This window comes from Stakelama pacifica, assembly GCF_004361835.1.
Classification (GTDB): domain Bacteria; phylum Pseudomonadota; class Alphaproteobacteria; order Sphingomonadales; family Sphingomonadaceae; genus Sphingomonas; species Sphingomonas pacifica.
This window is the reverse complement of record NZ_SNWD01000017.1, coordinates 1-56,103: the sequence shown is the minus strand read 5'-3', so window position 1 is coordinate 56,103 and position 56,103 is coordinate 1. Positions and strand designations below refer to the sequence as shown.

The window sequence follows — 56,103 nt, the reverse complement described above, 5'->3', positions numbered from 1 at the left end:
CCGTCAGGTCGAACTGTGCGCTGCCGCCCGGCTGGACGATGACCGTGTGCTTGAGCGGCTGATGCCCGTGGGGCGCATCGTTCACCAGCTCGAAGAAATGCCCGTGCAGGTGGATCGGGTGCGCCATCATCGTGTCGTTGACCAGTTTCACCCGCACACGCTCGTTGAAGGCGAAGCGGATCGGATCGTCCGTGACGGCGGAAAACTTCTGGCCGTCGAAGGACCACATGTAGCGTTCCATGTTGCCGGTCAGATGGATTTCCTTGAGCCGCGTCGGCCGGCGCATGTCCGGGTTCATCTTCGCGGCGACGAGTTGCTTGTAGTTGAGGACGCGGTGGTCAACCTCGGTCAGACCGATGCCGGGATCGCCCATGCGGTCGACGGGGTTCATCGAGACCATGTCGATGCCGGGGCCGACCTTTACGCTGGGCGGAAGCAGGGAGATGTGGCGCATCGACATCGAGCCCATGTCCATCGAACCTTCCATGAAATCGGACGAACCGTGATCCATGCCGGCCATCGCACCATGGTCCATCGCTCCCGCAGACGAGCCATGGTTCATCCCCATGTCCGCCATCGTCAAAAGCGGTGGATCGCGCAGCGCAGGAACTGCAGCGCGCGCGCCAGCGCGACTTGTCAGCATGGCAAGCCCCATGCCTGAGCGGTCCATTGCCTCCGCGACAATCGTGAACGCATCCATACCGGTCGGCTCAACGATGACGTCATAGGTTTCGGCGTTGCCGATCTGGAATTCGTCCACTTCGACCGGGCGAACATCCTGCCCGTCGGCAGCGATGACCGTCATCGGCAGGCCGGGAATGCGCACATTGAAGAACGTCATCGCCGAACCGTTGATGAATCGCAGCCGCACCCGCTCACCGGGGTTGAATGCGAATTCCAGTCCGTCCTCGGGGCCGTGGCCGTTGAGGAGGTAGCTGTAGAGCGGCGCGGAGACGTCGGCGATGTCGGTCGGCATCATCCGCATGCGCGCCCACATCCGGCGATCCGCGCCTGACAGCGGATAGTCGTCGGTCGCGGTTGTCTTCTGGAAGTTGAACGGCGCCTCGCCCACCTTCAGCTTTTTGATCAGCGTATGCGGGTCCATCGGCGACCAGTCGGAGAGCATCACGACATAGTCGCGATCGACCTGATGCGGATCGCCCCCTGCCGGATCGATGATGATCGGGCCGTAATGGCCCATCGGTTCCTGCAGCGTGTGCGCGTGCCACCAGTAGGTGCCCGACTGACGGATCGGAAATTGGTAGCGGAAGCGTTCGCCCGGCTCGACCGCCGCCATCGTAACGCCGGGCACGCCGTCCATGAGAAACGGCACGAGCAGGCCGTGCCAGTGGATCGAGGTCCCCATCGAGCTGCTGTTCTCAAGGTCGACAACGAGGTTCTGGCCCTCGCGCAGCCGTAGCAGGGGACCGGGAAGCGTCCCGTTCACCGTTACCGCCGGGCCGTGTCGGCTGCCCGTGGCGAAGCTCGCATCCGCGACCGACATCGTCATATGCTCGCCGGAGAGGACGTCGCTGCCCTTGTACGCTACGGTCCCGCTGCGGCTCCCACGCGCCCATGCAGGTAGGGTGTGGCCAAGCCCGAGCAGGCTCGCTGCTCCTGCGCTGCGGGTCAGAAATTTGCGGCGGTCGATCGCGAACCTGTCGCTGCGGGAGGAAATTCTCATACTCTCGCTTACGCCGGCAGGGCCATCACCCCTCAAACAAAATCGAGCTTTTCGCGCAGGCGCTGGCGCGCGCGGTAAATGCGTGTCTCGATCGTCTTTTCGGTCACGCCAAGAAGTTCGGCCGCCTCGCGCTGGCTCCGGCCATCGATGGTCACGAGAACCAGCGCCTCGCGCAGCTTGACCGGCAGACGCTCGATCGCGCGGGACACGCTTTCGAGGGTCTGCCGATCACCGATTTCGGTTTCCGCGTCGGGGGTGCCGGCAGCAACCGGCAGGTCCATGTCGAAGAGCCCGAAGCTCAGGAAGCGGGCCGCCTTGCGTCGCCGCAACCGGTCACGGCACTTGTTGAGCGTCACGGTCGTGAGATAGGCCGCCACCGGTTGGGCGGGGTCCAGCTTTGCGCGTGCGACCCAGGTCGAAGCGAGAGCGGTCTGGACGGCGTCCTCCGCCTCCTCGCTCGAGCCAAGCATGCGTCGGGCAAGGCCGAGCAGGCGCGGAAGGTGCGGCTCGACGAGCCGTCCGAATGCCGTCCGGCTTCCCGACCGGACGTCCTCAACCAAGCCCTGTTCATCCGTGTCGTGCTGCCCCTGCACCGCCGTTCATTCGCCGGGTTCGCCGGTGAGCGAAGAGGCGACCTGACGGTCGAAGCGCTGCTGCTGCGCCGGATCGAGCAGCATGCGCATCGCGAATACGTGCCGGACGGTGGCCTTTTGCAAATCCCCCATGCGCGCATGGACATCGTCGATCGCCGCCGCGACCTTGGGGCCGTAATCGTGTTCCTCCTCCATCGCGGATGCGAGCCGGGCGTTGGCCGCGCGCAGCGACAGGTCGAGTTCCTTGCGTTCGACGGCGAAGCGGGCCTCGAGCTGATCGAGCCTGGCGTTTTGCGCGGCATCGAGGTCGAGTTCTTCGTGGACGAATTCGTGCAGCGTCTGCGGATGGCTGGTCTCGCGCCACTCGCTTGCCGCAAAGGCGCCGATGCAGCCTGCGATCAGGGCCAGCAGGACCGCCAGCAGCAGCTGCAATCCACCGACCTTCATGGTTCGACGTGGAGCAGGGCGGCCGGAGACAGATCGGCGCCCTCGACCAGCTGGTAACCCGCCGGCTCGGCATTGGCCGGGGCCTGCGTCGTGCCGACCCCGGCACCTAGCCCGATAAAGGCCATCGCGGCAAAGAGCGCCAGGCGGGTCCGCCGCGCGGACACTTCTTCCAATCGGCCGGCGCGGACCCATACGCCGTCCATGAAGTCCTCCGGGATTGCCCCGCCGCTGCCCGGCCCGAGCCGGGCCAGCGCCTTATCCAGTCTGTGTTCGTCTCGCATCGTGCCTCGTTCCTGCTTGCACCCTTCCTATACGCTGCGTTCGGTACCGCCCCTCGAAAAAATTGTGAGGGGTGCGCGAAGCGGCGGCGTAACAGGAGCATGAACCGATCGACCCCGCTCCGGCAAATCTTCGTTCCGCTGGCCGCCCTCGTGCTTGCCATGCCTGCCATCGTCAGTGCTCACGAGGGCCACAAGGAGGACAGGAGCGACGCCGAGATGGCGCAGATGGAAAGCCATGACGCCGCGGGCGAGCACGCTGCCATGGAAGAAGCGTCGCACGGGATTGATGACCATGGTCCGCAAGAGGCATTCGCCGGGCACCTGACCCCCGAACAGGCACTGGCGGCAGCCGTGGCGGAGAACCGCGCCAGTTCGGCGGGTGACGTTCTCGGCCGGCTTCATCCCATAGCGGCTCACTTCCCGATCGCTCTGCTGCTGATGGCGGCTCTCGCCGAGTTGCTGCTTATTTTGCGTCCTTCGCTGGCGCTGGAGACGACGGTGCGGTTTCTTGTCGCCGGTGGAGCAGGAGGTGCTGCGATCGCCGCCCTGCTCGGCTGGTTCGCGGCCGGGTGGCGGCTTTCCGACCGATCGGAAACGCTAGCGCTTCATCGCTGGAACGGAACCGCGATCGCCGGCGTCGCGCTGGGTGCGGCATGGCTCGCGTTTCGTTCGCGTAGCCGCGCGGGCCTACGTCTTGCGCTGGCAGTCTTGGCCGTCGCGCTCGTCGCGCAGGGCTATCTCGGCGGCGAAATGGTCTTCGGCCCCAACCATCTCGGAATTCGATAGGCGGAAGGACGCAAGTTTATGACAAATTTACGCAAACGGTCGCTGCGAAAGACGCTCAGTATCGCAATGCTGCTCGCGCTCGCGGCCTGTTCCGGTGCCGCCCAGGCGGCAAGCTACACCATGCTGCGCGATCCCAGTTGCGGGTGCTGCGAAGCCTGGGCGACGCATGTCCGTGAGGGAATGAACGCCGAAATCGACGTGCGGGACAGCGCCGACATGGCCGCTGTCAAGGACCGCCACGGCGTGCCTGGCGACCTGCGCTCGTGCCATACCATGATCGTCGAGGGCTACGTCATCGAGGGCCACGTGCCCGCCGCCGACGTCGCGCGACTTCTAAGCGAGCGCCGCGAAGGCGTCGAAGGGCTGGCGGTTGCCGGAATGCCGGTGGGATCGCCGGGCATGGAAATGGGCGGACGCACCCAGCCCTATCAGGTGATTGCCTTCGGCAAGGCCGGACGCACGGTTTTCAGTAGCTACAATTGAATGAAACAAGGAGAATTCGTGTGAACAGGCTGATCGTTTTCGTCGCGGGCACTTTGCTCGCGGGGCCGGCTTGGGCCGGCGAAGCCCAGACCGACCAGGCTGCGCCGCCCGCGGAGACGCCACAGACTTGCGAGATGATGCATAACGGCACGAAAATGCAGGGCATGATGGTCAAGGGCGAGGACGGCAAGATGATTTGCCGGATGATGGATCAGCCGCACATGGATCATGGCGGAAGCCCGCAGGGCCAACCCGCTCACGACCAACACCCGCCGCAAGCGCCCAAATAGGGCCGAGAGATCCGAGAGAGTGCGCCGCCCATGATCACATTCAACTGTCCGATGCATCCCGAGATACGCCAGGAAGGTCCGGGAGAATGCCCTAAATGCGGCATGCATCTCGTTCCTGAGGGTGAAGCGGGTCAGTCCGGCAGTCACGGACACGCCAATTGCTCCGGTCACGCCGCCGAAGCCGCGCCGGATGACGGGCGCTATAACCACGTTCCGTCCGATTATGCGGGACCGGTCTATACCTGTCCGATGCATCCACAGGTGCGCCAGACCCATCCGGGTTCCTGTCCGATATGCGGCATGGGGCTCGAACTCGAAACCGCCGCGATGATGGAGGATGGCCCCAATCCGGAACTAATCGATTTCACCCGGCGGTTCTGGATTGGCGCAGTGCTGGCGCTGCCGCTCTTGGTACTGACCATGGGGCCGCTGGTCGGGCTCGGCGCGCTGCGCGAGGGATTGGGCGAGCGGACCGCAATGTGGATCGAATTCGCGCTCGGCGCGCCGGTCGTGCTGTGGTGCGGTTGGCCGTTCATGGTGCGCGGCTGGAATTCTTTCCGGACGCGAAACCTCAACATGTTCTCGCTCATCGCGATGGGCGTTGCAGCCGCTTATCTTTTCAGCGTCGTGGCAGTCCTCGCACCCGGCATCTTTCCGGCGGGCTTTCGCAGCGCCGAAGGCCATGTCGGCGTCTATTTCGAGGCTGCGGCGGTCATCGTCGTTCTGGTTCTGCTCGGCCAAGTCATGGAACTACGCGCGCGCGAAGGGACCGGCAAGGCGATCCGCGCCCTGCTGGACCTCGCGGCGAAATCGGCCACGCGGATCGGCGAAGACGGGCGCGAAGAAGAGGTCCCGCTGGAAGAGATCGCGGTCGGCGATCGCTTGCGCGTGCGCCCCGGCGACAAGGTGCCGGTCGATGGCGTGGTCGTCGATGGGCGGTCTTCGGTCGATGAAAGCATGATCACCGGTGAGCCCGTGCCGGTCGAGAAAACCGCCGGCGATACGCTCACTGGCGCAACGATCAACGGAACCGGAAGCCTCGTAATGGAGGCCAGGCGGGTCGGCGCTGACACCATGCTGGCGCAGATCGTCGACATGGTCGCCGCTGCCCAGCGGTCGCGCGCGCCGATCCAGAAATATGCCGACAAGGTCGCGGGCTGGTTCGTTCCGGCGGTGATGGGAGTTGCGGGCCTCGCCTTTATCGGCTGGGCCATGTTCGGTCCTTCGCCCGCGCTCGCCTATGCACTGGTCGCCGCCGTTTCCGTTCTTATCATCGCCTGCCCCTGCGCCCTCGGCTTGGCGACACCAATGTCGATCATGACCGCAACCGGGCGCGGCGCGCAGGCGGGCGTGCTGATCAAGAACGCCGAGGCGTTGGAACGCTTCGAGAAGATCGACACGCTGATCGTCGACAAAACCGGGACGCTGACCGAAGGCAAGCCCCGCCTGGTTGCAGTCATGGCCTCGGGCCCGGACGGCGAAGACGAGGTGCTGCGGCTCGCGGCCTCGCTTGAGCGCGGTTCGGAACACCCGCTTGCCGAGGCTATCGTGACCGGCGCGCAAGAGCGCGATTTGCCTCTCGCGGATGCGAGCGACTTCGAGGCTGTCACGGGCAAGGGTGTCAAAGGGACGGTCGATGGCCGGGCGGTAGCGCTCGGCAACAAGGTCCTGCTCGAAGACATGGGTCTCGCCGGCGGCGATCTGGTCGACAAGGCCAATGCGCGACGCGATCAGGGCGAGACCGTCATGTTCGTTGCGCTCGATGGCGAGCTCGCCGGACTCGTCAGCGTTGCCGATCCGGTGAAGAAGACCACGCCCGACGCTCTCAAGGCACTGCACGAACTGGGCTTGCGGATCATCATGGCTACGGGCGACAACGAACGTACTGCCAAGGCCGTTGCGGCCCGGCTCGGGATCGACGAAATCCGCGCCGACGTGCTGCCCGAAGACAAGGCGCGGATCATTCGCGAACTGCAGGGGCAAGGCGCAAAGGTTGCCATGGCGGGTGACGGCGTGAACGATGCTCCCGCGCTCGCTCAGGCCGATGTCGGGATCGCCATGGGGACTGGTGCAGACGTTGCCATCGAGAGTGCCGGAATCACCCTGGTAAAGGGCAACCTCGACGGGATCGTGCGCGCCCGGCGGCTGGCGCAGGCGACGATGGGGAACATCCGCCAGAACCTGTTCTTCGCGCTGATCTACAATGCCGCGGGTGTGCCGGTCGCGGCAGGCGTGCTTTACCCGGCGATGGGGCTGCTCATCAGTCCAATGTTCGCCGCCTTTGCGATGAGCTTGTCCTCGATCTCGGTAGTGCTGAACTCGCTCCGCCTGCGCACGGCGCGGCTGTGACCGGCGAACACGATCATTCCAGCGCCCACCGGGCGCATGAGGGCGCCGAGCAGCAAGGCAGCATCTCGCTGAGCGGTGCGGTCGCGATGGGGACCGGCGTCATGATCGGCGCCGGTATCTTTGCCCTGACAGGCCAGATCGCCGAACTCGCCGGCCCGCTATTCCCGCTTTCGTTTATCGCGGGCGCGTTTGTCACCGCGCTTGCCGCCTACAGCTACGTCAAGATGTCGGACGCCTGGCCTTCCTCGGGCGGCATCGCGATGATCCTGCAAAAGGCTTACGGCCCCGGTACCATCGCCGGCTCGGCTTCGGTGCTGATGGCGCTGTCGATGGTCATCAACGAAAGCCTGGTGGCTCGAACATTCGCGACCTACGCGCTGCGGCCGTTCGGCGAGGAGACCAACGGGCTGTTGCTTTCGGTTCTGGCCCTGGCCCTCATCGTGTTCGCCTATCTCGTAAACGCGGCTGGCAACCGCTCGGTGAGTACCGCGTCGCTCGTCATGTCCGCGATCAAGATCGGCGGCATCGCGATCTTCGCAATTGCTGCCCTGTGGGCCAGTGGCTTCAGCGGCGGCGCCTTTGGCGAGCCCGCAACGGGTTTCAAAGGCATGGGCTTTGTCGCCTCGATCGCCTTCTCGATCCTCGCCTTCAAGGGATTTACGACCATCACCAACAGTGGCGGCGAGATCGTCGACCCGCACCGCAATGTCGGACGCACGATCATGATCGCGATCGGCATCTGCGTGGTGACCTATCTCCTCGTCGCGGTGGCCGTCGGTTCCAGCCTCAGCATCGAACGGATCGTCGAGGCCCGCGATTATTCGCTGGCCGCGGCCGCCGAGCCGGCGCTCGGACCTGCGGGATTCTGGTTCACGGTGGTGATCGCGGTCACGGCCACGGCATCGGGCGTCGTGGCAAGCGTGTTCGCGGTCTCGCGCATGCTGACGATGCTGACCGAAATGAAGCTCATTCCGCACAGCCATTTCGGGATGAAGGGCAGCCTGCGCAGTCACCTCCTGGTCTACACCGTGGTCATGGCTGGAACGCTCGCGGTGCTCTTCGACCTGACCCGCATCGCCGCACTAGGGGCCTTCTTCTACCTGGTCATGGACATGCTGGTACATTGGGGTGTCTTCCGGCACCTGCGCCGCGATGTGGGGGCACGGGGGGCAATCCTGCTCGCGGCCATGGCTGCCGACGGCGTGGTCCTTGCCGCCTTTTCGTGGGTGAAGCTCAAGAGCGACCCGATGGTCGTGCTCTACGCGGCAATTGGCATCGTTCTGGTCTTTGCAGGTGAGCATTTCTTCTTGCGCCGCGGGGAACGGCGCGAGCGCGAAACAAGTTAGGAATGGAAGTCCACAGAAGGGAGATGGAGCCATACCGTCTGCGATAATCATCGGTATTGTATTGTTTCTTGCAGCCCTGTGGTTGCACCTTGGCATGATCGGCCTGGCGAGGCTGACCGTTCAGCCTCCCTCGATCGGTTCCCTGCGGCTCAGCCTTGCCTATCTCATCGTGCTCGCCAGCCACCTGCTCGTCACCGGTCTCTTTGCGATCGGCTTCGCCGGCGGCGCAGCGATCGGGATCGGGGGGTTCGACAAGGAGCCTGCGATGAGCGCGATGGACCTGTTCTATTTCTCGCTCATCAACATCACGACGCTCGGCCTCGGGGACATCTATCCCACCGGGCACCTGCGCGCGCTGGCGGGGATCGAATCCCTCACCGGTTTCCTGCTGATCAGCTGCACCGCGCAGTTCGTGTTCTCGACAATGAAGAAACAAAAGGAGTGATGCATGTCGGATAGCCAGCAACACCATCAGGGCGGGGGCAACTATTGGCGCTTCATGGCCATGATCGGCACCTCGACCGCGATCATGTTCGTGCTGATGTACGCCAACACCTTCAGCATCGATCACGTCTTCTGGAGCGAGACGCGCTTCTGGATGGCATTCGTGATGGGCGCGATGATGATGGTCGTCATGCTCCTTTTTATGTGGGGCATGTACAAGAACAAGACCAAGAACTGGATAATTCTCGGAGTGGCTGCGCTGGTGTTCGCGGTGGCGCTGTGGCTGGTGCGCAGCCAGACCACCGTGAACGACACCGAATATATGAAGGCGATGATCCCGCATCACTCGATTGCGATCATGACCAGCGAGCGAGCGCATCTGCGCGATCCGCGCGTCCGCGAGTTGGCCAAGGACATCATCGTCGCGCAGCGGCGCGAGATTGCCGAAATGAAATATCTTATCGCCGACATCGAAGCGAACGGAGTGCGCAGCACCGAGCGCCTGCCCGAAGAGCTCGCCCCCGTACCCGCCGCCCCGCAATCGGAGAACGCCCAATGACCCGCTCGCTCACTCCCCTTGCGCTCGGCACTGCCCTGCTGCTTGGTGCCTGCAACCAGAACACCGCGCCCGGTAACGATCGCGAGGCGCAGGTCGATCCGGCGCCGACCGCCGCTCCGACGGCGAGCGCCGCCGAAGCCCTCTCGGGGATAGCGACCGGCGCGATCCAGCCCGAGACCATGAACGAGGCCGATGTCGCCAGTCTCGGGGGTCTTGCCGGCAATTGCGTGATCCGCCTCACAGGAGTCGCCTATCCGTCCTTCTTCGAAGACCGTGCCAATGGCCTCGGCTATGTGAAGCTCAACGACAAACTCGTGCGGCTCGGTCGCGTCGCTGAGGGCCACTTCGCCGACGGCGACCTGCGCATCCGGCTGCGACCCGCCGCGGAGGATAAGAGCGACAACGGTCTCCCCGGTGCTGAAATGGTGATCGCACTGCCGGGCGCGAAAGATGAGCTGGGCTTTCGCGGTTATCGGGACTGCGCCGGGACGAAAACGTCCTGACGCGGTGCGCCGCGCGGTCAAAACCGACGCCGCTTTCCTTCGAACCCGTCCTTCACCTCGTCGGTCCAGGCGGTCACTTCGCGATCGCTCCAGCGCGAGGCGAATGGAGAGATCTTGTAGGGCGCCGGGAACTTTCCTTCCTGAAGCAGCCGATAGATCATCGACTTGCCCAATCCGACACGACGCTTCACTTCGTTGAGCCTAATCGGGCGATAAATAAGATGTTCGGCTTCGCTCACTTGCGGGCCGCCCGGCTACGCGCAAAGGTCCGATCGCTTTCAAGAAACCCCGCCAGCATTGCCGGGATGAGTTGGGCCACGGGTTCTTCGACACCGTAGGCCTTGGCATAGACAGCCGCGTAGTCCTGCAAGGCCGACTGGAGGTAGGGGGTGATCGTGATCGAAAGCTTTACGGGCGTACCGTCGGGCAGCTTGGCGAGCTTGAAATCGGCCATATCAGGTTCCTTGTAGGCGCCAGGGCGCGGGCATGAGATCGCGCGTCACCAGCACACGCACGGGCGCGCCGGGCCGGACCATTATGGTCGGCTGGATATCGAGGTTGCGGTCGATCCCAGTGGACCTTTACGGACCCGTCAAAACAGGGGCCTAGCGGAGCGGCGCGGTTTCGATCCGTCGATCGGTCCGAGCAGCAGATGCTCGTCACCAGGCAGTGCTTCACCGACAGCCACCGGTCGGCCGAGAGCATCTTCGCACAGGTGCATCAGGCTATCGGACACTGGAGCAATTATCTCGCAATTCTGGGAAGCAAGAATCGTGTAGAGACAGGGTTGGACAGATTGGCCTGTGTCACGCGCATTGCGCCAGCACCGTGCTGCATCGACCAGCGATGAACGATGCGAGGCATCGTCGAGGCTTGGCGGCGGGAAGTGGCGGGTCATCGATCTGTCCTTTCTGCGCTTTCCCCTCATACCGCTTATTGCGATCCACTCGCAAGTATCAGCGGTCGATGGCGATCACCGCAAGATGAAAGCCGATCGATCCATCCCATGACCGATGCGCCCCGCCCGTTCGGGCGGGGCGCTGGTGGCCGTCAGCGCGACCAGATGAGGGCGTATTCGCCGACGGTGTCAGTCTCGGACAGCGTGGCATAGACGGGAGCCGGAAAGCTCGGATCGTCCAGCTTGACCGAGATATAGTCGCGGCCTTCGCGACTGGTCTTCTTCCAGGCGGCGCCGATGTCGAGATCGCCGGCGCTGACGCGGAAGTCCGGGGATTTCTCACCGTCCTTGTCGACGGGGCGGAGAATTGCCTGGGTGTTGAGGGTGAGCGTCCTGACGGTGCCGCCCAGTTCGCCATTGTCGTTGGCGGTGAAGGTGCCGATGGTAGCCATGTCGTGGTTCCTTTCGTGTTGCTCGGACCGCGCCCATCGCGGCCTCGATGGCGGTTGAAAGGACCGGAGCGATCGGCGGCGCATCCCAAAGGGACCGCAGCGAAGCGGAGGATGGTGGCAAGCCGCTTTTTTGTTTCGCGATGCAAAGCTGACAGGCGGCGGAAAAAAGCGGCGCACCCGCCATTGCGGCATAGCCGATCGGGCGAAGCCGTCTCCGGTCAGACCAGCCATGAGAGAGGCGGTGTGAGTTTGGTCCTGACGGCAGGGAACAGAGATGACAGACACGCGGTCGGAATCGCTACGCTACAGGCGCAGGTGTTTCGGCGCCTGTCGAACGGAACGCTCTCCATACCACACAAGGGCAAATTGAGCGCCTCAGGTGGCCGCGCGTGCCCTACTTCCCGAAAGTCCCCGCAATTCGGACCGCGCCTGCCGGACGATCTGCCATCCGCCACTGACACCAAGACTGGCGAGGATCATGGCAACGGCGATGTCAGGCCAAGCGGTACCCGTGCCGAACACGCCGAGCGCGGCGGCGACCACGGCCACATTGCCGATCGCGTCATTGCGCGAGCAGATCCATACCGACCTGCGGTTGGCGTCGCCGTCGCGGTGCCGCCACAGCATGATCGCGCAAGCAAGATTGGCGATGAACGCCAGCACGCCGATAATGCCCATCGTCTCCGCCTTTGGAAGCGTGCCGGCAAGCGCCATCCATACGGTGCTGCCGAGAATCCACAGGCCGAGCAGGAGCAGCGAGGCGCCCTTGAGCCATGCGGCCCGAGCGCGCCATTGCAGTGCCATGCCGGCAACGCCCAGACTGACCGCATAGTTGGCCGCATCCCCGAGAAAGTCGAGCGCGTCGGCCTTGAGCGATGCCGAATGCGCTGCGAGGCCCGCCATCATCTCGACGCCGAACATACCGGCATTGATGGCCAGCACGATCCACAGCACCCGCCGCCATGCCTTGTCCTTGGTCGGTACGGTCGTTTCGCAACCGCCGCAGCATCCGCCTGCCATATCCGTCACCTCGATTCTGTCGATGCGACGGCCTATATGCACCCTGTAGGAACTACAGGGTCAAGGGCATGGCGTTCACGATCGGCGAACTGGGCAAGGCGACGGGGACCAAGGTCGAGACGATCCGCTATTATGAGCGGATCGGATTGCTTGCGAAGCCCGAACGGACTTCGGGCAATTATCGCTCCTATGGTAAGGCGGAACTGGGCCGGCTCTCATTCATCCGCCGCGCGCGCGATCTCGGCTTCCCGCTCCACCAGGTGCGGGCGCTGCTGTCGCTATCGGACGATCGGACACGCGACTGCGCCACGGTCGATGCGCTGGCCCGCGATCACCTTGCTGAGGTCGAGCGCAAGATCGTCGATCTGACTGCGCTTCGGAGCGAGCTGTCCGCATTGCTCGACTCCTGTGAGGGCGGCACGGTCGGGGATTGCCGGATCATCGAGGCGCTTGCACCGCCTGCCACTTCAGGAGAGACCCTGTGAACCTCACACCGTTCGCCTATCTCGGCGCAGCCTTGGCCGAGATCGCAGGTTGCTTCTCCTTCTGGGCATGGCTGCGGCTCGGCAGATCACCTTTTTGGCTCGTCCCCGGGATGATCTCGCTCGCCCTGTTCGCGTGGCTGTTGACCCTGGTGGACAGCGATGCGGCGGGACGCACCTATGCTGCCTATGGCGGCGTCTATATTGCGGCCTCGCTGGGCTGGCTGTGGGCGATTGAAGGGCTGCGTCCTGATCGATGGGATATTACCGGTGCCTCGATCTGTCTTGTTGGAGCGGCCATTATCCTGCTTGGTCCCCGTTCGATTTGAACTGCCGAGCCGGGTAAATTCTCAGCGGCGTCGATCCGACGCATAACAATACGGCCGCGCCCCATCTGGCGCGGCCGCAATTTTCAGCAGGCGGTGAATGGAAGCCGGGACCGCTTATGCGGCCCCAGCTTCATGCCGCTATTCGGCCGCAACGGCGTAGAAGTCCTCGCCGTCCTCTGCGTGCGCTTCGGAAACCTCCACGTCAGACGGCTGTTCAACTTCCGCCTCTGGCGTCCGCAGGATCGCTGGGAGCCATCCGGTCCCGGCCAGAAGCTGCTCGGCGGCCTGCGTCATGTCCTGCTTCTTCATGTCCGCGATCCGGCGCGCGGCGTCCTCCGACACGCCATCGCTCACGGCTTCAAGGATTTGCGCCTTGGTGACACGGCCAAGATAGCTGTCCACGGTGGGCGTCCAGTCCTTCGCCATGTCGAGCGACAGCGCGCTTGCCAGCCTGTCGGCGGTTTGCAGCGACCGGGGCTTGCGATCCCACGGCAGACGCAGCGCATTGACGGTGCAGGCCACGCAATACGCCAGCAGCGCCATCCGGTCCTCATCGTCCAGAGCGACGGTGAACGCCCACAGGGCCGCCACATCACGCGGCATCCGTTCGGCCCATGCCTCATGCGCGGCGTTTGCCTTCGCTGCCAGCGGCGTATCCTCGATCCCGTCCGCATGACTGCCACGCGGGGTTACGGTCGGACGAAACTCAAGGCAACCGGCCTCGGCATAGCTGTAGAACAGTTGCGAGGTCAGCGTGTGGGTGAGCGCGATCACCGCCATGTCGGGCCGCTCGCCAAGCGCGACGCGAAGGGCAAGCGTTCGGTGCGCGGACAAGTCGCGGGTCAAGGCATCGGAAATCGGCTTGCCGACTTCCTCGTCCTCATCCTCCATTTCCTGCACATCCTCATCACCTTCGGCCTGCTCATCCTCGACCGTCTCCGGGTCGATGGCTTCACCTTCGGGCTTCGGATCGGCCAGCGCCTCATCCTCGGCTCGAACGAAACCGCGCTCGATCCTGACCGTGCCATCATGGTTGAGCACCACGAACACGCCGCCATGCGCGATCAGTTCGACATCATAAGTATGACGCTTGTCGGAAATCGCGTCGATCTCCGCGTCCAGCGCCTCTACCTGCGCGGCCACGTCTTCGGGCATTTCGTCATAGCTATCGTAGCCCTCGACAAGCTGCTCATATTCGGCAGATGCCGCTTCCAACCGCTTCTCGTCCTCATCGGACAGGGCAACGGGTTCAGGATAGAAACGCCGCATGCCGTGGGCATGGGGAAAGTCGATATGCGCCTCGGCCCATTTCCAACCCTCAGCCTGCACTTCGACGGCAATTTCGCGCAGCTTCTCGATGGCAAGCATGTCGAGCAAACCCGCATCCTCGAAATAGCCGCCGCCTTCATCGGCGAATAGGTCGCGGATGATCGTGCCGCCCGCTTCCTCATAGGCTGCTTCGCCCACGAGGATCGCCCGGCGATCATGACCGGGAACATTGGCGGCGGTCAGATCGCGCCGGATAATCCACGGCTCGCGGTTATGATACAGGCTCTCGAACACCTGTTCCTGCCGTTCATGGTCCTCGGTAATGGCAAAGGCCATCAGCTGGTCCAGCGTCAGCCCATCCTCACGATACACCTGCAACAGTTTGGGACTGACAGCGCCAAGGCGAAGCCGCTGCTTCACCACATGGGCGGACACGCCGAACCTCGCCCCGATCTCTTGTGCGCCCCAGCCTTTGGTTTCGGAAAGCTCGCGGAACCGCTCGAACTGATCGGCGGGGTGCATGGAGGTGCGAGTTACGTTCTCGTCCAGACTGATTTCGGACGGGTCGTTTTCGGTATCGAGCCAGCAGCGCACCAGATCCGATTTCTTCATCTTCCGGCGCTTGGCACACGACAGCATCGCCTGCCTGCGGCCTTCGCCAGCGGTGACGAAATAGGAGCCGGTCGGCGTCCCGTCCTCCTTCACTTCGGGTTCCACGACAAGGTTCTGGATCAGTCCCTTGTGCGCGATGGATGCGGCCAGTGCCTCGATGGCGCTTTCCCCATGCGGCACCTTGCGCGCATTGCGCGGGGACTTCTTGAGCTTGTTCAAAGGCACTAAGATCTCGACGCCCGACACAGGCTCGGCAGCGGTGGTTTCGATAACAGCGTTCATCGCACTTCTCCTTCAGCACACACTCACCCCGGAATGGGGCGGGCGGTGAAAGAGCGAACCGAAGGCCCGCCGGCAGAGCCGGAGCGCACCCGCAGGGCCGGAACGATAGAGGAGGTAAGCGCGAAAGCGCGTTGTGCCCCGGCGCGGCGGGCCTAGAGGGAAGCGCCGCCCACCCCACCGACGGGGAGAGCCACAAACACACGCGATCGGGACGGCGAACTCCCTGGCCCGATCTCCGCAATTACGGAAAGACGCAAATCCGCCGATGCGGATTTACCCATCGGCGCGGAGGGCCGAGCGGGGCGTTGCGGGGTGCCCCCGCTCGAAGGGGTAGCGGGAGACCTATGGGCTCCCGGTCAGGGGAAGGCTTTCCCCTCACACTCAATTTCGTGTGGTGAGAAAGGACCGGATCGTTTCTGGCGGAAATCGAAGGGCTTATGGAGTTGGAAACACCAAAGCTGGTGAGTTTTCGGTTTAGCGGGAGAACTGACGGGAGAGGTGGAAATCCTCTCAACCTACTGATTTTCTTGGAGAGTTTTGGCGCACCCAAGAGGATTCGAACCTCTGGCCTCTGCCTTCGGAGGGCAGCGCTCTATCCAGCTGAGCTATGGGTGCGTAAGGCGTAAAAGCCGTAAGATTTGCGCCGAAAAACGTCAATCCATGATCAAATTCGGCTGTCCGATCACGGTGAGATTTTGGTGAGTTTTTTCGTCCTTCCTTTCTTCTGCCTTCCTAAACCCGCGCAAATCCGGTATAAAATCGTTGCTCTCGCGTCGGACGTAAGCCTTCGGAGGGCAGCGCTCTATCCAGCTGAGCTACGGGTGCGTGGGAAGGGCGCTTAGCATTCCATTTCGGATCGCGCCAGTGCTTTACCGCTTGGCAAGCTTCACTTCCTGAAACTCGCCGAGCTGGCACGTCGCACCGCGGCCGGGCGGGCTGGCGTAGAGGACGGTGATCGTATCGACCGAGCAGAGCTGGCCGATCTGCGTCTGATACAGGAATCGCTTTTCGAACCCGAGCTGGCCGCAGGCATAAGGCAGGCGGTTGCGATACACTTTGCCGCCGTTCATCTCAAAATCGATCACGCTGTCATTGCGCACATCTGTATCGCGAATCCGGCTGGTCTGGATACAGCTGACCGGCTTCCCCACCGGCGTGGCGGCGGGCACATTCGCGGCGGCGCGCTGTTCGTCGAGCGCGCGCTGTTCGGGCGTTGCTGCGCAGCCGGCGAGCGTGGCGAGTGCGCCGGTGGCGATCAGGATCGAAGAAATGCGGTGCATGGCTCACGTCTCCCGTGGTGATTCGCCCTTTTGCCGGGGCGCGGGTGTCTTGTCCCTGAACGCGCAAAGGTCCGATACGATGCACCGCCAGCATTCGGGCTTGCGCGCCTTGCACACATAGCGGCCGTGCAGGATAAGCCAGTGATGCGCGTGCAGGCGAAAGGGCTGCGGCGTGGCCTTGTCGAGCTTTTTCTCGACCGTCAGCACTGTCTTGCCGGGGGCAAGACCGGTGCGGTTGCCGACGCGAAAGATATGCGTGTCGACCGCGAAGGTCTCGTGCCCGAACGCGGTGTTGAGCACGACATTCGCCGTTTTGCGCCCGACCCCGGGAAGTGCCTCCAGCGCCTCGCGATCCTCGGGCACCTTGCTGTCGTGATGCGCGATCAGCGCTTCGGAAAGCGCGATGACGTTCTTTGCCTTGGAATTGAACAGGCCGATCGTCTTGATATGCTCTTTGAGGCCCGCTTCGCCCAGCGCGACCATCTTTTCGGGGCTGTCGACTTCGGCGAAAAGCGCGCGGGTGGCGCGGTTCACGCCCGCATCGGTCGCCTGTGCCGATAGCACCACCGCGACGAGCAGCGTGTAATCATTGACCGATTCCAGCTCGGTTTCGGGGTGCGGATTTTCCTCGGCCAGTCGGGCGTAAAATTCGATGACGTCGGCTTTCTTCACATCCCCAGCACCTGATTCATCGTGTAGCGACCCGGCACACGATCATGCAGCCACAACGCCGCACGAACCGCGCCGCGCGCGAAGATCGCCCGGTCCTCGGCACGGTGGGTAAGCTCGATCCGCTCGCCCTCTCCGGCAAACACCACCATATGATCGCCCGCGACGGTACCGCCGCGCAGCGCCGAAAAGCCGATCGTGCCGGTTTCGCGCGCGCCGGTATGACCATCGCGGCCCGACACGCGGACGGCATCGAGCGAATCTCCATGCCCCTTTGCCGCTGCCTCGCCCAGCATCAGCGCGGTGCCCGAAGGCGCGTCGACCTTCATCCGATGGTGCATCTCGGCGATTTCGACGTCCCAGTCCTTGCCAAGCGCCGCCGCTGCTTTTTCCACCAGCGCGCAGAGCATGACGACGCCGAGCGAGGTATTGCCGGTTTGCAGGACCGCGATACGTTTCGCCGCCGCATCGATCCGCGCATGGTCGTCCGCCGAAAGCCCGGTGGTGCCGATAACGATCGCGCACCCCTTCGCCTCGGCCGCGTCCAGATTGGCGGAGAGCGCCGCCGGAGCGGTAAAATCGACGAGCACATCGCAGCGTTCGGCAAGCGTCATCGCATCGCCGCTGGCATCCACGCCGCCCGCATGGCTTGCGTCGCTCTCCGCGATCGCAGCGGCGATGGCGCGGCCCATCCGCCCTTCGCTCCCCAAAATGCCGATGCGCGTCATGGCTTTCTCCCTCATCACCGCCCTTGTTGCAGAATTGCCGTGGCGCTTACAGGCCTTCCGCTCGGCTTTTCCAGCGTTATGCTGTGCGCCATGACTGTTCGGAACATCGTCATCCTGACCGGTGCGGGTATCTCGGCCGAAAGCGGCGTTGCGACCTTTCGCGGCCCCGGCGGGCTGTGGGAAGGGCATCGTGTCGAGGATGTCTGCACGCCTGAGGCGCTGGCGCGCGATCCGGAAACGGTGCACCGCTTTTACGACCTGCGGCGCGAGGCGCTCGCCGGGGTGGAGCCCAATGCCGCGCATCACGCGCTGGCGCGGCTCGACCGCGAATGGCCGGGCGAATTGCTGATCGTGACGCAGAATGTCGATGATCTGCACGAGCGGGCAGGGGCGGCGCGCATGCTGCACATGCATGGCGAATTGTTATCGGCATTGTGCACCGGATGCGGTGCGCGCAACGAATGGCGGGGACCGCTTCCGCCGGGGAGCGAATGCCCGCGCTGCGGCGCCGCGGCGCTGCGCCCCGATATCGTCTTCTTTGGCGAGATTCCGCGAAAGATGGAGCGGATCGAGGCGGCGCTGTCCGGGTGCGACCTGTTCGTTTCGATCGGCACGTCGGGCGCGGTCTATCCGGCGGCGGGGTTTGTCCAGCTTGCCCGCCATTATGGCGCAGAGACGCTCGAACTCAATCTGGAGGCTAGCGAGGGCAGCCTGTTGTTCGACGACAGCCGGATGGGACCCGCAGGGACGCTGGTTCCGGCATGGGTCGAAGAAATGCTGGGCGGGTAAGCTTTGTCATCGCGAGGCGCGAAGTGACGTTGCGCTGCTCGCGATGACGTAAGTCGAGGTCGACCGGCGCCTACTTCACCCAGTCGAGGCCGATTTCGCGATACAGATCGCGATCCTCTTCCCAGTTCGGGCGAACCTTTACGTGCAGATAAAGATGCACGCGAACGCCCATCAACTCCTGCAGCTCGGCGCGCGCCTTTGCACCGATTTCCTTGATCCGGCTGCCGCCCTTGCCCAGCACGATGGCGCGCTGCGTATCGCGTTCGACCAGAATCTGCTGGTGAATCTCGATCGACCCGTCCTCGCGCTCGGTATAGCGTTCGGTTTCGATCGCGCTCGCATAGGGCAATTCGGCATGCAGCTGATGATATAGCTGTTCGCGGGTTACCTCGGCCGCAATCATGCGATCGGTGGCATCGGACACCTGATCTTCGGGGAAATGCCAGGGCCCCTCGGGCATCCGCGCGGCAAGCGCTGCCTTCAGTTCGGGCACGCCATCACCCGTCTGGGCCGAGACGAAATAGGTTTCCTCGAACGCCAGCGCTTCGTTGAGCGCGGCGGCATGGTCGAGCAGCTTCGGTTTGTCGGCGATATCGACCTTGTTGAAGATAGCGATTTTCGGTTCGCGCCGGTTTTTCAGCGTTTCGACCAGCGCCATCACCTTGGGGCCAAGCCCGCGCCGCCCGTCGATCACCAGCGCGATGGCATCGGCGCCGTCCGCGCCCTCCCATGCAGCGGCAACCATCGCGCGGTCGAGCCGTCGGCGGGGATCGAAAATGCCCGGCGTATCGACGAGCAGAAGCTGCGTATCGCCTTCCATCGCAATGCCCATCAGGCGCGCGCGCGTCGTCTGCGCCTTGGGACTGACGATCGCGACCTTTTGCCCCACCATCGCATTCACCAGCGTGGATTTGCCCGCATTGGGGGCACCGACCACGGCGACAAGGCCGCATTTATTCTGTTCGTGTCCAGTCATTCCGGCTTTCAATATCATTCGGTACGCCGTTACGCGAACGGCGCGTCATGCGGTTTATACTCGGATCGCAAGCGGCTGTCGAAGCGGTGAGTTGCAGCTTAATCCTGCAACTGTTCCAGCAGTGCCTTGGCCGCGGCGGTTTCGGCTTCCTGCTTGGATGCGCCTTCGCCGCTTGCCTCGGCGAGCTTCGGGATAGCCACCTTTACAGTGAAGCGCGGGGCGTGCTGCGGGCCGCTGCGGTCGACGACCTCATATTCGGGGGTGCGGCGATTATGTGCGGCTGCCCATTCCTGAAGCGCGGATTTGGGATGTTGCGGTGCACGGGTCTGGCTATCGATGCGGTTCGCCCATGCCTTGCGCACAAAGGCGCGCGCCTTGTCCGCCCCGGCATCGAGATACAGCGCGCCGAGCAGCGCCTCCATCACATCACCCAGCACATTGTCGCTTTGCGCCGCGCCATCCTCACGCGCCTGTTTGCCGAGGCGAAGATGCGGCACCACACCGATCTCGCGCGCGACATCGGCGCAGACCGCGCCCGCGACCAGCGCGTTCAGCCGTTTGGAGAGCGAACCCTCCGCCTCGTCGGGAAAGCGCTCATAGAGCCAGCTCGCAATCACCAGCCCGAGTACCCGGTCGCCCAGAAATTCGAGCCGCTCATAATTGGCCGCCGCCTGACTGCCATGCGTCAGCGCGCGGGCATAGGGTTCGATATCGCGGGGGCTATGATCGAAGGTTTTGCCGAGCCAGTCGGCAAGGCGATCAGAACTCAAAAGCCTTCCCCGATCCGGTCCCAGCGGGCGGCGGTGAACCATGTCCAGGGCAGGACCCAGCTGGCGCTGCCGTCGGTCGACCAGAAATTGACCACTGCCTTGCCCTCAAGATTCTTGATCGGGACATAGCCGATGCCGCCACCCGCCATTTGCGGGAACCGGCTGTCCTCCGAATTGTCGCGATTATCGCCCATCAGGAAGACATGGTCCGCAGGCACTTTGAACACCTGCGTGTCGTCGGCGATCGTCTGGCCCAGATCGAGGACATTATAGCTTTTGCCGTTCGGCAGCGTCTCACGATATTGCGGATAGCGGCAGATTGCCGTCCCGTCCTCCGCCGTGTCCTGAAAGGCCGGTTCGCAATGGGTGTTGGGCGAAACGGGCTCGACGAAATCGGCGATGCGCTGCTTCGGGACTGCTTTGCCGTTCAGGAACAACTGGCCGCCGCGCATCTGCACCGTATCGCCGGGCAGGCCGATGACTCGCTTGATCCAGTCCTGATTGTTCGTCGGCGGCGCTTTGAACACCACCACATCGCCGCGCGTCGGATTGCTCGCAAAGATGCGTCCGGGAATCAGCGGCAGGTTGAACGGCAGCGAATATTTGGAATAGCCGTAATTCCATTTGGTGATGAACAGATAATCGCCGACCAGCAGCCGGGGCAGCATGGATTCGGACGGAATCACAAAAGGCGAAATCAGGAAGCTGCGGATGATGAACACCGCCAGCGCGAGCTTCAGCAGAAAGGACAGGGTTTCGCGAACTTCCGAACTGCCCTCCGGCTTTTTATCGGGGGCCTTGCCGGGCTTTGCACCGATGGGCTTTCCGGCCTGTTCGTCCTCAGTCGCGCTGTCGTTCATGCGGCCATCCTGTGCGGCGGGTAAGGGGTTGCGTCAAGCCGTGCCTTGGCGCTGGCGAACACGCTTTGGGCAAGCTAGGGACGTTTTCGAAACCCGCCTTGGGACAATAATGGAGCGAAATCATGGCAGCACGTGACTGGACCGCAATCCGATCCCTCGACCCCCGTCCGCTCAGCGATTTGTTCGCCGCCGATCCGGGACGCGTCTCGCTCCTCAGCCTCGATGTGGCAGGGATTCATTTCGACTGGTCGAAGACGCACCTCACCAGCAACGCACTCGATGCATTCGTGAAGCTGGCGGGCGAGGCGGGGCTTGCCGAGAAGCGCGATGCCATGTTCGCGGGCGAAGCGATTAACGTGACCGAGGGCCGCGCGGTCGAACATACCGCGCAGCGCGGTGAGGGCGCGCCCGAAAGCGTCGAGGAGGCGCGGAACTTCCATGCCCGTATGCGCGCGCTGATCGACGCGATCGAAGCGGATGCGCTGGGCCCTATCCGCCACATCCTGCATGTCGGGATCGGCGGGTCGGCGCTTGGCCCCGATCTGATCGTCGATGCGCTTGGCCGCGATTCGGATCGCTATGACGTTGCCATCGTCTCGAATGTGGACGGTTCGGCGCTCGAAGAGGCGATCGAGGATTTCGATCCGCAGGCGACCTTGCTCGTCATCGCATCGAAAACCTTCACCACCACCGAAACCATGCTCAATGCCCAAAGCGCGGTGCAGTGGATGAGCGAAGGCGGTGTCGAGGACCCCTATGGCAAGGTGATCGCGCTCACCGCCTCGCCCGACAAGGCGGTCGAATGGGGCGTCGACGAAACGCGTATCCTGCCGTTCAACGAAAGCGTCGGCGGGCGCTATTCGCTCTGGTCGTCGATCGGCTTTCCGGCGGCGCTCGGGCTTGGCTGGGACGTGTTCGAGGAATTGCTGGAAGGCGCGGCCGAAATGGACCGGCATTTCCGCTTCACGGATCTCAACGCCAATGCGCCGGTGCTCGCCGCCTTTGCCGACCTGTTCTATACGCAGGCGCGCGGCTGCGAGACGCGCGCCGTTTTCGCCTATGACGAGCGGCTGCGCCTGCTGCCCAGCTATCTCCAGCAGCTTGAGATGGAATCGAACGGCAAGCGCGTGACGAGCGAAGGCGAGCCGGTCGATTATCCGACCGCGCCGATCACCTGGGGCGGAGTCGGCACCGACGGCCAGCACGCGGTGTTCCAGCTGCTGCATCAGGGCACGCATATCGTGCCGGTCGAATTCCTCGCCGTGATCGAACCGGGCGATGTGCTCGACCCCAACCATCATCGTCAGTTGCTGCTCAATGCCTTTGCGCAAGGGGCGGCGCTGATGAAGGGGCGCGAAAATGAAGATGGGGCGCGCGCCTATCCGGGCAATCGTCCGTCCTCGACGCTGCTGCTCGACACGCTCGATGCCCGCACGCTGGGCGCGCTGATCGCGTTCTACGAACACCGCACTTTTGTCAGCGGCGTCCTGCTCGGCATCAACAGCTTCGACCAGTTCGGGGTCGAGCTGGGCAAGGAGATGGCCAAGGCAGCGGACAAGGGCGGGCTTGAATTCGACGCGTCCACGACCGACCTCATCAAGCGGGCGTTCGGGGAATAATCTGAGCAATATACGCCCGTTCGGGCTGAGCCTGTCGAAGCCCGGTACTTCTTTTTCGCTTTCTGAAGAAAAAACGGCGCTTCGACAGGCTCAGCGCCAACGGAGAATATGGGATGCCTTCCTTTGACTATGACCTGTTCGTCATCGGTGCCGGATCGGGCGGCGTGCGCGCCGCACGCGTGTCGGCGGCGCATGGCGCGAAGGTGGGAATCGCGGAAGAGCATCGGGTGGGGGGCACCTGTGTCATTCGCGGCTGTGTGCCCAAAAAGCTGCTCGTATACGGCGCGCATTTCGCTGAGGATCTGCGCGATGCGATCCGTTTCGGCTGGAAGGTCCCGGAAAAGTGCGAGTTCGACTGGCATTGCCTGCGCGACAATGTGCTGGCCGAGGTCGACCGGCTGAACGGTGCGTACACCGACACGCTGGGCAGTCACGGGGTGGAGATAGTCCATCAGCGCGCGACGATCAGCGGTGCGAATGAAGTGACGCTGGCTGACGGGCAGAAGGTGACGGCCGGGCGCATCCTGATCGCCACGGGCGCACGGCCGCATGTTCCCGATTTTCCGGGTAACGAGCATGGCATTACCTCGAACGAGGTGTTTCATCTCGACACGCTGCCCAAACGAATCCTGATCGCTGGCGGGGGCTATATCGCCAACGAGTTCGCCGGCATCTTCAACGAATTCGGAAGTCAGGTCACGCTGATCAACCGCACCGATGTCATCCTGCGCGGCTATGACCATTCGGTGCGCGATCGCCTGCTCCAGATTTCGACGATGAAGGGGATCGAATTCCGTTTTCACGCCGAGTTTCGCAGTATCACCAAGCAGGAAGACGGGTCGCTTCGGGTCGAGATGACCGAACATGAAGCGATTGAGGTCGACTGCGTTCTCTTCGCCACGGGCCGCGTTCCCAATACTGAGGGGCTTGGCTGCGACGCGGCCGGCGTCGAACTGGACGGCAAGGGCGCGGTGCGGGTGGATGAGACCAGCCAGTCCTCGGTCCCGTCGATTTACGCGGTGGGCGATGTCACCAACCGGGTGCAGCTTACCCCGGTCGCGATCCGCGAGGGACAGGCCTTTGCCGACAGCGTGTTCGGGAACAAGCCGACGACCGTCGATTATGGCTGTATCCCCAGCGCGGTGTTCAGCCACCCGCCGATCGCCTCGGTCGGCATGACCGAGAGCGAGGCGAAGCAGAAGCTGGGATCGGTCAAAATCTATACCAGCGACTTTCGCGCGATGAAGAATGTACTGGCCCAGCGCAACGAGCGCGCGCTCTACAAGATGGTGTGCGACGGTGACACCGACAGGGTCGTCGGGCTGCATATGATCGGCCCGGATTCGCCGGAAATCCTTCAGGCGGCGGCAGTGGCGGTAAAGGCCGGGCTGACCAAGGCCGATTTCGATGCGACCGTCGCGCTGCACCCCAGCATGGCCGAAGAGCTGGTGCTGCTGAAATAGGGACTTTGAAATGCTCCAGTCGCTCGCCGTCCTTGCCGCGCTGAGTGTGCCGCTTGCTCCAGCTCATCCTGCGACGCCCGATGCTGCCCCGCAGGCGGGAGACGTATTTGCGCTGGAAAAAGAGCTTCGAACTGAAACCTCGGACAGCAGCGGTTCCACGGGAAGTTCCTTCGACCGAGATACCCTTACTGAACGAGTGATCGCCACTCGCCCCAATGGGATGGTGCTCGAATATGACATCGCAAATGCCGCCTCAGAAACTCGGGATAGCAACTGGCAATTCCCCGTCCGCGTACTGCAAGCGCAGGACGGTTCTATCCGGCATCTGAACAGGGATGAAGTTGCAGCCCGAGTCGACCCTTGGCTCAAAAAGGCCGGATTCAGCCGACAGGATTGCGGCAAATGGATATTCACTTGGAACGCGTTTCAAATTCAGTGCGATCCGGATCTGGCGCTAGAGACCGTCAAGCAGTTTCGTCTTCCCATCGCGCTCACTGCGGGTGAACCCTTTCAACACCCGATGGCACTGAAGCCTTCGCCACTAGACTATATTGCAGGCGAAAAGGCCGCCTCGACTTATCGCGCTACGCTCACGATCAATCCTGACGCCGTAAAGCGGCAGGAGGCTGAAACCGATGTCGAAGTAGCCAGATTAAGTGGGAAAACGCTGACATTGGACGAAGCACAATCGGCCCATGCCAAAGAGAAAATCTCAGGCACAATAACGGTGATCTTCCGTGTCGACGCAAACGGCGGGATTAGCTCCCGCGAAACCACGACGAAGGTGGCTATCGAAGCGCCAGACGGAACGGTAAAGAATAGAATCGCTACGGAAACACTCACCAAATCGCTCGCAAAACGGGACGCAATCTGACCGTAAGCGTAAGATGCTGCACTAGCCGCCGTGGTCGAGCAGCGCGTCCGCTTCGGTCATCTCGCCGCCGACCCGCCGTGCGATGACCGTGGTGACGGCTACGTCCATCGTCACATTGCCGATCGTGCGGACGAGATCGGGCATGGTCTCCACCGCGACGAGCAGCGCGAGCGGTTCGATCGGCACGCCCATCGCGATGGCGATCGGCGCGATCGAGCTCACGAAACTGATCTGACCCGGCAGACTGACCGCGCCCATGGTGGTGATCGCCGCTGCTGCGATTCCCGCCGCATATTGGCTTGGGCCAAGCGAAATGCCGAACACATGCGCGACATAGACCGCAACGGCGATATTCATGCAGGGTCCGGTGAAGCGGAAAATCGCGACCGCCATGGGCAGCACCACGCCGCTGGTCGAAACCGGCAGGCCGACCCGCTCCACCCCGCGCAGCATGGCAGGCAAGGAGGCGAGCGAGGACTGGGTCGAGATGGCGACCGCCTGGGACGGAGCCGTGGCGCGGGTGAAGCGCGCCAGCGGCACCCGCCCGCCGATCAGGGCGAGCGGATAAGCCAGTAGCGAGATGACCGCGCCGACCCCCGCAACGATCAGGATATAGTGGAACAGCGCGCCGACCGCCGCTGTGCCCGCCCGTGCGCCGACGACATAGGCAAGCGCCACGACGCCGATCGGCGCCAGCCACAATACCCAGTTAATGACGACCAGCATCGCATCGGCGACCGCCTGAAAGAAGTTCAGCAGCGTGTCGCGCTGTTCAGGACGCAACCGGGTGACCGCAAACGCAAAGGCGGTGGTAAAGACGATCAGCGGCAGGAACTGATCCTCGACCGCCGATGCAAGCACGTTGGTGGGGATCATCCCGTTCAGGAAATCGCCGAAGCCCGGCACATCGCCAACTCCCTGCGCACCCGAAAAGGCGCTGCGCAGCGCGGCGGCGGCGTCGCCTGCCAGCGGAACCCAGTCGAGCGCCAGCGAAGCGAACAGCGCGCCCAATGCCGAGGAGGTCCAGAGCAATGCGATGAACAGCAGGATCGACCGCGTCGCCAGCGTGCTCGCCCGCGCCGCCGCTGCCGTCTGGCCGATCCCGGTGACGAGCAGCGCGACGACCAGCGGCACGATCGTCATGCGCAGGCCGTTCAGCCATGCGGTGCCGATCGGCTGGACCCATGGAATCGCTGCCTGTGCCCGATCGGGCGCCAGCGCAGCGGCACCCACGCCGATGGCGAGGCCAATGATTAGCGAAAGGAGGATACGGGTTGCCTGTGACATGCTCGCTCTTTGTACTTTCGCGCGCTATCACACGCCCGGAACCGAACTTACAGTTACTATGGGCTTTGCGATGACAAGGAAATATTTCGGCACCGACGGTATTCGCGGTGCGACCAACCTCCATCCGATGACCGCGCAAATGGCGATGAAGGTCGGCATGGCGGCGGGTGCGCATTTCCGCCGGGGCGATCACCGCCACCGCGTCGTCATCGGAAAGGATACGCGGCTTTCGGGCTATATGCTCGAAAATGCGCTGGTCGCGGGCTTCACCTCGATGGGCATGGACGTGACACTGGTTGGGCCGATGCCGACGCCCGCCGTTGCGCTGCTCACCCAGTCGATGCGCGCCGATCTGGGCGTGATGATTTCCGCCAGCCACAATCCCTTTGCCGATAACGGGATCAAGCTGTTCGGGCCGGACGGGTATAAGCTCTCCGACGCTGATGAGCTTGCCATCGAAGCGCTGATCGATGCCGAGCCCGTTCTGTCCGCCGCGGCCGATATCGGCCGCGCGCGCCGGGTGGAGGATGCGCGCGGCCGCTATATCCACGCCGCGAAAATGACCTTTCCCGCCGATCTGACGCTTGAGGGGCTAAAGATCGTCGTCGATTGCGCGAACGGCGCTGCCTATCAGGTCGCGCCGACGGCGCTGTGGGAATTAGGGGCGGAGGTGATTCCGCTCGGCGTGTCGCCGAACGGCAAGAACATCAACGACCTTTGCGGCTCCACCGCGCCACAGGCGATGTGCGAGACCGTGGTGGCGCACGGTGCGCATATCGGTATTGCGCTTGATGGCGATGCCGACCGGCTGATCGTCGCTGATGAGACCGGGCGGGTGATCGACGGCGACCAGCTGATGGCGCTGATCGCCGAGGGCTGGTCGAAGAGCGGGCGGCTGGGCAAGGCGGCGCTGGTCGCGACGGTGATGTCCAATCTTGGACTGGAGCGGCATCTGGGCGCGCTGGGGGTCGAGCTGATCCGCACCAAGGTGGGCGACCGCTATGTGCTGGAGGCGATGCGCGCGGGCGGGCATAAGGTCGGCGGCGAGCAATCGGGCCATATCATCCTGTCGGACTATGCCACGACGGGCGACGGGCTGGTCGCGGCGCTTCAGGTGCTGGCCGAGCTGGTGCGCGCAGGTGCCCCGGCGAGCCAGGTGCTCCACCGCTTCGATCCCGTGCCGCAATTGCTCAAAAATGTCCGCTTTGCGGGCGGAAAGCCGCTTGAGGCGGATAGCGTAAAGGCGGTGATCGCCGATGCGGAGGCGGAGCTCAACGGCACGGGCCGTCTCGTCATCCGTCCCTCAGGCACCGAACCGGTAATCCGCGTGATGGCAGAAGGCGACGATGCGCGTCAGGTCGAAACGCTGGTCGATCGCATCTGCGACGCGGTGAAGGCTGCCGCGGGGTGACCCCGCCCGGTACGGACCATCGTCATGCCGGACTGGTTCCGGCATCTACGTTGCCGCGCCCTCGCTGCGCAAAGAGTGCGAGGAACCGTGGACCCCGGAACAGGTCCGAGGTGACGTGATGGCAGGCGCGGGCGCTGTCGTGCGTCCCGGTGGGCATCGGCTCTAAAGCTGGTGCCCGGTTCGGTCGCGCTTGGTGGCGAGATAGCGCTCGTTATACGGATTGGGCGGCAGTTGATGCGCGATCCGTTCGACCACATCGACGCCCTGCGCGCGCAGCGTATCGACCTTCGCCGGGTTGTTGGTGAGCAGGCGGATTCGCCGCTGTCCGATCAGCTCCAGCATCCGCGCGGCAATGCCGAAATCGCGCGCATCGATCGCAAAGCCGAGGCGGGTATTGGCATCCACCGTGTCGAACCCCTGATCCTGCAGCGAATAGGCACGCAATTTGTTGATCAGGCCGATGCCGCGCCCCTCCTGACGCAGATAGAGGAGGATTCCCCATCCTGCGTCCGACATGGCATGGATCGCGGCATGAAGCTGCGGTCCGCAATCGCATTTCAGGCTGCCGAGCACATCGCCGGTCAGGCATTCGCTGTGCAGCCGGACGAGCGGCGGATTGCCGTCGGGCTGACCGATGATCAGCGCGACATGTTCATCGCCGCCGGGCCCGCGAAAGGCGATGATCTCCGAATCTTCGGCAGCGGAAACGGGCAGGCGCGCGCGCGCGGCGATGCGCAGATTGGCGGGCGCTTCCAGCGCGGTCAGATCGTCGGGCGTGAAATCCGGCTTCCCGCCCGGCAGCACGAAGAATGCGGGGAGCAGCCCGGCTACCCGCGCCAGCTGCAACAGCGTGGCGGCAAGGTCCGGCTCGGTCACCGGCTCGGCGCGAAACGGTCCTTTCAGCGGGGTTTGCAGGTCGAGCCGGGGATTGGCCAGCGCAGTCGCCAGATCGAAATCGAGCCAAAGCGCGCGTGCAATCTGCACTGGCCCGTCGGGGGTCGCGGCAGCGGCCTGATTGGTGAGTTTCAGCGTCGCGGCGCGTCCCGCCGACAGCAGCAGCGACGCCCCTCCGTCGGGATCGAACGCCTGCAGGCCCCCGGCATCGCCGGTTTCGACGGCGTAAGCGCTCAGCGCGGCATCGCCTGAGCCGATCGTGACCGGCCAGCCGCGGCGCAGCGAGTCGACGGCACGCGCCGCAGCGCGCGGATCGGGCGCTGCGCTCATAGCGCGAACTCGGTCAGGATCGGGATATGGTCGGAGGGTTTCAGCCAGCTTCGGCACGCCTCGAACACCTTATGGCTGCGTGCATGCGGAGCGAGCGCCGGGCTTGCCCACATATGGTCGAGCCGCCGCCCGCGATCGCCGACCGTCCAGTCCTTCGCGCGATAGCTCCACCAGGTATAAAGCCGTTCGGGCGCGGGCACGAAATGGCGGCCCAGATCGACCCAGTCATTCGCCGCTTTCAGCCGATCCAGCGTCTCCACCTCAATCGGCGTGTGGCTAACGACCTTCAGCAATTGTTTGTGGCTCCACACATCGCTTTCGAGCGGCGCAACGTTGAAATCGCCGACCAGCAGCACCTTTTCGTCGCCCAGATCCTTCGACCATTCGGTCATCCGGTCGAGGAAATCGAGCTTTTGCCCGAATTTCGGATTCTCGTCGCGATCGGGAATGTCGCCGCCGGCGGGGACATAGACATTTTCGAGCCGCAGCCCGTTTTCAAGCCGCACGCCGACATGCCGCGCCTCGCCATTCGCCTGCCAGTCGAGCCGGTCATCCTCGTAAAGCGGCACCTTGCTGAGGATCGCCACGCCATGATGCATCCGCTGCCCGTGGAGCACGATATGCGTATAGCCCAGCGCCTCGAACGCAGCGCGGGGGAAGGAGCCGTCGATGACCTTCGTTTCCTGAAGGCACAGAATATCGGGCTGCTCCTCGCGCAGGAAGCGCTCGACAATCTCGATACGGAAGCGGACGGAATTGATATTCCACGAAACAATGCTGAGGCGCTCGGTCATGCCCACGCGATGTAGTCATCAACCGCGGCTTGCGCCAGCCGGAGTTGTATCGCGCATAAACGCAAAGGCCCCCGTTCCGGGGGCATGGAACGGGGGCCACCTGGCGTTCGTCACGCAGGCAGGAGAGGAAGCAGGACCAGGCAACAGGGGGAAAAATCCCGGTCAGCCCCAACTCCGCGATTCATCGTCTACGCCAGTGAACCTGTCCTCAAAATGAACGGGGACGGAAAGAAATGCTATTTGTCGGTCGCGAACTGCTTATTTCCGCGGATCGTTGAAGCGGAAAGAATTGTTCGGGATCTTCACGTTGAATTTCTGGTCGTTCAGCCGAACCGTCGTTCGATTATTCTGCGAATCGACCGCGACCCAGCCCTGCAGCATCAGCCCTCCGGGAGCAGACGCCTGACGCGCGAAGATCAGCGTGATCCGGCCATATTCGGGATGTTTGGGGTCATAGGCCTCGACCGACAGGATGCGCGGATCAGCGCTCGGCACGATCTTCGCATATTTCGACGCGTCGCGATTGGGATCGAGCAGGATCGACAGCGGCGAATCCTTTACCGGCCAGCGCGACACCTGCTTCACCGAATAATCGATAAAATAGAGCGACCTGCCGTCGCCGACGACGAGGATCGGGACGCCCTTTTCATATTGGAAGCGAATCTTGCCCGGCTTTTCCAGCGTCAGCTTGCCGGTCAGCACTTTTCCTGCGCGATCGGTCTGGGTGAAATCGGCGGTCATCGTGTTGACCTTTGCCAGATGGTCCTGAACCGCCTTCAGTTCATCGGACGCGGGCGCCGCGATGGCGGGCACGGCAAGCGGCAGGGCGGTGCCGGCAGCGATCGCCATGGGCGCGAGCGCAAGCAGGATGGGTTTCACGCTTTTTTCTCTCCTGGACATGGGCCACGGGAATAGCAGGACGGGTTGAACGCGTCGTGAACCTTACGGTTGCGTGACGTTCAGGCGAGCGGGCGGCCCTCTTCATCCATCAGCACCTCTCGGCGGCCGACATGGTCGGGGCGCGAGACGAGATTTTCGCCCTCCATCCGCTCGATCAGCCGGGCGGCCGAGTTGTACCCGATCCGCATCTGACGCTGCAGCCAGCTGGTCGATGCCTTCTGGCTTTGCGCGACGAGCTGGATCGCCTGACGGAATTGCCGGTCTTCGGGGCTGTCATCGCCCGGTGCACCGTCGAGCGCGAACGAGCCTTCCTCCGGCTCTTCGGTCACTGCGGAAATATAATCGGGCTGGCCCTGCGCGCGCCAGAAATCGGCGATTGCCTGCACTTCTTCGTCGGTGACGAAAGGCCCGTGGACGCGGGCAAGCTGCTTGCCGCCAGGCATATAGAGCATGTCGCCCTTGCCCAGCAGCTGCTCGGCACCCTGTTCGCCAAGGATGGTGCGCGAATCGATCTTGCTGGTGACATGGAAGCTGATCCGCGTCGGCAGGTTCGCCTTGATGACGCCGGTGATGACGTCGACCGACGGGCGCTGCGTCGCCATGATGAGGTGGATGCCCGCCGCACGCGCCTTTTGCGCAAGCCGCTGGATCAGGAATTCGACTTCCTTGCCCGCCTGCATCATCAGATCGGCGAGCTCGTCAACGATGATCACGATCTGCGGCATCGCGGCGAGGTCGAGTTCTTCTTCCTCGTAAATCGGCTTGCCGGTGTCCGAATCATAGCCGGTCTGGACGCGGCGGCCGAGTTTCTGCCCCTTCGCCTTTGCCGCGCGCACCTTTTCGTTGAAGCTCGCAAGGCTGCGGACATTGAGCGAGGCCATCATGCGATAGCGCTCCTCCATCTGCTCGACCGCCCATTTCAGCGCGCGAACCGCCTTTGGCGGGTCCGTCACGACATCGGCGAGCAGATGGGGGATATCCTTGTACATGCTGAGTTCCAGCATCTTCGGATCGATCATGATCATCCGGCACTGATCGGGCGTCAGGCGATAGAGCAGCGACAGGATCATGCAGTTGAGTCCGACCGACTTACCCGAACCGGTTGTACCCGCGACCAGCAGATGCGGCATCGGCGCAAGGTCGGCGATGACCGCGTCGCCCGCGATATTCTTGCCCAGCACCAGCGGAAGCTGCGCCGACTGATCCTCGAACGCCTGACTGCCGATCAGTTCGTGGAGATTGACCATCTCGCGCCGGGCATTGGGCAGTTCGATACCGATCACGCTGCGCCCCGGAATCGTCGCGACGCGCGCTGACATGGCCGACATGTTGCGGGCGATATCGTCGGCAAGCTGGATCACGCGGCTCGCCTTGATCCCGCTTGCCGGTTCGAGTTCGTACATGGTGACGACCGGGCCGGGGCGAACCTCGACGATCGAACCCTTCACATTGAAATCGTCGAGTACCGATTCGAGCAGTCGGGCATTGCGTTGCAGTGCTGCCTTGTCGATCTTCGTACCGCTGTCCGTCGGGGCGGGGGTGAGCAGGTCGAGCGGCGGCAGGTCGAAATTGTCGCGCAGGTCGAGCGAGGTCTGCGCCGGTTTTGGCTTTGCCGCCGATGGCGCGACCGCGCGATCGGCAATCACCGGGTCGGGGCGCGTCTCGGGCATGGCGATCTTGCGGGGGGCAGGCTTTTCGGCGGGTTCGCGGAACGGGAGGTCATCGTCATCCGCTTCGGCGAAATCGTCGAACGGCGCTGCCGCCTTGCTGCGCCGGGCGAGCGAGGGCATGCGGATCGCCCCGCGCGGCAGACGGATGGTGAGCGCGCGCGCCCACAGGAACAGTCCGGCAATCCCGCTCACTGCCGCAAGCCCGCGCACCGTCCATAGAATCGCCTGCGGATCGCCGATAAATGCCGTGGCCCAGCGCACCAGCGCGGCAAGCGACAGGCCGATCAGCCCGCCATAGCCGCCGGGCAGCCACAGCACGGCCTGTCCCGAAACCAGCGCCGCCGCAAGCGATAGCAGCACCACGCCGATCGCGGCATTGCGCAGCATCCGTTGCCATGGCCCGAGCGCGACATCGCTCCACAGCCGCACCGCAAAGATCAGACCCAGCGGAAGCATCAGCACCACCGGCACACCGGCGATCGCGAAGAGCAGGTCGGCGACGACCGCACCGGGATCGCCCAGCAGATTTTTCGCCGGGCCGGCGGCGGCGGTGTTGAGCGACGGATCGCCCGAATGATAGCTGGCAAGCGCCACCGCCACGGCAAGCGTCAGCAGCAGCAGGACGATCCCGCCGATGATCGCGCCGCTGCGCAATGCGCCTTGCTTCATGGTGTCGCGCCACAGCGCCGGGCTCGCATTGGTCGCCATGCCCATATCCTTCTGGATTTCAGCGAAAGTCGGTAAGTCGCGGAAATCATCGCGCCTGGCGACTCCCCCGTCAAGTCGCGCCATTGGCAGGGGACGGCGGCTGCGTTAAGACCCGGTGTCATGGAACGGGCTGATATTCTCATCCTTGGCGGCGGCCTTGTCGGCAGCGCGCTGGGCACTGCGCTCGATGCGCATGGCATCACCTCGATCATCGTCGATACCGCCGATCCGCAAGTGATCCTTGCCGCCGAACATGACGGGCGCGCCTCTGCCATCGCCAGCGCGCCGCACCGCATGTTGCAGGCGATCGGCGTGGCCGACCGGCTGGGCGATGCGGGCTGTCCGATTCGTTCGATCCGGGTGAGCGACGGGCTGGAACCGGGCAAGCTCGATTTCGATGCGGGCGAGGGCGAGGATGCGCTCGGCACCATGTACGAAAACCGTATCCTTCGCCGCGCACTGCACGAATCGGCAAAGGCGGCGGAGAAGGTCGATCTGCGCATGAAAACGCATGCGGTGTCGGTCACCCGCGATGCGCATGGCGTCACCGCCGAACTTTCCGACGGCACCACCGTCCATGCCGCGCTGCTGGTCGGTGCCGAGGGGCGCAATTCGCCGACGCGCGATGCCGCGCTGCTGCGGGTGGCGCGCTGGCAATATGACCATGCCGCGATCGTCACAGGGTTTCACCACGAACACCCCCATGACAATGTCGCGTTCGAGATTTTCTATCCCGAAGGGCCGTTTGCGCTTCTGCCGCTCAACGACGACGAGCATGGCCATCGCTCCGCCGTCGTATGGACGGTGCGCCGGGATCAGGCGGCGGGGATGCTGAAATTGTCGGAGCGCGGCGTTCTGGCCGAAGCCATGAAGCAGACCGGCGGCTTTCTGGGCGAATTGTCGCGGCTCGCGCCGCGATCGTCCTATCCGCTGGGCTTTCACCATGCAGCGAAGATCACGTCGGACCGGCTGGCCCTGGTCGGTGATGCGGCGCATGGCATTCACCCGATTGCGGGGCAGGGGGTCAATGTCGGCTTTCGCGATGTCGCCGCGCTCACCGAGGTGCTGGTCGAGGGCAAGCGGCTGGGCATGGACCCCGGCGATGCGCAGATCCTCGCGCGCTACGAACGCTGGCGCAGCCTCGATACCTTCATGGTGTCGCTCGCGACCGACGGTCTCACCCGGTTGTTCGGCATGCCCGGCAAGTCAGCGAATCGGGTGCGCCGCGTCGGGCTCGACATGGTCGACCGGCTGCCGTTTCTGAAAGACGCCTTCATGGCCGAAGCGCGCGGCGAATCGGGCGAAGTTCCCCGCCTGCTACAAGGCTCGACCGTCTGACGACCGGCACCGGCGATCAGCCGGGATCGCCGTTTCGCTGCAACAGTTCGGCAACGCGCATGGAGAGCGCGTCCGGGCGGAACGGTTTGGTCATATAATCCTGCGCCCCGGCGTCGAGGGCATGGCGCACCTCCGCTTCGCCGCTGAGCGCGGTCAGCATCATGACCATGATGTCGCGCATGGCGCTATCCTCGCGCATCGCGGCAAGCACTTCCTGCCCGCCGAGCCGGGGCATCACCGAATCGAGAATCACCAGATCGGGCCGGAAATCCTTCAGCCGATCAAGCGCCTCTACCCCGTCTTCGGCAGTGACGACATGATGGCCATCGGCTTCGAGCCGAAGCTGCGCAAGCTCCAGAAGAATGTCGTCATCATCGGCAAGCAGGATAAGCGCCACGATCTATGCTCCGCTCCGGGTCACCTCAGCCTTTTCTATCACAAAGCGTTCATCAACCTTTAAAATAGTTTAGCGGGTGTCCGGGCGAAGCGGCGACCCGCCGCTTGCGACCCCGCCGGGTCAGTGCGTCGCTTCGGCGATCAGCGCGCGGGCCTTGTCGCTCGCCCAGTCCATGCCGCCGGTCACCCGCCACACTTCCCTGCCGTCCGAATCATAGAGGATCGTCGTGGGGAGGTTGACGCCATAGCCGGTAGACAGCGCCAGTTGCGGGTCGAGCCAGGGTTTGAGATTCGCGAATTTGCGCTTTGCAAAGAACGGATCGACCTGTTCCTTGCCGCCCAGATCCTGACTGACGGTCAGCACCGTGACCTTGCCCGCCAGATCGCCGGCGAGCGAATCGAGCGTCGGCATTTCGGCGATACACGGCGCGCACCAGGTCGCCCACAGGTTCAGCAGCACCGGCTTGCCCCGAAAATCAGCAACATGCGCCGGCTTTCCATCGGGTGCGGTGAACGCGATATCCGGCGCTGCCTCGCCCTTATGGCTGCGATCGACCTTGCCCGAAAGCGATTCGCCTCCCGCGGACAAAGCCATGCTATTGCCCGCATTGTTCGCGGTTGCTTGCTCCGGCGCGGCCGATTGCTTATCGCAGCCCCCGGCAAAGAGGGCCAATCCAAGGAGAAGCGCGATTCCGGAGCGCAAGGCAGACTCCAATCAAATGTGGGGCGGACGGTTCGAAGGTGGCCCGTCGGCGGTGATGCGCGTGATAAATGCGTCGATCCCGTTCGACAAGGCGCTATGGCGACAGGATATTGCGGGATCGAAGGCGCATGTCGCGATGCTCGCCAAACAGGGCATTGTCAGCGCAGAGGATGCGCAGACGATTTCCGACGGGCTGGATGCGGTGGCGGCGGATTATGCCCGCGATGGTGTGCCCGAGCTGCTCGACCTTGAAGATATTCATATGGTTACCGAACGCGCGCTGGCCGACAAGATCGGGCCGGCGGCGGGGCGGTTGCATACCGCCCGGTCGCGTAACGATCAGGTGGCGACCGATTTCCGGCTCTGGGTACGCGAAGCGATCGATGAGATCGATGCCGGCCTTGCCGCGCTGATCGACGCGCTGATCGCGCGGGCTGAGGAACATGCCGATTCGGTGATGCCGGGCTTCACTCATCTGCAATCGGCGCAGCCGGTGACGCTGGGCCACCATCTGATGGCCTATCACGACATGGTCGCGCGCGATCGCGGTCGCTTCGCCGATGCGCGGGCGCGGATGAATCGCTGCCCGCTGGGCGCGGCGGCGCTGGCCGGGACAGGCTTCCCGATTGATCGCGAAGCGACGGCAGCGGCGCTTGGGTTCGATTCGCCGACGACCAACTCGCTCGACAGCGTGTCGGATCGGGATTTCGCGCTCGAATATCTCACCGCCGCCGCGCAATGCGCGCTGCACCTGTCGCGGCTGGCCGAGGAATTCGTGATCTGGGCGTCGCAGCCCTTCGGCTTCGTCTCGCTGTCCGACCAATGGTCGACGGGCAGTTCGATCATGCCGCAAAAGCGCAATCCCGACGCCGCTGAACTGGTGCGCGGCCATGCCGGCCGGGTGATCGGGTGCATGACCAGCCTGATGGTCACGATGAAGGGGCTGCCGCTCGCTTATTCGAAGGATATGCAGGACGACAAACCGCCGGTGTTCGAGGCGCATGACCTGATCGGCCTCGCCATTGCGGCGATGACCGGCATGGTGGAAAGCGCGACCTTCCGCACCGACCGGATGCGCGGGCTTGCCGAAAGCGGGTTTGCGACCGCGACCGACCTTGCCGACTGGCTGGTGCGCGAAGCGGGGCTGCCCTTCCGGGAGGCGCATCATGTGACGGGGCGGGCAGTGAAGCTGGCCGAGGATCGGTCGGTCCGGCTGCACGAATTGCCGCTCGCCGATCTGCGCGAGATCGATGAACGGTTCGATGAAAGCGTGTTCGGCGTGCTCAGCGTCGATGCCTCGGTCGCCAGCCGCCAGAGCCTTGGCGGCACATCGCCGGTCCGGGTGCGCGAAGCGATTGCGAGGGCACGCGCCGCACGGGGCGAGGAGGGGGCATGATGCGGCGGATCGCACCCCTTCTGCTCGCTGCGCTGACTCTGGCGGGGTGCGGGTCGAAAAACGCGCTGGTGCCGCCGCAAGGCGCGGCGCTGCCGCCCAAACCCTATGGCGCGAGCGAAACGCCGACCGCCGATCAGCTGATGCAGCCGCGTACCGCCGCCCGGCCCGAACGCAGTGACGATATTCTGACCGATTCGCGCGAGCGCGAATCGGATCCCTTTGACCTTCCGCCGAAGAACTGAATTTATGGACCATTTTCACTATCGCGACGGGCAGATGTTCTGTGAGGACGTCGCTCTGGAACGGATTGCCGCTGAAGTCGGAACGCCCGTCTATGTCTATTCGCAGGCGACGCTGGAACGCCATGCCCGCGTGTTTCGCGAAGGCGTGGGGGTGCTGCCGCGCGTCCATTGCGCCTTTGCGATCAAGGCGAACCCCAATCTCGGCGTGCTGCGCGTCCTCGCCAATCAGGGCTATGGTGCCGATGTCGTGTCGGGCGGCGAGATGGTCCGTGCGCTCGCGGCGGGGATGAAGGCGAAGGACATCCTCTTTTCGGGCGTGGGCAAGACGCAGACCGAGCTTGCCGCCGCGCTCGATGCGGGAATCGGCCAGTTCAATCTGGAGCATGAACCCGAAGGGATCGCGCTTGCCGCCATCGCGCAGGAAAAAGGGCTGAGCGCACCCGCCGTGCTGCGCGTCAACCCGGACGTCGATGCGGGCACCCATGCCAAGATTTCGACAGGCCTTGCCGAAAATAAGTTCGGCGTGCCGATTTCGGAAGCGCGCGCGATGTTCGCCCGGCTGGCGGCGCTCCCCGGCCTCGATATGCGCGGTATCGCGATCCATATCGGCAGCCAGCTTGCCGATCTTGCCCCATTGGAGCGCGCTTATACGCGCGTCGGTCAGCTGGTCGCCGAGCTTCGCGCCGACGGCCATGCGATCAGCCGGATCGATCTGGGCGGCGGTCTCGGCGTGCCCTATCGGCCGGGGGACGAGATGCCCAGCCCCGCAGCGCTCGGCGAGATGGCGGCGCGGGTGACGAAGGACTGGGACGTCGAGATCATGTTCGAACCCGGCCGGGTGATCGCGGGCAATGCCGGTGTGCTGGTGACCCGCGTTATCTGGGTAAAGCCGGGGATCGCGCGGGCTTATGTCATCGTCGATGCGGCGATGAACGACCTTGCCCGCCCGTCGCTCTATGACGCCTATCATGAATTTCAGGCAGTTCGCCCGACCGGCGAGCAGATGAACGGCAATATCGCCGGGCCGGTTTGCGAGACCGGCGATACCTTCGCGATGGACCGCGATTTCGACACGGTAGCGCCCGGCGATCTGGGCGTGTTCCGGACCGCCGGCGCTTATGGCGCGACCATGGCGTCGACCTATAACAGCCGCTCGCTGGTGCCCGAGGTTTTGGTGTCGGGCGATCGCTATGCCATTGTCGCCGACCGAATCCAGGCAGCCACCGTCATGGCCGCCGAACGCGTACCGGAGTGGTTGCCATGAGCCTTTCAGGACTTCCCGTGATGCTTCAGGTGGCCGGTCGTCCGGTCATTCTGGTGGGTGAGGGCGATGAAGCCGATGCCAAGCGCCGTATCCTCGAACGCGCGGGCGCGCAGGTGGTGGGGGAGACGGAGATTGCCCGGCTCGCCATCGTCGTCGCCGACAGCGACGAAGAAGCGCGCGCGATTGTCGAACGCCTGCACGAGCGCGACATTCTGGTGAACGCAGTCGATCGCCCGGCTTTGTGCGATTTCATCCTGCCCTCGATCGTCGAGCGCGATCCGGTGGTGGTCGCGATTTCGACCGGCGGTGCCTCGGCGGGACTGGCCGCCGCCCTTCGTCAGCAGCTCGAAGCGCTGCTTCCGGCAGGACTCGGCACGCTGGCGACGAAGCTTAAAGGTGCGCGCACCGCGCTTCGCGAACGCTGGCCCGACGGCGGCGAACGGCGCCGGGCGCTGTCCGGCGCGCTGGCGTCCGGGGGCAAGCTCGACCCGATGGTCGATCACAGCGACGACGCGGTCGAGCGCTGGCTGGAAAGCGAAACCAACGAACCGGTGAGCGAAGCGGCGAATCTGTCGCTGCGTTCGGAGGATCCGGACGAGCTCACTGTGCGTCAGGCGCGCCTGCTCGCCAATGCTGATTATATCGTCCACACGCCGGGCGTTCCGGCCGCGATCCTGCACCGCGCGCGCGCCGATGCGGTGCGGATCGAATGGGATGCGCAGACGCCGGGCGAACGCCCGCCGGGCCTGACCCTGTTCGTTACCATGGCGGCGTAATCCGTTCGGCGCGCCTGCGATTCGCCGGGCGCGCCGTTTTCGGATCAGAAGAACAGCTTGCGCACGCTCAGGCTTACCGTGCGGCCCAGCGGATCGACATAGCCCGGCTGATAGCTGATCGGCACGGTGCCGTCCGGCCCGGTGACTTTCTGCCGCGTGTTGAAGATATTGTCGACGGCCACCGAAACGCGAACGCCGCGCAGCCAGGGATGGTTCGCGACCCATGTATCGCGCTGGCCCAGATCGGCGAAGAGACGCAGGTCGAACGTCGCAAGGCTCGAAAAGCGCAGGCTCTGATCGCCGCTGGTGCCGCCATCGACGCGCGTCGCGCTCTTCCAGTCGCCGCTCAGCCGGGCACCATAGCCGTTTTTGAACACCCCTGCGCGCAGCTCTACCTCATGCCGGGGCTGGCCGCCGCTATTGCCCGTCGCTGAACCGTTGAGCAGATCGAGTACGGGCAACCCGTCGCCGATCAGGACACGGTTCTGCAGATAGATGGTGTGATAGGCGCTGAACATCAGGCGACCGCCGCCGCGACCGCGTCCGAACGGGCCGCGCCCGCCGCTGCGCCGGTTCGACTGGTTCGCCTGACGCTGCTCGCCCGATTGCGGCTGGGCTTTTCCGTCGCCGTCCTTCTTCTGCTGGTCGGGACTATCCGGTTTTTCGCCGCCGGGCGGCGCGTCATTTTCCCTGCGCGGTCGCTCCGGTGCGCCGGGGGGCGGGCCGCGTTCGGGCCCGGCACTGCCCAGTCTCTTGTTGAAATCGAAGCCCCAGCGCAATTGCTGACGGTCCGACCGCTGGAAATTGATCGGCCGGGTATCGACCTGAATCAGGTTCCCTGCCGAATCACGCACGAACCGGCCGGGAAAGGCCTGTTCGATCGCTGCGGTGGCGGCGGGGAAGGATGCGATCGGATCGTCGATCCGTTCCTTCACATATTCCGCGCTCAGCCGAAGATCGGGATCGCTGAGCGGCTGAACGTTCAGCGTGACGTTCATCACATGGCGATTGTCCGACCGCAGCGCCGGGTTGCCGCCCGATATGCTGGTGATGTCGACCGTTCGCCCGGTAACATAATCGAAGATGCGCGCATTGGGCGTCACGATCACTGCGCCGCCCAGCTGCGTCGCGCTGGGTGCGCCGTCTTCATCCGTGAACGACACCAGCAGCCGCACCTTGTCCACCGGCTCCCAGTTCAGCCCATAGCCGGTCGAAGTCAGCGTGCCGAAATCGGAAAGCTGCTGCACCTGCGCATTGGCGTTCAGGGAGAAGTGGCCGAGCCAGGGCAGCACGCCGCGATCCGCATCGGCGATGGGCAGATCGATATTCACCTGACCGTCGGCCTGGGTCCGCCCGATATCGCTGGTCTGAACAAGCCCCGATCGCGTCGAACGGCTATCAAAATCGCTGTTCTGGAAGCCGAGCTTGATGCTCGTATTCACCTCGCCCGCAGGCAGGTCGAGCGGCACGCCGGTGAAAAGCGTGTCGACCGATTCGCTGGTGGAAACCGACTTTGCACGATCGGTCGGGCGGTACAGATCGCCGTTGAGGAAATCCGGGCCGAACGGGTTGAGCGCCGGATCGCCGGCAAGCAGCGCCGCCTGAATCGCGCCGGTATCGACCCCCGTCTGCGTATAGGTATTCGTCTCCGCCCGATCGAAATTGCCGGTGACAGACCATTGCCAGTCCGACAGCGCCCCGTTCAGCGTGAAGCCGCCATGGCCGGTAACGCTATGCACATCCTGAGTCAGCGGGTCGGTACCCGCATAGCGATAGAGCGCAACGGTGTCCGAAAAGGGAGAGAATGGATTGGTGGCGGGCAGGGCCAGCGCCACCTGCGGCAGGCCGTTATAGGATTGGGTATTGGCCAGCGCGAGATTCAGATTGGCGGTCGCCGAGACATCGCCGATCCGCCTGGAATAGATGGTGTTCGCCTCGAAACTCTGGCTCGCCCCCTGCAGGGTGCGATAGGGGGTCGTGTCGGTTACATTCGCGCTCCGGGGGAAATCGCTGATCGTCGGAACGCCGCTCGTTACCGGCGCGCCTGCCACCGCAATGGGAAGCGCAGGATCGATCGCACCGCCCGAATTGCCGGGCGCGGTCACATTGCCGAAAATGTCATAGGGAAGCGCCGGTGTCGCGGCGATGATTCCCCGTTCGGATTCGAGCAGGCGCGACTTATTTTCATATTCCAGATTGATGTTCAGCCGCCCGCCATTGCGAATGCGCAGCAGGTTGGATTCGGCCTCGAACGCATTGGTCCCGCCCTGCGTCGGGATGTCGTCGTCGAGATCGACGGTCCATGCGCGGAACCGCTCGCGCAGCACGATATTCACCACCCGCTGATCGGCGCGATAGCCGTATTTCAGCGCGACCTCTTCGGGCAGGATATCGACCCGCTCGATCGCTTCGGTCGGAATATCGCGCATTTCGCGAAAATCGGACACGCGCTGTCCGTTGAGCAGCAGAACCGGTCGGCCCGCGCTGCGTCCGCGTCCGCTGGATGTCTGGGGCGACAAGGCGTCGAGCAATTCGGACACCGAGCTTGCGCCATAGGCACGGATATCGCCGGGACTGAGTGTCTGTTCGGGCTGGATATCGCCGATCACTGCGCCGCGCTGGCGTTCCGCGGTGACCACGATATCGTCGGCGGTGCTGATATCGGCACCGCTTGCCCCGCCCGCACCGGGATTGTCCTGCGCACCCTTTTGCGGCTGCGTCTTGGTCTGTGCATGAACGGCGATCGGTGCTGTGCCCACAAGCAGGAGCGCGACGAGTTTCTGGAATCGGTGCATTGGGGCATTCGACCTTTTCGAACCGCGGCGAAATACCGCTACGAACTCGCCTCTAGCGCTTCTTTGTCGCAAAAGTTTCGCAACCTGCCGGCCATGCACGGAATGTCCCGCACCGTCGCGACCGGATCGAAGGCCGGCGAAACGGATGGTTGCATATGGCGGCCCGTCATCGTCCGCATACCGTGGAGGGCGCAGGGGAAACTCAGGTCAGATGGGAAAAGCGCTTGCGCTTTTCCGCTACCTCGGCGCGGGCGCGTTCGATCGCTTCGGTTTCGGTGGCCTCGAGCAGCTCCTCGAAGACGCGCTCGAGATGGCTGCGCATCGCATCGCGGGCGGCGGCAGGATCGCGCCTTTCCAGCGCATCGATGATCGCGCGATGTTCGGGAACTCTGGGCGCCACGCCGGCCGCACGCACCTTGTTCGTCAGCAGATTATATTGCGGGGATTTGTCGCGCGCGTCCCAAAGGGTAGCGATCGTCATTTCCATCGCGCTGTTCTGCGTGGCGCGCGCAATCTCCAGATGGAATTCCTGATCGGCCGTTTCGGCGTCGATGATATCGTCGCTCTCCATCGCGACTGCGAGTTCGCGAAGACGCGCGATACGTTCGTCATCGATATGCAGCGCGGCCACGGCGCAGACCTCCGCTTCGAAAACACGGCGTGCTTCGAGCAGTTCGAACGGGCCGACATCCAGCGGTGCGCGATCCCCGCTCGCAACATCGAGCGCAGCGACATAGACCCCCGAATTCGTCCGCACCTCCACGAGGCCGTCGACCTCGAGCGAGATGATCGCCTCGCGCACCGTGGGGCGCGACACGCCGAATTGCTGCGCAAGATCGCGTTCGGACGGCAGCCGGTCGCCCACGGAAAACCGGCCTTGGCGTAACGATTGCCTCAGGCTCTCGGCGATCCGTTCATATAATCTGCCTTCGCTGCGTGGACCGGCCAAGTGCGCCTCTCGAAAATCGGAAGGGCGAGACTTACGGACAGGCGGGTTCGCGTCAAGCACAGGGTGTGTCGCCGGCGCCGGCGCGAAGGGAATCCTGCGTGGCGCAGACCCGCGTTTCAGCCGCGCGACGACCCCAGCGAGCCGAGCGCCGCGAAATAATCGCGCATCGCGCGGGTCGCCTTGGGCGTCAGCGCAAGGAACACGCGCCGCCGGTCGAGCGGATCGGCTTCGCGCTGCAACAGGCCTGCATCGGTCAGATTGCTGATCCAGCGCAATGCAGTGGTCGGCGGCACAGCGGCGGCGATGCACAGGCTCGACACCGAAACCTGATTGCCCTCAAGCTCGGCGGCGAACAGGTCGAGCAGCATGTCCCAGGCGGGATCAGCGAATAATTCATCGGTGAAGAACCGTTCGCGCAGTCGCCGTGCCCGAATCAGGTCGCGCACCCGGGCGGCATCGACCTCGGGTTCGTGCAACGGCTTCTGCACCGGCGGAGCGTGATACGAGGCGGTACGATCGCCGACATTGCCCCCGCCATCGGGCGTCATGCGCGTCAGGCGCGAAAGTGTTTCCGCGATTCGCGCGACTTCTTCGTTCAGCCGTGCCAGCCGGTCGCTTTCGGAATCGCGCGTTGCATCGTGAAAGGCGACCACCATCCGGCGCCCCGCCACGGCAAGCGCGGACACCAGTTCCGGCAGAGTCGGTTCGCATAACAGATGCACATGACCGCCGAGCAGACGCGCAGCAATAATGTCGATCTGATCCGGGGTGAAGGCGGCGACAATCTGCGCGCCGGTCTCTTCCGCGCATCGTACCGTGGCGTCGAGCGCGGTATCGAGCGTCGCTGAATCGACACCCTCCGCATCGATGAGCAGGATGTCGAGCGCGGCCTGCATTGCCAGCCTTTCCTCCGCATCGGCGAAGGGAATCATTGCATTGATCCGGGTTCCGGCAAGGGTCGCCGATTCGCGCGCAGTCTGTTCGGCGCGGGGCGTGTCGCACAATACGACGACCGACGCGGCAACCCTGCGCGTTTCCTCCCCCTGAAAATGTGCGCCGGGCATCGGATACTCCATGTCCTCGATGCCCTGATTGATGCCCGATTCGTCCATTCCGGGGCAGTCCTTTCACATCCGTTTCGGATCAATAACTTAGATCATGCCCAGATCCGGCTCAGTTCCTCGTCATCCTCGCCGCTAAGCTGGCGCGCGGCCATGGCGAGGCCGCATCCCGACAGCAGTACCCAGAGCATGCCCGAAATACCGCTCGCGATCAGTTGGGGGACGAGCAGCGCCGGGCTGATCGCGGCCATGTCCCTGCTCCTGTCCATCGATTCTATGCTGAACAGGGTGGCCATCGTACCGCCGCCGGTGATGAGCGTCAGTAAGGTCGACACAAGCGAATAGATCAGGAAGATGACGAGGAACGCGCCGAACAGCGCCCAGAAATTGCCGCGCGAACGCCGCCATGCTTCGCCGATCACGATTCGCCTGCGCAGCACGGTCAGCGGGAAGGCGAGGGCAAGGCGCACCGAGACGAACACCGCGAGAATATAGAGGCCGACCCCGATCACGATCGCCCATGCCGCGCCTCTGCCCGACGGAGCGGTGCCCGACCCGAACAGTCCGATCCCGCCGCCAAGCCCGAAGGCGATGGAGAGCAGCAGGAGGATCAGAAAAAATACGAGGAAAACGGCTATGCCGAGGCCGAGGATACGCAGTTCGTCCATGCCCACACGCAAATAGGCGTAGCGCGAATCCCGGGGTCGCAGAACGGCGCGATAGGCCGCATTGTTGAGGACCAGCAGCATCGCCATCAGAACGATATAATATAGCAACAGGCCGCCCATATGGCCGATCGCGGCCATGGGATCGAGGCCGGCGACATTGCCCGCCATGGTGGCCTGGAGCGAAGGCAGGATCAGCAGGCCGAACGGCAGCAGAAGCGCGATGTAGATCGCGGTCCAGATCGCCACGGCTCGCGGCTGCTCACGCGCGACCCGCACGCCTGCGCCGATGACGCTTCCCATATTCATCAATACTTCCCCCTGTCTTCCCCGGACATCCTGTTGCCATGGCAGGGCAGGGGGCGCCAGTCATAACAGCGGGGCGGGCGGTGAGAGGGAAGACGTGGCGCAGCGTCAGTCGAGCGACTTGACGATATCCTCGACCATCTTCTTGGCATCGGCGAGGAGCATCATCGTATTGTCCTGATAGAAAACCTCGTTATCGACGCCGGCATAGCCGACGCCGCCCATCGAGCGTTTGCAGAACAGGACCGTCTTGGCCGATGCGACATCGAGGATCGGCATGCCGTAAATGGGTGAGGTCTTGTCGGTCTTTGCCGCCGGATTGGTGACGTCATTCGCACCGATGACGAAGGCGACATCGGTCTGCGAAAACTCGCTGTTGATATCCTCCAGCTCGAAGACTTCATCATACGGCACGTTCGCTTCGGCGAGCAGCACGTTCATATGCCCCGGCATACGGCCCGCGACCGGGTGAATGGCATATTTGACCGTCACCCCCTCGGCCTTCAGCTTGTCGGCCATTTCGCGCAGCACGTGCTGCGCCTGCGCGACCGCCATGCCGTATCCGGGAACGATGATGACCTGTTCGGCCTGACTCATCAGGAACGCTGCGTCTTCGGCGCTGCCGCGTTTCCACGGACGGTCGATCTTTTCCCCGCCGCCCGAGGCGCCGCCGGAATCATCCGCGCCGAAGCCGCCCGCGATCACGCTGAGGAACGAGCGGTTCATCGCGCTGCACATGATGTACGAGAGGATCGCGCCCGACGATCCGACCAGCGCGCCGGTGATGATCATCGCGCTGTTGCCCAGCGTGAATCCCATCGCGGCAGCGGCCCAGCCCGAATAGCTGTTCAGCATCGACACCACGACCGGCATGTCCGCCCCGCCGATCGGGATGATGAGCAGAAAGCCGATGACGAACGACAGGACGGTGATCGTCCAGAATATCCACGGCGCCTGATCCTGTGTGAAATATGCGACAAGCCCAAGGATCGCTGCGAGCGTGCCGAGATTGAGGATGTGGCGACCGGGCAGCAGGATCGGCTTACCCGACATATTGCCGTTCAGCTTGGCAAAGGCGATGACCGAACCGCTGAATGTGATCGCGCCGATCGCGACGCCAAGCCCCATTTCGATCCGGCTGACGGGGAAGATGATGCCGTCGACAGCAATGCCGAACGCGCCCGGATTGAGATAGGCAGCGCAGCCGACCAGCACCGCGGCGAGCCCGACCAGCGAGTGGAACGCTGCGACGAGCTGCGGCATCGCGGTCATCGCAATGCGGCGTGCGATGGTCAGGCCGATCACCGCGCCGAGCGCGATGGCGGCAAGGATTTCGAAGATCGCCACAATGTCGATCCGCGCAAAAACCGGTCCGATTGCGGCGACCATCCCCGACGGCCCCTCCAGCACCAGCCCCACTGTCTCCATCGGCACATGCGTCACCAGCGTCGTGACGATGGCGATGCCCATACCGATCATGCCCAGCCGGTTGCCCCGGCGGCTGGTTGTCGGGCTGGAAAGGCCGCGCAGCGCCAGGATGAAACATATCCCGGCAACCAGATAGGCCAGCGCCACCCATGGATTAATCGGTGCTGCCTCGTGCATCTGCTATCCTTCCCCCGCTATCGTCATTGCGAGCGTAGCGAAGCAATCCAGCGGCACTGCCCGCAATATGGATTGCTTCGTCGCTGCGCTCCTCGCAATGACGGCAAACTCCATTATTTCTTCGCAGCCGCAGGCCGCTCCTTCTTCTTGTACATGGCGAGCATGCGTTCGGTGACGGCAAAGCCGCCGAAGATATTCACGCTGGCCAGCACCACCGCCAGCAGTCCCAGCCATTTCGCGGTCGCTTCGCCTGCCGCTGCACTGGCGATCAGCGCGCCGACGATAATGACAGATGAGATCGCATTGGTGACTGCCATTAGCGGCGTGTGCAGCGCGGGCGTCACTGACCAGACGACATAATAGCCGACGAAACAGGCCAGCACGAACACCGACAGGATAGAGATGAAATCCATTATGCTTGTCCCCATTCGGTCGATTGCTGCTGCGGCCGCGGCATCGTCGCGCGCCCGATCGCCCGACCTTCGCTTCTCCGGCCGGGCGAATATCGGCTCATGCGAGCAGCCGCTCGCTGACGACCCTGCCGTTCTGCGTCACCCGCACGGCAGTGCCGATCTCCTCGTCCAGCACCGGCTTTCCCGTTTCCTTGTCCCAAAAGGCGGAGAGGAAATTGTAGAGGTTGCGCGCGAACAGCGCCGAGGAATCGGTGGCGATCCGGCTGGCCACATTGGTATGGCCGACAATGCGCACGCCGTGCCGCTCGACCACCTGCCCGGCGACCGCGCCCTCGATATTGCCGCCCTGTTCGACGGCGAGATCGACGATCACGCTGCCCGGCTTCATCGTGGCCACCTGCGCATCCGAAATCAGGCGCGGGGCGGGCCGGCCTGGAATCAGCGCGGTCGTGATGACGATGTCCTGTTTGGCGATATGCGCGGAGACGAGTTCGGCCTGCGCCTTTTTATACTCCTCGCTCATTTCGGTGGCATAGCCGCCGGTGCCCTCTCCCTCGATCCCGGCGACATTTTCGACGAAGATCGGCTTAGCGCCGAGCGACTGAATCTGTTCCTTCGTCGCGGCGCGCACATCGGTCGCCGAAACCTGCGCACCCAGACGCCGCGCGGTCGCGATCGCCTGAAGCCCGGCAACGCCGACGCCCATCACGAAGCATTTCGCCGCCGACACGGTGCCCGCCGCCGTCATCATCATCGGAAAGGCGCGATCATATTCCGCCGCCGCGTCGAGCACCGCTTTATAGCCGGCGAGGTTCGACTGAGAGGACAGAATGTCCATCGACTGGGCGCGGGTAATGCGCGGCATGAACTCCATTGCCAGCGCCTCGATTCCCATTTCGGCATAGCGGTCCACCCGGGCGCGTTCGCCGAACGGGTTCAGCCCGGCGACCAGCCATGCGCCCTTCGGCATCGCGGTAAGGCTGTCCGGTTCCGGGCCCTGCACGGCAAGCACGATATCCGCGCCCGAAAGCACGGCAGCGCGATCGGCGATCGTCGCACCTGCTTCCTCAAAAGCGGTATCGCGATAGGATGCCGCCTCTCCCGCGCCGGTTTCCACTGCCATTTCGGCGCCCAGCGCGATGAATTTCCGGACGGTTTCGGGAACAGCGGCAACCCGGCGTTCGCCCGCAGCGGCTTCTTTCAGGACCGCGATCTTCACGTCAGGAGATCATCCACACGACCGCGACGACAATAATCGCCACGGCCAGAAGTCCCCATTTGAACAGCTTCGTAAAGGCGCTGTAGGTGCCCATATGGGCTTTCAGATCGCTGCTGTCGGCCATCTTCGGTCACCCTCCTCAACCTGTAATATGTATGTGTTAGCTTTAGGTGCCCCGATGCTCAAGCGTCATGGGAAGTTAAGTTTTTAAATGCGCTTTTACCGATTATAGCTATGGGTGACCTTTTATGGGACAGCCAAGGATCTGGGCATGACGCGAAACGGCCAGCGACTGTTGATGCTGATTGACGATGAACCGGCGCAGCGCCGCCTGGTTGCTGCGATTGCCGCCCGGCGGCAATGGCGCACGGTTCATGCCAATGATTCGGAAGCGGCGCTTGCAATCCTTGATACCAATGACGGTGCCTGTCTTGACGCGATCGTGATCGATTCGCGCGCGCCGGATTACGATGTTGCCGAACTGATCGGCGTATTGCGCGGCCATCGCCCGAACATGCCGATCCTGATCCTGACCGCGAACAGTTCGGTCGAGGCGGCGGTCAGTGCGGTGCGCGCCGGGGCGACCGACTTTCTGGTAAAGCCGCTTTCGCCCGAACGGCTGCTCGCCGCGCTCGATGCTGCAGTCGGCGGGGAAGGGAAGGGCGAGCTTCGCCCCCTCACCGAACGCATGTCGCAGCCGCTGGGCTTTGACGAGGTCGTCGGCTCCGCACCGCAATTCCGCTCGGCGCTGGCGATCGCGGCCAAGGCGGCGCGCGCGCGTGTCCCTGTGCTGATCGAGGGGGAAAGCGGCACCGGCAAAGAAGTGATTGCCGAGGCGATTCATGCCGCATCGCCCCGCCATGCGAAACCGATGGTGCGGGTGAATTGCGGTGCAATCCCCGCCAATCTGGTCGAATCGGAATTGTTCGGGCACGAAAAGGGCGCGTTCACCGGCGCGTTCGAGCGCAAGATCGGACGGTTTCGCGAAGCAGACGGCGGCACGCTGTTCCTTGACCGGGTCGGCGAAATGCCGCTCGACGCGCAGGTGCGATTGCTGCGCGTGCTGCAATCGGGCGAAGTGCATCCGCTCGGCGCGCGTCATTTCCACGCGGTCGATGTGCGCGTGATAGCCGCGACCAACAAAAGATTGCTGGACGAGATCGAGGCAGGGCGGTTCCGCGAAGATCTCTATTATCGGCTCAACGTGGTGCAGGTGACGCTGCCGCCGTTACGCGAACGCAGCGGCGATATCGCGCCGCTTGCCCGCCATCTGCTCGCGCGGATCGCGCGTCAGCCGGGGCTGCGCCCGCTGGGGATTACCGACGATGCGCTGTCGCTGCTCGCCAGCTATGAATGGCCGGGCAATGTGCGCCAGCTGCACAATGCGCTGTTTCGCGCATCGGTGCTGGCCGAGGGCGATGCGCTGACCCGCGCCGATTTCCCCAAGATTGCCGAACTGGCAAAGGGGAGCGGCCGGGCGATGGGGCCGATGGCGCGCGATATCGGCCATGCGGGGGTGACGCTGTTCCATCCCGACGGCAATCTGCGCGCGCTTGAAGAAATCGAGGCGGATGTGATCCGCCTTGCCATCGGCCATTATCGCGGGCGCATGACCGAGGTTGCCCGGCGGTTAGGGATCGGGCGTTCGACGCTGTACCGCAAGCTCAGCGAGCTTGGCATCGATCAGCACGCCGCCTGAGCGAAGTTTCGGGAACGCCACGTGGAGTGATGATTTAACGGGATATGCGACGCACGACGATATTCTTCGTGGCGGCGATCGCCGGACCGATCGCGGCATGCCACCAATCGGCGCCCAGGCGCGAAGTCGCCAATGCGCAGGATCAGGCAACGCATCCGGCGGCTGAGGGCCGATGGCGGGAATATCGCAACGACCGGTTTGGCTATGTCATTGCCGTGCCGCCGGGGTTCAGCGCCGATCCGGCACCGCAAAATAATGACGGGCGAATCTTTCGCAGCGGCGACGCGGCGCTTCGCGTCGCCGGATCGCACAATGTGCTGGGCGCGCGCTTTGCCGATCAGATTGCCCAGATGCGCGACGATCAGACCGATGTTGCTTTGCTTTCCCAAACGCCGATGACCTGGCGTGCGAGGGGACGAAGCGGGGACGGCTGGGTGGTCGATATGTTGCTCGCCCGCGTCGGCGACGACAAAAGGATCGCGGCATGGTTTAGCTATCCCGGCAATGCGAGCGAACAATTGGCCCAGCTTGCCGATCGCGCGCTCGGTTCGCTGAAACTGATCGGGCGAATCGGGCCGGTGCGGTTTCGCTATGCGCCGCAGCGTTATAGCTCGACCGACGTGATGATGCAGACTCCGCCCGCTTATGACCGCGAATTGCGCGCGGTGAAGCTGATCCCGGTCCGCCGGGCCGCTCAGCTTGGCGAGGTGGGGTGCCGCTACGGCCTTTCGGGCAAGACGGAACGATGCAGCGCGCCGAAGGAGGCGGGACTCGCCTTCGCAATTGACGACCGCTCGATTGCCGCGGTGCGCGCCGCCTTTGCCGATGATGCGATCCGGCCGCGAACGCTGGCGGGCGTTACCGGCTTTTCCGTTACGCAGCAGGCGGAGGGGGAGGGCGTGCGCTACAGCTTCCTGCCCGTGGGAGAAAAGACGCTGGTGATCGAGCGGCTATGGCGCAACGGCGGCAACAGCTCGTCCTATAACCGCGTGCTCAAATCGCTGAAACTGGACGGCTGAGACCGGCGGTCAACCGCGCATCGGGCCGGTCAGCGCCGCATCCTTCATCCCTCGCCATACCCGAAGCGCCTGCGCAGTTTCGAAAACATCGTGCACGCGCAGCAATTGCGCGCCGAGTTCAGCGCCCTTCAGCGCGAGCGCAAGGCTACCGCCCAGTCGCTGATCGGCGGGCGCTTCGTTCGAGAGCGCGCCGATCAGCCTCTTGCGGCTGGCGCCGAGCAGGATCGGGCAGCCAAGCGCATGGAACAGCGCAAGGCCGTTCAGCAGCGCCAGATTGTCGGTCATTGTTTTGCCGAAGCCGATGCCGGGATCGATCAGGATGTTGCGACGATCGACCCCCGCCGCCGTAACTGCGTCGATCCGCGCCTCCAGCCAGTCGTAAATCTCGATCAGCGGATCAGCATGACCCGTCCCGCCATGCGGCCCCTTTTTCGGATCGGGCGAGTGCATCAGCACGACCGGGCAGCCCGCTCGCGCCACCACCCCGACCGCCCGATCGTCCCATAGAAGCGCCGCGACGTCATTGACGATATGCGCGCCCGCCGCGAGCGCTGCTTCCATCACGCCAGCTTTGCGCGTGTCGATCGATACCGCCACGCCCGATGCGGCAAGGCGTTCGACGACCGGTACGGTGCGGCGAATCTCGTCTCCCTCCCACACCGTCTCCGAACCCGGTCGCGTCGATTCGCCGCCGACATCGATGATCGCCGCTCCGGCAGCGCTCATATCGAACCCGGCGTTCGCCGCGCCCTCCACATCGTCCAGATGCCGGCCGCCGTCCGAAAAACTGTCGGGCGTCATGTTGAGGATGCCCATCACCAGCGGCTGGTCGAAGCGGAGAACCCGATCGCCCGCGTGGATCGCCGGGCGCTGGGCAGCGATCCGCTCCGCCTGTTCCGAGAGCCGTTCGGCCTGGGATTCCGAAAGGGCGGCGATCAGCGCGGGCAGCGCAGCGACGGGGATCGTCGCCTGCACTATGCGCCGCGCCACCGAAACCGCGATCAGCTCATAGGCGGCAAACCACAGCAGTCCACCGGCGAGCCGGACCACCTCGCCGTCGCGCCCCACCGGCGTATCGGCGAACTGGACCGGTCGCAGATAGAGGCGCGCATCGCGGGGAATGGTGGCGGGATTGATGGTCATGCGCGCCGCCACCGCCGATCAGGGCTGGGTGGCGAGCAGATAGGTCTGGCGCACCGAATCGATGGGCAGCAGTGCTCCCTCGACCTCATGATGCCAGAAGGTCCAGCCATTGCAGGAAGGTGCATTCTGCACGGTCGAACCGACCTTGTGGATCGATCCGGTGACGCAATCGCAAGTCAGCGATCCGTCCGCACCTACAATCGCGCGCCAGCGCCGCTTTGCGTCGGTCAGCACCGTGCCGGGCGCGAGATAGCCATTCTCCACCAGCTGGCCGAATGCGACGCGCGGCGCCTTTTTGGTATTCGCCTGCATGGTTTTGAGCTGCGATTCGTCGAGCGGGAGTGCCGCCTCGATCCGCTCCTGCGCGGCTTCGATATAATTGATTTCGCGCTCGATCCCGATCCAGCGGCGCCCGAGCCGCTTGGCGACCGCGCCGGTGGTGCCGGTGCCGAAAAACGGGTCGAGAATGACATCGCCGGGCTTCGATGCGGCAAGCATCACACGGTACAGAAGCGCCTCGGGCTTTTGCGTCGGGTGAACCTTGGCCCCGCCTTTTTTCAGCCGCTCCGGCCCGCCGCAGATCGGAAATTCCCAATCCGAGCGCATCTGAAGCTCGTCATTCAGCGTCTTCATGCTGCGATAGTTGAAGGTGTATTTCGCCTTCTCGCCCATCGACGCCCAGATGAGCGTTTCGTGCGCATTGGTGAAGCGCGTGCCGCGGAAATTGGGCATCGGATTGGCCTTGCGCCAGACAATATCGTTCAGGATCCAGAAGCCCAGATCCTGCACCGCCGTGCCGACGCGAAAGATATTGTGATAGCTGCCGATCACCCAGATCGACCCGTCATCCTTAAGGATGCGGCGCGCTTCTTTCAGCCATGCTTTCGTAAACTTGTCGTATGCAGCGAAGCTGTCGAACTTATCCCAGTCATCGGTGACCGCATCGACCTGGCTGCCGTCGGGGCGCGCGAGATCGCCGCCCAGTTGCAGATTATAAGGCGGATCAGCGAAGATCATGTCGATCGACTTTGCGGGAAGCGATTTCATCGCCGCGATGCAATCGCCCATCAGGATCGTATCGAGCGGAAGCGCCGCCGGTGCCTTCGCCACTGCGGCCCGCGACCCCGTCCTGACCTTCTCCAAAACCCCCATGAATCAATCCCTTTCAATAACAGTCGCGGTTTTCTGCGGATTCTGACGAGTCCGTCAAGCGCTGATCGGGAAAGGCGCTGTTGCAGCGATGCGCTCCGCCACCGGAACATTCGGGCATTCGGGAAGATGTTGAGTCCGCAAGTTATCCACAGGCACAAGGGATGGGGTGTGACGGAAAAGACTCAGGTTTTTCGATCGCCGTCATCGCGATGGCGATTGCAGTCGGGGAAAGGGTAAAATTCGGCGCGAATGCGATTCGAACCGGCACAGTGATTCGAATGCGCCGAATCAACCAAGCTATCCGCGCTCCGCTGTCGGTATCACCAACGGCAATTCCGCCTGCGCCACGGGGGCGAAGCTGCGGCGGTGGAGCGGGGTGGGGCCATATTCGCGCAGCGCGCGCAGATGACGGGGGCATCCATAGCCCTTGTTCGAATGCCAGTTATATTGCGGATGCGCTTCGGCATGGGCGATCATGATCGTGTCGCGGGTATGCTTGGCGATGATCGAGGCAGCCGCGATGCACATCGCCTGCGCATCGCCCCCGACGATCGCCGTGGCCGGCCAGCTCCAGCGGGGCAGTCGGTTGCCGTCGACCAGCACATGGCCCGGCGGCGATTCAAGTGCTTCGACGGCCAGCGTCATTGCCTTCATCGTCGCCCAATAGATGTTGAGCCGGTCGATCTCGTCAGGCTCGACAATGCCGATGCCGATAATCGCGCGTTCGCGGATGCGTTCGTAGAGCGTCGCGCGTTTCACGGCGCTCAGCTTTTTCGAATCGTCGAGACCGCGCGGACAATTGCGTTCGGGCAGGATGACGGCGGCCGCAACCACCGGTCCGGCAAGCGGCCCGCGTCCGGCTTCATCCACGCCGCACACGGGCGCAGGGAACAGTTTTTCGTGTCTGCGGCTAGGCATGGTCTCGCGCTTCCGGTGCGACGGTCCATAAATTGCACAGCTCGCGCATGTCCATGCGTGCAAGCTCTTCGACGATCGCCCCGCGCATCACCCGCCGCGCATCCGCCGCGTCGACATCGGCGAAGGCCCGGTCGCGCGTCGCTGCATCCGGCCAGCGGGCAAAAGCGCAAAGCGTGCCGTCGCCACGGTCGAACAGCGCCGAACCGTGCGAGCCATGGCGTTTGAGCGCGTGCGTCATCGCCGCCCATGCTTCGATAAAAGCGGCGCGTCGATCGGGGGCGATTCGCCAGTGGAAAAAGGTCGCCAGCATCGCGTCGGGTTCGCCGCTCATTCGCCCGGAACCCGCCAGGGCGGAAAGCGGCGCATCTCGCCCGCCTGATACAGGCAGACGGTGTTTCCGGCGGGATCGGTCAGCCGCGCCTCGCGCCAGCCCCATTTCTCATCGCGCGGATCGCTGTCGAACTTCAGGCCGAGCAGCTTCAGCGTCTCGACCGTCACGTCGAGATCGCCGCATTCGAAATAGATGACCGGTGCCCCCCCGATCTCGTCCGCCGCCTCGATCGAAAAGGTCGCGCCGCCCTCGCTTTCGAACCGGGCATAGCGCGGACTCGACCGCACAATCTGTTTCAGCCCGAGCATGCGATAGAAATGCTCGCTCGCCGCAAAGTCGCGCACCGGGACGGTGATCTGGTTGAGCATCGGCGCCCAGCGGGTGGGGTTGCAGTCGAGCCGCACTGCCTGTTGCCCCATCGGCCCGTGCCCCGCCCCGAAGCCCGGTGCCTCGCGAAGCGACAGGCGGACGAAGCGGCGCGCCCGCTCGACTGCCTGCGGCAGCGTCCAGTCCTTGGCCATCTCGGTGGCGATGGCGCTCGAGAGGGTACAGCCGGTGCCGTGATGATGGTCGGTGTCGATCCGCGGATCCTCCCACGCGATTTCGGGCGGATGTTCGGGGTCGACGCCGAACAGCCAGTCGGTCACCGTATCGCCTTCGCCATGGCCGCCCTTTACGAGCACCGCACAGCCGCGCGCATCGGCAAGCGCGCGCGCTGCCTTTGCCTGAGCGGCGGGCGTGCGTGTGGCTTCGCCCGACAGCGCGGCAAGCTCCGGCAGATTGGGGGTGGTGAGCGTCGCGACCTGCATCAGCCGCTCGAACGCGGCGATGCTTGCTTCATCGGCAAGGCGCGCGCCGCTCGATGCCACCATCACCGGATCGAAGATGATCGGCAGCTCGGGCAGCGCGGAGAGACGCTCGGCCAGCGCGCGCGCGGTGCGGAGCGATCCGATCATCCCGATCTTGATCGCGTCGACCCCGATATCGTCGATCACCGTGTCGATCTGCGCCAGCACCATATCGGTGGGGATGGCGTGAACATCGCTAACGCCCAGCGTGTTCTGCGCCGTGACCGCAGTGATTGCGGTCATGGCATGGCCACCAAGCATCGTGACCGTCTTTATATCCGCCTGGATACCGGCACCGCCGCCGGAATCGGACCCGGCAATAATCAGAATGCGCGGGGGCGTCATATGCGTGCTCCTGCCGCGCCAACGAGCGCGCCTATATATAGGGAAATAGGAATGGCGTGTTGCATCGCGCCTATGTGCCATCGCCGGCGGCCCATTTACAGGGGGGCGAGTCGTCGTGTCGCTGCGGACCTTAGGTGCGCCTAACCGGAATCGCAGCGATCCGGGTGACCGAAAAGCCGATTCATGGTCGATTCCATGGAACGATTCGGTTGATTCGAGGGTTTTCACCCTTCGCGCATCACGATCGCACAGTGTTTTTCGGCCGTGAAGCCCGCAGAAAACCAATCTTTTTTGAAAAGATGTCGGAAAAGTTTCAAAAAGGGTTTGACGGGTGTGGGGTGTATGCGTAGAAGCCACTTCACCGACGCGGCGGGCCACACGGAACGCTT

The 56,103-nt window shown here is 63.8% G+C and carries 57 protein-coding genes and 1 tRNA gene (1 of these 58 only partly in view); 22 read left to right on the top strand and 36 right to left on the bottom strand.

The features are described from left to right. The 4 genes in view from EV664_RS17370 to EV664_RS17355 are tightly spaced (at most 32 nt apart) and all read right to left on the bottom strand, a layout consistent with a single transcriptional unit that may run on beyond the window. On the bottom strand, window positions 1-1,684 hold the 5' portion of the coding sequence (locus EV664_RS17370; RefSeq protein ID WP_133496986.1) for a copper resistance system multicopper oxidase. The gene continues 107 nt to the left of window position 1, outside the view; 1,684 of the gene's 1,791 nt are visible here — the first part of the coding sequence; the start codon lies at window positions 1,682-1,684; the stop codon falls past the left edge of the window. 32 nt (window positions 1,685-1,716) lie between these two features. Beyond that, a complete protein-coding gene (locus tag EV664_RS17365) occupies window positions 1,717-2,277 on the bottom strand; it encodes an RNA polymerase sigma factor (protein WP_133496985.1) in 561 nt (186 codons plus the stop codon). A 6-nt stretch (window positions 2,278-2,283) separates the two neighbouring features. Then, the gene (locus tag EV664_RS17360; RefSeq protein WP_133496984.1) at window positions 2,284-2,724 is read right to left on the bottom strand and encodes a periplasmic heavy metal sensor; all 441 of its coding nucleotides are present in this window, start codon (window positions 2,722-2,724) and stop codon (window positions 2,284-2,286) included. After that, window positions 2,721-3,005 (bottom strand): hypothetical protein, encoded by a 285-nt coding sequence (locus EV664_RS17355; protein WP_133496983.1) that lies wholly within the window; start codon window positions 3,003-3,005, stop codon window positions 2,721-2,723. Before EV664_RS17355 ends, EV664_RS17360 begins: the two co-directional genes overlap by 4 nt. Window positions 3,006-3,104: 99 nt before the next feature. Between EV664_RS17355 and EV664_RS17350 the strand changes: the two genes are divergently transcribed. The 8 genes from EV664_RS17350 (at window position 3,105) to EV664_RS17315 (ending at window position 9,765) form a co-directional block, all read left to right on the top strand. Continuing rightward, on the top strand, window positions 3,105-3,791 hold the full coding sequence (locus EV664_RS17350; RefSeq protein ID WP_133496982.1) for a DUF2231 domain-containing protein: 687 nt from the start codon (window positions 3,105-3,107) through the stop codon (window positions 3,789-3,791). Window positions 3,792-3,857: 66 nt separating this feature from the next. Beyond that, window positions 3,858-4,274 (top strand): DUF411 domain-containing protein, encoded by a 417-nt coding sequence (locus tag EV664_RS17345; RefSeq protein WP_229668341.1) that lies wholly within the window; start codon window positions 3,858-3,860, stop codon window positions 4,272-4,274. Window positions 4,275-4,294: 20 nt separating this feature from the next. Further along, on the top strand, window positions 4,295-4,564 hold the full coding sequence (locus EV664_RS17340) for a hypothetical protein (protein WP_133496980.1): 270 nt from the start codon (window positions 4,295-4,297) through the stop codon (window positions 4,562-4,564). Window positions 4,565-4,594: 30 nt separating this feature from the next. After that, the gene (locus EV664_RS17335) at window positions 4,595-6,913 is read left to right on the top strand and encodes a copper-transporting P-type ATPase (RefSeq protein WP_188656459.1); all 2,319 of its coding nucleotides are present in this window, start codon (window positions 4,595-4,597) and stop codon (window positions 6,911-6,913) included. Then, window positions 6,910-8,259 carry an APC family permease gene (locus EV664_RS17330; RefSeq protein ID WP_133496978.1) on the top strand — a complete coding sequence of 450 codons (1,350 nt, stop codon included), beginning with the start codon at window positions 6,910-6,912 and terminating at the stop codon, window positions 8,257-8,259. Before EV664_RS17335 ends, EV664_RS17330 begins: the two co-directional genes overlap by 4 nt. A 94-nt stretch (window positions 8,260-8,353) precedes the next feature. After that, complete coding sequence (locus EV664_RS17325; protein ID WP_188656458.1) at window positions 8,354-8,704, top strand: potassium channel family protein; 351 nt, start codon at window positions 8,354-8,356, stop codon at window positions 8,702-8,704. Window positions 8,705-8,707: 3 nt separating this feature from the next. Further along, entirely contained in the window at window positions 8,708-9,262 is a 555-nt protein-coding gene (locus EV664_RS17320) for a DUF305 domain-containing protein (RefSeq protein WP_229668340.1), read from the top strand. Next, window positions 9,259-9,765 carry a DUF6692 family protein gene (locus tag EV664_RS17315; RefSeq protein ID WP_133496977.1) on the top strand — a complete coding sequence of 169 codons (507 nt, stop codon included), beginning with the start codon at window positions 9,259-9,261 and terminating at the stop codon, window positions 9,763-9,765. The genes EV664_RS17320 and EV664_RS17315 overlap by 4 nt, the downstream gene beginning before the upstream one ends. Before the next feature lie 17 nt (window positions 9,766-9,782). Here EV664_RS17315 and EV664_RS17310 read toward each other — a convergent pair whose 3' ends face one another. The 4 genes from EV664_RS17310 to EV664_RS17290 form a co-directional block, all read right to left on the bottom strand. Further along, window positions 9,783-10,004, bottom strand: coding sequence for a helix-turn-helix transcriptional regulator (locus EV664_RS17310; RefSeq protein WP_133496976.1), 222 nt, complete (start codon window positions 10,002-10,004; stop codon window positions 9,783-9,785). Then, window positions 10,001-10,219, bottom strand: coding sequence for a DUF2274 domain-containing protein (locus tag EV664_RS17305; protein WP_133496975.1), 219 nt, complete (start codon window positions 10,217-10,219; stop codon window positions 10,001-10,003). The genes EV664_RS17310 and EV664_RS17305 overlap by 4 nt, the downstream gene beginning before the upstream one ends. Window positions 10,220-10,815: 596 nt before the next feature. Beyond that, window positions 10,816-11,115, bottom strand: coding sequence for a DUF736 domain-containing protein (locus tag EV664_RS17295; RefSeq protein WP_133496974.1), 300 nt, complete (start codon window positions 11,113-11,115; stop codon window positions 10,816-10,818). A gap of 375 nt (window positions 11,116-11,490) precedes the next feature. After that, window positions 11,491-12,135 carry a cation efflux transmembrane domain-containing protein gene (locus EV664_RS17290; RefSeq protein WP_133497003.1) on the bottom strand — a complete coding sequence of 215 codons (645 nt, stop codon included), beginning with the start codon at window positions 12,133-12,135 and terminating at the stop codon, window positions 11,491-11,493. A gap of 68 nt (window positions 12,136-12,203) precedes the next feature. Between EV664_RS17290 and EV664_RS17285 the strand changes: the two genes are divergently transcribed. Then, entirely contained in the window at window positions 12,204-12,620 is a 417-nt protein-coding gene (locus EV664_RS17285; protein WP_133496973.1) for a MerR family transcriptional regulator, read from the top strand. Next, window positions 12,617-12,946 (top strand): YnfA family protein, encoded by a 330-nt coding sequence (locus EV664_RS17280; RefSeq protein WP_133496972.1) that lies wholly within the window; start codon window positions 12,617-12,619, stop codon window positions 12,944-12,946. Before EV664_RS17285 ends, EV664_RS17280 begins: the two co-directional genes overlap by 4 nt. A 138-nt stretch (window positions 12,947-13,084) precedes the next feature. Here the strand turns inward: EV664_RS17280 and EV664_RS17275 are convergent, their stop codons facing one another. The 5 genes from EV664_RS17275 to dapB form a co-directional block, all read right to left on the bottom strand. Beyond that, entirely contained in the window at window positions 13,085-15,109 is a 2,025-nt protein-coding gene (locus EV664_RS17275; protein WP_133496971.1) for a ParB/RepB/Spo0J family partition protein, read from the bottom strand. A gap of 538 nt (window positions 15,110-15,647) precedes the next feature. Beyond that, a tRNA-Arg gene (locus tag EV664_RS17270) sits at window positions 15,648-15,724 on the bottom strand. Window positions 15,725-15,978: 254 nt separating this feature from the next. Continuing rightward, a complete protein-coding gene (locus EV664_RS17265) occupies window positions 15,979-16,389 on the bottom strand; it encodes a DUF6491 family protein (protein WP_133496970.1) in 411 nt (136 codons plus the stop codon). A 3-nt stretch (window positions 16,390-16,392) separates the two neighbouring features. Beyond that, entirely contained in the window at window positions 16,393-17,061 is a 669-nt protein-coding gene (nth, locus tag EV664_RS17260; RefSeq protein WP_133496969.1) for an endonuclease III, read from the bottom strand. Then, the gene (gene dapB, locus EV664_RS17255) at window positions 17,058-17,786 is read right to left on the bottom strand and encodes a 4-hydroxy-tetrahydrodipicolinate reductase (RefSeq protein ID WP_133496968.1); all 729 of its coding nucleotides are present in this window, start codon (window positions 17,784-17,786) and stop codon (window positions 17,058-17,060) included. Before dapB ends, nth begins: the two co-directional genes overlap by 4 nt. 90 nt (window positions 17,787-17,876) lie before the next feature. Here dapB and EV664_RS17250 point away from each other — a divergent pair, with 90 nt between their 5' ends. Next, the gene (locus EV664_RS17250; protein WP_133496967.1) at window positions 17,877-18,575 is read left to right on the top strand and encodes an NAD-dependent deacylase; all 699 of its coding nucleotides are present in this window, start codon (window positions 17,877-17,879) and stop codon (window positions 18,573-18,575) included. A 70-nt stretch (window positions 18,576-18,645) separates the two neighbouring features. Here the strand turns inward: EV664_RS17250 and era are convergent, their stop codons facing one another. From era to lepB, 3 genes are all read right to left on the bottom strand, one after another. Continuing rightward, window positions 18,646-19,551 (bottom strand): GTPase Era, encoded by a 906-nt coding sequence (gene era, locus EV664_RS17245; protein ID WP_133496966.1) that lies wholly within the window; start codon window positions 19,549-19,551, stop codon window positions 18,646-18,648. 98 nt (window positions 19,552-19,649) lie between these two features. Next, on the bottom strand, window positions 19,650-20,363 hold the full coding sequence (gene rnc, locus EV664_RS17240) for a ribonuclease III (RefSeq protein ID WP_133496965.1): 714 nt from the start codon (window positions 20,361-20,363) through the stop codon (window positions 19,650-19,652). After that, complete coding sequence (lepB, locus tag EV664_RS17235) at window positions 20,318-21,181, bottom strand: signal peptidase I (RefSeq protein WP_133496964.1); 864 nt, start codon at window positions 21,179-21,181, stop codon at window positions 20,318-20,320. The genes rnc and lepB overlap by 46 nt, the downstream gene beginning before the upstream one ends. A 122-nt stretch (window positions 21,182-21,303) precedes the next feature. On the opposite strand from lepB, the gene pgi reads away from it, so the two are divergent. From pgi to EV664_RS17220, 3 genes are all read left to right on the top strand, one after another. Continuing rightward, entirely contained in the window at window positions 21,304-22,800 is a 1,497-nt protein-coding gene (gene pgi / locus EV664_RS17230; protein WP_133496963.1) for a glucose-6-phosphate isomerase, read from the top strand. Window positions 22,801-22,913: 113 nt separating this feature from the next. Then, window positions 22,914-24,263: a glutathione-disulfide reductase gene (gene gor / locus EV664_RS17225; protein ID WP_133496962.1), complete on the top strand. Its 1,350-nt coding sequence runs from the start codon at window positions 22,914-22,916 to the stop codon at window positions 24,261-24,263. 10 nt (window positions 24,264-24,273) lie between these two features. Beyond that, on the top strand, window positions 24,274-25,137 hold the full coding sequence (locus EV664_RS17220) for a hypothetical protein (protein WP_133496961.1): 864 nt from the start codon (window positions 24,274-24,276) through the stop codon (window positions 25,135-25,137). Between the two features lie 21 nt (window positions 25,138-25,158). Here EV664_RS17220 and EV664_RS17215 read toward each other — a convergent pair whose 3' ends face one another. Further along, window positions 25,159-26,424 carry a dicarboxylate/amino acid:cation symporter gene (locus tag EV664_RS17215; RefSeq protein ID WP_133496960.1) on the bottom strand — a complete coding sequence of 422 codons (1,266 nt, stop codon included), beginning with the start codon at window positions 26,422-26,424 and terminating at the stop codon, window positions 25,159-25,161. A 70-nt stretch (window positions 26,425-26,494) separates the two neighbouring features. On the opposite strand from EV664_RS17215, the gene glmM reads away from it, so the two are divergent. Next, on the top strand, window positions 26,495-27,835 hold the full coding sequence (gene glmM, locus EV664_RS17210) for a phosphoglucosamine mutase (RefSeq protein ID WP_133496959.1): 1,341 nt from the start codon (window positions 26,495-26,497) through the stop codon (window positions 27,833-27,835). A gap of 162 nt (window positions 27,836-27,997) precedes the next feature. On the opposite strand, the gene ribA is transcribed toward glmM, so the two are convergent. The 4 genes from ribA to EV664_RS17190 all read right to left on the bottom strand — a co-directional run bounded on the left by ribA (window position 27,998) and on the right by EV664_RS17190 (window position 33,131). Further along, window positions 27,998-29,059, bottom strand: a complete 1,062-nt coding sequence (ribA, locus tag EV664_RS17205; RefSeq protein ID WP_133496958.1) for a GTP cyclohydrolase II — start codon at window positions 29,057-29,059, stop codon at window positions 27,998-28,000. Beyond that, window positions 29,056-29,853 (bottom strand): exodeoxyribonuclease III, encoded by a 798-nt coding sequence (locus tag EV664_RS17200; RefSeq protein WP_133496957.1) that lies wholly within the window; start codon window positions 29,851-29,853, stop codon window positions 29,056-29,058. Before EV664_RS17200 ends, ribA begins: the two co-directional genes overlap by 4 nt. 258 nt (window positions 29,854-30,111) lie before the next feature. Next, on the bottom strand, window positions 30,112-30,702 hold the full coding sequence (locus tag EV664_RS17195; RefSeq protein WP_229668343.1) for a LolA family protein: 591 nt from the start codon (window positions 30,700-30,702) through the stop codon (window positions 30,112-30,114). A 110-nt stretch (window positions 30,703-30,812) separates the two neighbouring features. Beyond that, on the bottom strand, window positions 30,813-33,131 hold the full coding sequence (locus EV664_RS17190; protein ID WP_133496955.1) for an FtsK/SpoIIIE family DNA translocase: 2,319 nt from the start codon (window positions 33,129-33,131) through the stop codon (window positions 30,813-30,815). Between the two features lie 120 nt (window positions 33,132-33,251). Between EV664_RS17190 and EV664_RS17185 the strand changes: the two genes are divergently transcribed. Further along, entirely contained in the window at window positions 33,252-34,469 is a 1,218-nt protein-coding gene (locus tag EV664_RS17185; RefSeq protein ID WP_133496954.1) for an FAD-dependent monooxygenase, read from the top strand. 16 nt (window positions 34,470-34,485) lie between these two features. On the opposite strand, the gene EV664_RS17180 is transcribed toward EV664_RS17185, so the two are convergent. Together EV664_RS17180 and EV664_RS17175 are read right to left on the bottom strand one after the other, a co-directional pair. Next, entirely contained in the window at window positions 34,486-34,866 is a 381-nt protein-coding gene (locus EV664_RS17180) for a response regulator transcription factor (RefSeq protein ID WP_229668339.1), read from the bottom strand. A gap of 120 nt (window positions 34,867-34,986) precedes the next feature. Beyond that, complete coding sequence (locus tag EV664_RS17175; RefSeq protein WP_308423538.1) at window positions 34,987-35,460, bottom strand: TlpA family protein disulfide reductase; 474 nt, start codon at window positions 35,458-35,460, stop codon at window positions 34,987-34,989. A gap of 124 nt (window positions 35,461-35,584) precedes the next feature. On the opposite strand from EV664_RS17175, the gene argH reads away from it, so the two are divergent. From argH to EV664_RS17155, 4 genes are read left to right on the top strand one after another with little or no spacing between them, the layout of a single operon-like run. Further along, window positions 35,585-36,964, top strand: a complete 1,380-nt coding sequence (gene argH, locus EV664_RS17170; RefSeq protein WP_133496952.1) for an argininosuccinate lyase — start codon at window positions 35,585-35,587, stop codon at window positions 36,962-36,964. Then, on the top strand, window positions 36,961-37,206 hold the full coding sequence (locus EV664_RS17165) for a hypothetical protein (protein ID WP_162848895.1): 246 nt from the start codon (window positions 36,961-36,963) through the stop codon (window positions 37,204-37,206). The genes argH and EV664_RS17165 overlap by 4 nt, the downstream gene beginning before the upstream one ends. 4 nt (window positions 37,207-37,210) lie before the next feature. Next, window positions 37,211-38,470, top strand: a complete 1,260-nt coding sequence (gene lysA, locus EV664_RS17160) for a diaminopimelate decarboxylase (protein ID WP_133496951.1) — start codon at window positions 37,211-37,213, stop codon at window positions 38,468-38,470. Then, the gene (locus EV664_RS17155; RefSeq protein WP_133496950.1) at window positions 38,467-39,246 is read left to right on the top strand and encodes a precorrin-2 dehydrogenase/sirohydrochlorin ferrochelatase family protein; all 780 of its coding nucleotides are present in this window, start codon (window positions 38,467-38,469) and stop codon (window positions 39,244-39,246) included. Before lysA ends, EV664_RS17155 begins: the two co-directional genes overlap by 4 nt. Before the next feature lie 44 nt (window positions 39,247-39,290). Here the strand turns inward: EV664_RS17155 and EV664_RS17150 are convergent, their stop codons facing one another. From EV664_RS17150 to EV664_RS17110, 8 genes are all read right to left on the bottom strand, one after another. Further along, a complete protein-coding gene (locus tag EV664_RS17150) occupies window positions 39,291-42,041 on the bottom strand; it encodes a TonB-dependent receptor (RefSeq protein ID WP_133496949.1) in 2,751 nt (916 codons plus the stop codon). A gap of 202 nt (window positions 42,042-42,243) precedes the next feature. Continuing rightward, window positions 42,244-43,050: a FadR/GntR family transcriptional regulator gene (locus EV664_RS17145; RefSeq protein WP_268237689.1), complete on the bottom strand. Its 807-nt coding sequence runs from the start codon at window positions 43,048-43,050 to the stop codon at window positions 42,244-42,246. A 56-nt stretch (window positions 43,051-43,106) separates the two neighbouring features. Continuing rightward, entirely contained in the window at window positions 43,107-44,102 is a 996-nt protein-coding gene (locus EV664_RS17140; RefSeq protein WP_133496947.1) for a MarR family winged helix-turn-helix transcriptional regulator, read from the bottom strand. Window positions 44,103-44,146: 44 nt separating this feature from the next. Continuing rightward, window positions 44,147-45,025: a hypothetical protein gene (locus EV664_RS17135; protein WP_133496946.1), complete on the bottom strand. Its 879-nt coding sequence runs from the start codon at window positions 45,023-45,025 to the stop codon at window positions 44,147-44,149. 105 nt (window positions 45,026-45,130) lie between these two features. Beyond that, on the bottom strand, window positions 45,131-46,627 hold the full coding sequence (locus EV664_RS17130; RefSeq protein WP_133496945.1) for an NAD(P)(+) transhydrogenase (Re/Si-specific) subunit beta: 1,497 nt from the start codon (window positions 46,625-46,627) through the stop codon (window positions 45,131-45,133). Between the two features lie 113 nt (window positions 46,628-46,740). Continuing rightward, window positions 46,741-47,040 carry an NAD(P) transhydrogenase subunit alpha part 2 gene (locus tag EV664_RS17120; RefSeq protein ID WP_133496944.1) on the bottom strand — a complete coding sequence of 100 codons (300 nt, stop codon included), beginning with the start codon at window positions 47,038-47,040 and terminating at the stop codon, window positions 46,741-46,743. Window positions 47,041-47,137: 97 nt separating this feature from the next. Beyond that, window positions 47,138-48,259: a Re/Si-specific NAD(P)(+) transhydrogenase subunit alpha gene (locus EV664_RS17115; protein WP_133496943.1), complete on the bottom strand. Its 1,122-nt coding sequence runs from the start codon at window positions 48,257-48,259 to the stop codon at window positions 47,138-47,140. A 1-nt stretch (window position 48,260) separates the two neighbouring features. Continuing rightward, a complete protein-coding gene (locus EV664_RS17110; RefSeq protein ID WP_133496942.1) occupies window positions 48,261-48,383 on the bottom strand; it encodes an aa3-type cytochrome c oxidase subunit IV in 123 nt (40 codons plus the stop codon). A gap of 147 nt (window positions 48,384-48,530) precedes the next feature. On the opposite strand from EV664_RS17110, the gene EV664_RS17105 reads away from it, so the two are divergent. Both EV664_RS17105 and EV664_RS17100 read left to right on the top strand, forming a co-directional pair. Then, on the top strand, window positions 48,531-49,958 hold the full coding sequence (locus EV664_RS17105) for a sigma-54-dependent transcriptional regulator (protein WP_133496941.1): 1,428 nt from the start codon (window positions 48,531-48,533) through the stop codon (window positions 49,956-49,958). Between the two features lie 44 nt (window positions 49,959-50,002). Further along, complete coding sequence (locus tag EV664_RS17100; protein ID WP_133496940.1) at window positions 50,003-50,977, top strand: hypothetical protein; 975 nt, start codon at window positions 50,003-50,005, stop codon at window positions 50,975-50,977. Window positions 50,978-50,986: 9 nt separating this feature from the next. On the opposite strand, the gene folP is transcribed toward EV664_RS17100, so the two are convergent. From folP to thiD, 5 genes are all read right to left on the bottom strand, one after another. Further along, window positions 50,987-52,120: a dihydropteroate synthase gene (gene folP / locus EV664_RS17095; RefSeq protein WP_133496939.1), complete on the bottom strand. Its 1,134-nt coding sequence runs from the start codon at window positions 52,118-52,120 to the stop codon at window positions 50,987-50,989. Window positions 52,121-52,138: 18 nt separating this feature from the next. Further along, the gene (locus EV664_RS17090) at window positions 52,139-53,272 is read right to left on the bottom strand and encodes a site-specific DNA-methyltransferase (protein WP_133496938.1); all 1,134 of its coding nucleotides are present in this window, start codon (window positions 53,270-53,272) and stop codon (window positions 52,139-52,141) included. A 297-nt stretch (window positions 53,273-53,569) separates the two neighbouring features. Continuing rightward, complete coding sequence (locus tag EV664_RS17085; RefSeq protein WP_133496937.1) at window positions 53,570-54,190, bottom strand: ribonuclease HII; 621 nt, start codon at window positions 54,188-54,190, stop codon at window positions 53,570-53,572. Then, window positions 54,183-54,521: a hypothetical protein gene (locus tag EV664_RS17080; protein WP_133496936.1), complete on the bottom strand. Its 339-nt coding sequence runs from the start codon at window positions 54,519-54,521 to the stop codon at window positions 54,183-54,185. The genes EV664_RS17085 and EV664_RS17080 overlap by 8 nt, the downstream gene beginning before the upstream one ends. Further along, window positions 54,518-55,714, bottom strand: a complete 1,197-nt coding sequence (thiD, locus tag EV664_RS17075) for a bifunctional hydroxymethylpyrimidine kinase/phosphomethylpyrimidine kinase (protein WP_133496935.1) — start codon at window positions 55,712-55,714, stop codon at window positions 54,518-54,520. The genes EV664_RS17080 and thiD overlap by 4 nt, the downstream gene beginning before the upstream one ends. Between the last annotated feature and the right edge of the window lie 389 nt (window positions 55,715-56,103).

Coding starts and splice junctions, on each gene's coding strand:
- EV664_RS17355 (WP_133496983.1), bottom strand. CDS start 3,005: ATGCGAGACGAACACAGACTGGATAAGGCGCTGGCCCGGCTCGGGCCG.
- EV664_RS17305 (WP_133496975.1), bottom strand. CDS start 10,219: ATGGCCGATTTCAAGCTCGCCAAGCTGCCCGACGGTACGCCCGTAAAG.
- lysA (WP_133496951.1), top strand. CDS start 37,211: ATGGACCATTTTCACTATCGCGACGGGCAGATGTTCTGTGAGGACGTC.
- EV664_RS17250 (WP_133496967.1), top strand. CDS start 17,877: ATGACTGTTCGGAACATCGTCATCCTGACCGGTGCGGGTATCTCGGCC.
- EV664_RS17130 (WP_133496945.1), bottom strand. CDS start 46,627: ATGCACGAGGCAGCACCGATTAATCCATGGGTGGCGCTGGCCTATCTG.
- EV664_RS17105 (WP_133496941.1), top strand. CDS start 48,531: ATGACGCGAAACGGCCAGCGACTGTTGATGCTGATTGACGATGAACCG.
- rnc (WP_133496965.1), bottom strand. CDS start 20,363: ATGGTTCACCGCCGCCCGCTGGGACCGGATCGGGGAAGGCTTTTGAGT.
- EV664_RS17275 (WP_133496971.1), bottom strand. CDS start 15,109: ATGAACGCTGTTATCGAAACCACCGCTGCCGAGCCTGTGTCGGGCGTC.
- EV664_RS17195 (WP_229668343.1), bottom strand. CDS start 30,702: ATGGCGATCGCTGCCGGCACCGCCCTGCCGCTTGCCGTGCCCGCCATC.
- EV664_RS17190 (WP_133496955.1), bottom strand. CDS start 33,131: ATGGCGACCAATGCGAGCCCGGCGCTGTGGCGCGACACCATGAAGCAA.
- EV664_RS17345 (WP_229668341.1), top strand. CDS start 3,858: ATGCTGCTCGCGCTCGCGGCCTGTTCCGGTGCCGCCCAGGCGGCAAGC.
- dapB (WP_133496968.1), bottom strand. CDS start 17,786: ATGACGCGCATCGGCATTTTGGGGAGCGAAGGGCGGATGGGCCGCGCC.
- EV664_RS17290 (WP_133497003.1), bottom strand. CDS start 12,135: ATGGCAGGCGGATGCTGCGGCGGTTGCGAAACGACCGTACCGACCAAG.
- EV664_RS17220 (WP_133496961.1), top strand. CDS start 24,274: ATGCTCCAGTCGCTCGCCGTCCTTGCCGCGCTGAGTGTGCCGCTTGCT.
- EV664_RS17325 (WP_188656458.1), top strand. CDS start 8,354: ATGATCGGCCTGGCGAGGCTGACCGTTCAGCCTCCCTCGATCGGTTCC.
- gor (WP_133496962.1), top strand. CDS start 22,914: ATGCCTTCCTTTGACTATGACCTGTTCGTCATCGGTGCCGGATCGGGC.
- EV664_RS17215 (WP_133496960.1), bottom strand. CDS start 26,424: ATGTCACAGGCAACCCGTATCCTCCTTTCGCTAATCATTGGCCTCGCC.
- glmM (WP_133496959.1), top strand. CDS start 26,495: ATGACAAGGAAATATTTCGGCACCGACGGTATTCGCGGTGCGACCAAC.
- EV664_RS17140 (WP_133496947.1), bottom strand. CDS start 44,102: ATGGACGAATCGGGCATCAATCAGGGCATCGAGGACATGGAGTATCCG.
- EV664_RS17185 (WP_133496954.1), top strand. CDS start 33,252: ATGGAACGGGCTGATATTCTCATCCTTGGCGGCGGCCTTGTCGGCAGC.
- era (WP_133496966.1), bottom strand. CDS start 19,551: ATGACTGGACACGAACAGAATAAATGCGGCCTTGTCGCCGTGGTCGGT.
- EV664_RS17080 (WP_133496936.1), bottom strand. CDS start 54,521: ATGAGCGGCGAACCCGACGCGATGCTGGCGACCTTTTTCCACTGGCGA.
- ribA (WP_133496958.1), bottom strand. CDS start 29,059: ATGAGCGCAGCGCCCGATCCGCGCGCTGCGGCGCGTGCCGTCGACTCG.
- EV664_RS17090 (WP_133496938.1), bottom strand. CDS start 53,272: ATGGGGGTTTTGGAGAAGGTCAGGACGGGGTCGCGGGCCGCAGTGGCG.
- EV664_RS17335 (WP_188656459.1), top strand. CDS start 4,595: ATGATCACATTCAACTGTCCGATGCATCCCGAGATACGCCAGGAAGGT.
- EV664_RS17320 (WP_229668340.1), top strand. CDS start 8,708: ATGTCGGATAGCCAGCAACACCATCAGGGCGGGGGCAACTATTGGCGC.
- EV664_RS17155 (WP_133496950.1), top strand. CDS start 38,467: ATGAGCCTTTCAGGACTTCCCGTGATGCTTCAGGTGGCCGGTCGTCCG.
- EV664_RS17200 (WP_133496957.1), bottom strand. CDS start 29,853: ATGACCGAGCGCCTCAGCATTGTTTCGTGGAATATCAATTCCGTCCGC.
- EV664_RS17295 (WP_133496974.1), bottom strand. CDS start 11,115: ATGGCTACCATCGGCACCTTCACCGCCAACGACAATGGCGAACTGGGC.
- pgi (WP_133496963.1), top strand. CDS start 21,304: ATGGCAGCACGTGACTGGACCGCAATCCGATCCCTCGACCCCCGTCCG.
- EV664_RS17360 (WP_133496984.1), bottom strand. CDS start 2,724: ATGAAGGTCGGTGGATTGCAGCTGCTGCTGGCGGTCCTGCTGGCCCTG.
- EV664_RS17085 (WP_133496937.1), bottom strand. CDS start 54,190: ATGCCTAGCCGCAGACACGAAAAACTGTTCCCTGCGCCCGTGTGCGGC.
- argH (WP_133496952.1), top strand. CDS start 35,585: ATGTGGGGCGGACGGTTCGAAGGTGGCCCGTCGGCGGTGATGCGCGTG.
- EV664_RS17100 (WP_133496940.1), top strand. CDS start 50,003: ATGCGACGCACGACGATATTCTTCGTGGCGGCGATCGCCGGACCGATC.
- EV664_RS17110 (WP_133496942.1), bottom strand. CDS start 48,383: ATGGCCGACAGCAGCGATCTGAAAGCCCATATGGGCACCTACAGCGCC.
- EV664_RS17120 (WP_133496944.1), bottom strand. CDS start 47,040: ATGGATTTCATCTCTATCCTGTCGGTGTTCGTGCTGGCCTGTTTCGTC.
- EV664_RS17175 (WP_308423538.1), bottom strand. CDS start 35,460: ATGGCTTTGTCCGCGGGAGGCGAATCGCTTTCGGGCAAGGTCGATCGC.
- EV664_RS17150 (WP_133496949.1), bottom strand. CDS start 42,041: ATGCACCGATTCCAGAAACTCGTCGCGCTCCTGCTTGTGGGCACAGCA.
- thiD (WP_133496935.1), bottom strand. CDS start 55,714: ATGACGCCCCCGCGCATTCTGATTATTGCCGGGTCCGATTCCGGCGGC.
- EV664_RS17285 (WP_133496973.1), top strand. CDS start 12,204: ATGGCGTTCACGATCGGCGAACTGGGCAAGGCGACGGGGACCAAGGTC.
- EV664_RS17350 (WP_133496982.1), top strand. CDS start 3,105: ATGAACCGATCGACCCCGCTCCGGCAAATCTTCGTTCCGCTGGCCGCC.
- EV664_RS17165 (WP_162848895.1), top strand. CDS start 36,961: ATGATGCGGCGGATCGCACCCCTTCTGCTCGCTGCGCTGACTCTGGCG.
- lepB (WP_133496964.1), bottom strand. CDS start 21,181: ATGAACGACAGCGCGACTGAGGACGAACAGGCCGGAAAGCCCATCGGT.
- EV664_RS17265 (WP_133496970.1), bottom strand. CDS start 16,389: ATGCACCGCATTTCTTCGATCCTGATCGCCACCGGCGCACTCGCCACG.
- EV664_RS17135 (WP_133496946.1), bottom strand. CDS start 45,025: ATGAATATGGGAAGCGTCATCGGCGCAGGCGTGCGGGTCGCGCGTGAG.
- EV664_RS17315 (WP_133496977.1), top strand. CDS start 9,259: ATGACCCGCTCGCTCACTCCCCTTGCGCTCGGCACTGCCCTGCTGCTT.
- folP (WP_133496939.1), bottom strand. CDS start 52,120: ATGACCATCAATCCCGCCACCATTCCCCGCGATGCGCGCCTCTATCTG.